We start from the raw sequence: 57,671 nt of genomic DNA on the forward strand, positions 1-57,671 counted from the left end.
CAAAAGGTATTTTACGAGCCATCGGTGTTTTGGTAAGCATAATACTGGTTCTCTATTTTCTTTACACTATACAATCTGTATTGGCATATTTAGCTATTGCCGCCGTTGTTGCTCTAATAGGTAGTCCTTTAGTACGTTTTTTAAGATTACGTATTAAACTTCCAAATATACTTGCCGTTATAATTACCATGATTTTTATGGTAGGTATATTAGGTGGTATTGTCGCCTTGTTTATTCCTTTAATATCTGAGCAAGGTAAAAACCTATCTCTTCTAGATATTGATGAATTACAAAAGAGCCTAAACACCCTTTATCATCAAATTACATCATATTTAGGACTTTCTTCTCATATTGTAGAAGACGTAATTGATGATGCAGGCTTAGAAAAAAATATGCTACAAGGGCTAAATATAGGTTTTATACCTAACTTTTTAAATTCCTTCTTAAATATTCTAAGTACAGCAAGTATTGGCTTGTTCTCAGTTCTATTTATTTCATTTTTCTTTCTAAAGGATAGTAAATTATTTGAACACGGTTTATTAATATTCGTCCCACTAGACAAAAAGAAAGGTACAACAAATTCTATAAGCAAAATAAACGGACTGCTATCAAGGTACTTTGTAGGTCTTTTACTTCAAATATTTATTCTATTTATAATTTATACGATAGTTCTATTAATTGTAGGAATTGAAAATGCAGTGGTTATTGCCTTCTTATGTGCGTTATTCAACATTATACCTTACATAGGTCCTATCATAGGTGGTGTAATCATGTTAACACTGACAATGACCAGTAATTTAGGTTCCGATTTTAGTGATGTAATACTACCAAAAACCGGCTATGTATTTATAGGACTATTGATCGGTCAACTAGTAGACAACTTTTTCTCTCAACCTTTTATTTTTTCAAACAGTGTAAAGTCTCATCCGTTAGAAATTTTCTTAGTGATCATTATTGCCGGTTTGTTATTCGGTACTGTAGGCATGATCGTCGCCGTGCCCGGCTATACTGCTATTAAGGTAATTTTAAAGGAATTTCTATCTGACAACCAAATTGTAAAATCATTGACCCATAATCTCTAGACCTTCGTGAATACAGCAATACTAACTAATGAAATACAGGGGTTTATCAACGACAATTTAAAAACCGATGTTCACAAAATTATTTTATCAAAACAAAAATTCACAAAGGTATCTCAGAAAGAACTGGTAGAACAAATAGAATCGAAATTAAAATCTAAATCTAAACTACCCACTTGGTTCAATACCCAGAACATCTATTATCCTAATAAACTAAACCTTTCTCAAACTTCGTCAGAAATTACGGCCAACTACAAAGCTTCATTAGTTAATGGAAAATCTTTAGTTGATGTCACAGGTGGTTTTGGAGTAGATTCGTTCGCATTTTGCAAAAAAATAAAAGAGGTAGTACATATCGAAAAAAACGAAACACTATCACAAATTGCCCGTTATAATTTCAATCAATTGGGTATTTCAAACATAACATGCATTGCTACCAATGGATTAACTTTCTTACAAGAATCACCTAACACGTTTAGTTGGTTGTATATAGACCCCTCTAGAAGAGACAAGGAGAACAAAAAGGTTTACTATTTATCTGATTGTGAACCAAACGTCATAGAGCATATGGACCTTTTATTGGTAAAATCATCTAATCTTCTTATTAAGACCGGGCCGCTGTTAGATTTAAAAAGTGGGTTAAAAGAATTGAGCCATGTAAAAGAGATACATATTGTTGCTGTTAACAATGATGTAAAAGAAATTCTTTGGTTGATAGAAAAGGGGTTCAATTCAGAAGCGTTCATAAAAACAGTGAATTTCAAGCCTAATTATAAGCAAGAGTTCTGTTTCCGATTAAGCGACGAGGAAAACACTATACCTGAATACTCAGAACCATTAACTTATATTTACGAACCAAATGCAGCTATTTTAAAATCTGGTTCATTTCAGTTTACTGGAGATCATTTCAATTTATATAAACTTCACCCCCACGCTCACCTTTACACATCAGAGAAATTAATTGAGTTCCCAGGACGCGTATTCATAGTAAAGGATATTTATGAATATTCTAAAAAAGCAATCAAAAAAGCAGGCATATCCAAAGCCAATATTACCACCAGAAACTTCCCGGATAGTATAGAGAAAATCAGAAAAAAATTACAAATTAAAGATGGTGGTGACAACTATATATTCTGTACCACTAATAAGTATGAAAAGTTGATTGTTATTTCATGTTTTCAAATATAGAATAGCTTTTTTAAGAGGTCACTTAAGTACCTTAAAACGTGGTAAACATATATTTAATAATAAATTAAAAGTAGCTTAATACACCATTATAAATTGCCATTTTTATATAATTTTCATCTTCACTACCATTTTAAAATGTTAAAAATTTAACTTTACTATACCCTAATTTAATATTTACTAAATTACTGACAACCTGTTTATTACACTTATTAACGCAGATAATTACAATAAGATTTCCTATAGTTGACGTATCATTCCTAATTTAATACTACTGAATTATGGATATTAAATTAAAAGTGTTATTATTATACCGGATTTTGATTTTTTTAACATTTAAACACTGCAACTGTAAAATTAAAAAATTCAACATCCAAGCATTTAACTAAAACTAACAAACAACAACTATTATGAGTCAAAAACGTGATTACACGTTGATGAAATCTGGAAAAAGGTCATCCTTTATTAAATCTGGAGTTTTATCAATGCTTGTTTGCTTAGGTACCCAACTGGTACAAGCAAATGAAAACACAAGTACTTCAAACGACGTTGAAGTAAAAACGCTTCAATCTACTATTACGGGAACCGTTTTAGATGACACTGGCCAACCATTACCCGGAGCCAATGTTGTAGAAAAAGGTACTACTAATGGTACACAAACAGATTTTGATGGTAACTATAGCTTAAATGTCTCTGATGGCGCCACATTGGTATTTAGCTATATTGGATTTAAAAGTAGAGAAGTTGCCGTAAACGGCCAATCAAGCGTTAACGTAACTTTAGCTGAAGATGCTGCCGCTCTTGACGAGGTAATTGTTTTAGGGTATTCTCAACAAACAAGGGGAGATTTAACTGGCTCGGTAGCATCCGTTGATGTTTCTGAAGCTACAAAAGCACCTGTTGTCAATGCTGCTTCAGCTTTACAAGGGCGTGTAAGTGGTGTAACTGTTGTACAAAATGCAACACCAGGTAGCCCGCCAAAAATTAACATTCGTGGTTTTGGTACAAGTAACAACACCAACCCGTTATTTATCATTGACGGTCTACAAACAGATGATCCATTTGTATTGAACAGTATCAACCCTAACGATATTGATCAAATGAATGTTTTAAAAGATGGTGCCGCTGCTATTTATGGTGCAAGAGCATCTAACGGGGTCGTAATTATCACAACAAAAGGTGGTGGTTATAACATGGATAAGCCAGTAGTATCTGTTGATACCTACACAGGTTTTTCTTCTGTAGCCAATGTTCCTGAACTTTTAAATGCACAACAATTAGGTGATGTTTTATATCAGAGTGCTGCTAACGATGGTACAGCGTTTAATCACCCACAATATGGTAATGGATCATCTGCAGTTGTTCCTTCTACATTAAACGGATATACAAGAGTGGTTTCTTATGACCCTATAGTTAGAGGTCCTGCTTCTGCAACCGTTAACCCGAACGGAACAGATTGGATCGATGCCATTACAAGAACAGCTGTGATACAAAGTGTCGCATTTTCTGTAGCAAACGGTGAAGAAAATAGTAAATACAACCTTTCTGCCAATTATTTGAATAACCCTGGAAACCTTTTAGAAACGGATTACAAAATTGGACAAATTCGTTTGAATTCCGAATTTAAACTAGGAGACAAAGTACGTATTGGTGAACATTTTAGTACAGCATACAGTAATTCTAAAGGCGGTAACGGTGCGCAATACGAAGAAGCCGTAAGGAGCAGCCCGTTAATTCCTCTATACGATGACAACGGTAATTTTGCAGGAACAGGTGCGCAAGGTACCGGTAATTCAAGAAGTCCGTTAGCTCAATTAAACAGACAAAGTGATAACTTCAATAAAACCGTTAGAATACTAGGTGATGTATATTTATCTGCTCAGCTAATGGATGGACTTACATTTAAAACAACCATTAGTGGTACTATCAACTCTTTTAATACACGTGGCTTTACGGCTCTAGATCCAGAGCATAGTGAGCCTTTAGGAACAAATGCATTAAGAGAAGTAAACCAAGATGGTTATTCTTGGACATTTACAAATACCTTAAACTATAAGAAAACATTCAATAATAGTAAAATTGATGCCTTAGCAGGGATTGAATCTGTAAAAGATGGTGGTAAGGGAAAAACAATCAGTCGTACTGGCTTTTTATTTGAAACACCAGATTTCTACCTATTGAATAACGGTAGTGGTACACCTAACGTTGACAACGCATATGATTTTGCCACATCTCTTTATTCATTATTTGGTTCTGCAACCTATTCCTATGGCGACAAGTATTTTGTAACAGGTACCCTACGTAATGATACTTCTTCTCGTTTTACAGGAGATAACAAAAGTGCTACTTTCCCTTCTGTAAGTGCAGGTTGGGTAGTTAGCAAAGAAGATTTTATGTCTGCGGACTCTCCCGTAAGTTGGTTTAAATTAAAAGGTTCTTGGGGTCAATTAGGTAACCAATCATTACCAGCTAGCAACCCAACTATCAACATTTCATCTTTAAATGAGCAATATGCTAACTATGCCATAGATGGTAATTCTATAGCTACAGGTGCTATCTTATCTTCTGTTGGTAACGCTAATTTGAAATGGGAAACTAGCGAAGCAATAAATGCAGGTATTGAATTAGGCTTTTTTGAAGATAAATTAAATTTAGATTTTGAATGGTTTAATATTAAAACTAAAGATCTAATTACCCAAGATAACAGCTTAATCAGCACCACAGCGATCGATGCTGCTGCGCCTTATGTAAATGCAGGAAATGTTAAAAACACTGGATTTGATATTAATTTGCGATATAAAGATGAAACAACGTATGGCTTAAAATATGGTTTTGATATAAATTTCTCTCACTACAAAAATGAGGTGACCGATTGGATAAGCGATTTCCAAACTGGAGATGATAGCTACCGTGGTGGTGCCGTTTCAAGAACCCAAGTTGGCCAGGCAATTTCTACATTCTATGGTAGAGAAGTTATTGGCTTTACAGATCAAGGGAGGTTTGACTACAAAGATGTTAATGGCGATGGTAGTATTAATGATGATGATAGAACTTTTATTGGTTCTCCTCACCCAGATTTCACCTATGGTTTCAACTTTAACTTAGGCTACAAATCTTTTGACTTATCATTATTCTTACAAGGATCACAAGGAAACGACATTTATAACTACACAAAAATCTTTACCGATTTTCCAACTTTCGCAGATGGTAACCGTAGTACAAGAGTGTTAGACTCTTGGACTCCGATCAATACAGATGCTACCTTACCAGCATTAAGTAATTCAATACAAAACAGTGAAACACAGCCAAATTCATATTTTGTAGAAGATGGCTCTTACCTACGTCTTAAAAACATTCAATTAGGCTATGCATTCTCTGATAAAATTACCAAAACAATTGGTTTAGATTCTTTTAGAGTTTATATACAAGGAACAAATTTATTAACACTTACAGGATATGACGGGTTTGACCCGGAAATCATTTCTTCTGTAACTGGTAATAATCTTACATTAGGTGTTGACAGTCAGGTTGTACCACAATCTAGAATTCTTACACTTGGATTTAATTTAAAATTGTAAAAAAATGAAAAAGAAAATAATATATTTATTCACACTATTCGCTGCTTTTAGTGCCTGTAGCGATGACTTTACCGAGCAACCTGCAATTGGTGCTCTTAGTGATGCTGCCGTACAAAATGAAGACGGTGTAGAGCTGCTATTAATTGGAGCTTATTCTACATTAGATGGAATTCGTAATAACCTATCAGGTAATGGCTTTGCTGCTAGTGGAGACAATTGGTGGTTTGATGTTTTAGCAGATGATGCCCACAAAGGAAGTACCGATGGTGACCAAGCCGATCTTTTTGAAATGGAAATTTATAATTGGACAACCGGTAACCCATACGTTTTAGGAAAATGGTCTTCAACTTTTGCTGGTGTTAACCGTGCAAATGCCGTTATTGCGTTAATTGCAACTATAGAAGATGCAGATTTAACCGGCAAATTAGCTGAGGCTCGTTTTTTACGTGGCCATTTTAATTTTGAATTGCAAAGAATCTATGGAAATGTTCCTTACATCTCTGAAGAAAACTATGCCAACACAGAATTCAACCAACCAAACCCGGGTCCTATTTGGGATCAAATAGAAGCAGATTTTCAATTTGCCATTGATAATTTACCCGCAACACAGGCTCAATCAGGAAGACCTTCCTCATGGGCTGCAAAAGCCTATTTGGGTAAAGTACATTTACAACAGTCTGAATGGGCTCCTGCCCTTGCTTTATTCGAAGAAATTATAAATGATGGTCCTTACGCTTTAAATTCTGAGTTTGTAGCTAACTTTGAAAGCACAGGAGAAAATAGCTCTGAAGCTATTTTTGCAATTCAATTTACTGCGGATGATGGTCAATCCCTAAATGGAAATATTGGCGGGGTATTAAACTTCCCTAACCCAGGTCCTTTTGGTTCTTGTTGTGGATTTTACCAACCTTCTCAAGATTTGGTAAATGCATTTCAAACAGATGGATCGGGTCTACCATTATTAGATACTTTTAATGAAACAGATGTGGCAAATGACTACGGTAAGGAAGATGACGAGGCATTTACACCTCATACAGGACCATTAGACCCAAGATTAGATTATACCGTTGGTAGAAGAGGTATTGATTATAACCGTTATGGTACTTTCCCTGGTCATTCTTGGATTCGTGCAACTTTCTCTGATATTTCCGGTCCTTACTTACCAGCTAAAAATGTTTACCAATCCGGAGATACGGATAATCAAGGTACAGGTGCATGGGGCCAACAACATGCCGGTATCAACTATCATATTATTCGTTATGCCGATGTTTTATTAATGGGTGCTGAAGCAGCTGTTGAAACCAATGATTTAGCATCTGCGTTGACATGGACAAACTTAGTACGTAACAGAGCTAAAAACATGACCTACATTCAAAACGAAGCAGGTAATGCAGATGCAGCTAATTATCAGATAGAACCTTACACTTCTTTCCCTAGTCAAGATTTCGCTAGAAAAGCAGTTCGTCATGAGCGTCGTTTAGAGCTAAGTATGGAAGGTCATCGTTTATTTGATTTAAGAAGATGGGGTAATGCGGCAAGTGTTATGAACGAATACATTGCAAATGAAAGTCGTACCATACCAAACTTTGGAACTAAAGCGAATACTGTTGAAGCAAAACATGATATGTTGCCAATACCATTAAACGCAATAGATTTAAGTGGCGGAGTTCTGAAACAGAATCCTGGATACTAACAAATAGAATTAAAAAATCTTATACTAAATAATTTAGATATGAAAACATTTCAAATTTTAAGTGTCTCATTCTCCATGCTTGCCTTAATTGGTTTCAGTTCTTGTGAAGATGATGATATAGATGGTAGCGACACCTTGATCGGTCCAGGTACTGTTGACACTAGAATCAACACAATTGGTAGTCTTTCTAACCTAAACGCTGCAATTGAAGCAGCCTCTGGTGACATCGCTACTACATTAAACGGTACGGGTCCTTTTACAGTATTTGCACCAAATGATGCGGCTTTTGAGACATTTGCAACACAAGTTGGTTTTGAAGCTAATGATGATGATGGATCAGCAGCGGCACAGCTATTGTCTGCGGCTGATGCAGATTTACTTGCTCAGATATTAACCTATCATGTAGTTGCTGACAACATTGAAGCCTCAGGGTTTTCCGATGGTCAGTCATTAACAACGGTACAAGGAGGAACACTTTCCGTTGCCGTAGGCGATGACATAGAATTATTGGATGCTTCTGATTTGCCAGAAACAAATCCTGTTTCAAAAGTAACACAATCAAACTTCTATGCAGACAATGGTATCGTACACATAATAGATAAGGTATTAGTACCCCAAGAGGCTATTGATGCCCTAGATTTTGATATTCGACCAACTTTATTGGACTGGGTTACCGGAACAGATGATTTAAGTTCATTAGCTGCAGCTGCAGTAAAAGCAGGATTGGTAGATGCTATATCCGGTTTGGAAACAACTAGAGTACTAGCCCCTAACAATCAAGCTTTCGAAAATCTCTTTGATGCTCTTGGAGATGATTACAATGATCTTGATGATTTTGATAATTCTGCGGAAATAGAATTACTTAAGAAGATTTTGCTATATCACATTTTACCATCTTCTGATGGCTCAACGGCATTAACAGCAGGACCAACTATGACTCTTTTAGAAGACAATACAGTTGAAGTTGTTGATAATGCAGGTGATTTCGAATTTGGAGATGTTTCCGGCACTAATGCAACTATTGTCACTGATGGGATCGATGCTAAAAATGGTATTGCCACCATTGTGGACAAAGTACTTTTACCACAAGCCGCAATAGATTTTATTACATTATTAAGTTCAGATGATTTAGCTACAACAGTAGTAAACGCTGCTGCATTAAGTACTTTAGAAGAGGCATTAATTGCTACCGATTTAGTTGGGAAATTTATTGATGACACCAATACCGAAGATGAAGATGCTACTAATTTCACATATTCTAAAAACGCAACAGTTTTCGCTCCATCAAACGCTGCTTTCTCAAACTTATTTGATGCATTAGGCCCAGATTATACAAGCATTGCTAGTTTTGATACAGAAGAAGAATTAGAATTACTTAGTAATATACTGTTGTATCATGTAGTTGCTGGTAAAATTACAAGCGCAGATTTAGAGGCAGGTACATTAACTACTCTATCAGAAAAAGATATAGAAGTTATTACTGTAATTGGTTCAGATAATTTTGTTATTGGAGATGCAACTAATGATGTCAACGCAAATATTACTACCGCAGACGTATTTGCAAGAAACGGTGTTGCACACATTGTAGATAAGGTTTTACTACCACAAACTGCAATTGACTTTATAGATTCTTTAGATGACTAAAAAATCAAGTAAATTTATTTTTGGGTTACTTTAAAAACAACCTCAAAATCAGGACATTGAAAAATGTCCTGATTTTTTTTTGGCAAAGTTTAAAACAGAATTTTATAATGTAACCATATAAGCAACTAGTTAATCATGCTAGTTTTAATCTATCTTGACATTTGAAAACTTAGACCATAAAAAAACGAATTAAATCTTTAAGTAAGCAACCAACTCTTTATGATATTCAGTACAAAAACACTATTTTGGTACTACACAAAACCAGATTAATATTTACTCACATAAGATATTTTATCACATTGTTTTCTTTTCAATAAACTCACAACAAATTGAATACTTCTTCTCTAGTATAGAGTATAAAAAAACTTATTATGCGAATCTTTTCGGCTATAACCATTGCATTACTAACAACCATTCTTTTTTCATGTAACCAGAAAGAATCCGTTTCCCTTTTTAAAGTGGTACCGGCTTCAGAGTCAGGAATTGACTTTAACAATAAAATAGTTGAGACAGATAGCTTCAACATATTAACAAGCGAGTACATTTTTAACGGTGGTGGTGTGGCCATTGGTGATTTCAACAATGACCATATGCCCGATTTATTTTTTAGTGGAAATCAAGTATCTAATAAATTATACTTAAACCAGGGTAATTTTAAATTTAAAGATGTCTCTAAAGAATCAGGAATTGAAGCTTTAAACAAGTGGAATACAGGTATAGCTCTCGCAGATATCAACAATGATGGATTTTTAGATATATATGTGTGTTCTGCCATGTTAAATAGTGATGAGGAAAAGAAAAACATGCTATTTATAAATAATGGTTTAAATAAAAATAACATACCAACATTTACGGATAAAGCTTCTGAATTTGGCATTGAAGAATCAGGTAATAGTATGGGGGCTTCTTTTTTTGATTACAATAAAGATGGCCTTTTAGATTTATATGTCTTAAACAATGTTGACGTTCATGTGCTACCTTCAACGTTTAGAAAAAAAATTACAGATGGTACTGCATTAAGTAATGATAAACTATATAAAAACAATGGTGACGGTACTTTTACAGATGTTACCATTGAAGCAGGTATAACTATAGAAGGTTATGGCTTAGGACTTTCTATTGCAGATTTAAATTTTGATGGTTGGCCAGATATTTATGTAAGTAATGATTACCTATCAAATGACCTTCTTTACATTAATAATCAAGACGGAACATTTTCTAATAAGATAAAAGAGAACATCAAACACCAAAGTAAGTTTTCTATGGGGAATGATATTTCTGACTTTAACAATGACGGTTATTTAGACATTATTACCTTAGATATGCTAGGAGAAACCAACGAAAGGCTAAAAACAACCCTAGCTGGTAATAAATACACAGAATATATTTTAAATGACCGTTTTGGATATGAATACCAACATACCAGAAACATGTTGCAAAAAGGTAATGGCAACAATGTACCTTATAGTGAAATAGGTTTAATGGCAGGTGTGTCAAAAACTGATTGGAGTTGGTCTCCACTTTTTGCAGATATGGATAATGATGGCTATGAAGACTTATTAATTACAAATGGCTTCCCAAGAGATATCACCGACTTGGATTTTGGCGATTTTAAATTCAATGTAAGTAGGTACTTGAGTCCGGCTCAAATTTTGGATTCAATACCTAAAATAAAGATTCCCAACTACGCATATAAAAACAATTCAAACAATCAGTTTTCAGATGTAAGTCAGGATTGGGGAATAGGGATACCCTCTTTTTCTAATGGCGCCGCATTTGCCGATTTAGATAACGACGGTGATTTAGATTATATCGTAAATAATATTAACGATGAAGCTTTAATCTTTCAAAATAATACCAACCACAAGGATGGTCTACATAATTATCTAAGTATAGCTCTTATAGATGCTCCATCAAAATCAAAAAAAACAGGTGCAAAAATTGTTTTAAGGTTCGGTGACGATACTTTTCAATACCATGAACATTATACATATAGAGGTTATATGTCTACCGTTGAAGACATAGCACATTTTGGTTTAGGCCATAAAAAACAAGTTGAATCTGTAGAAGTACTTTGGGCAGATAATAAGTTCCAAAAACTAAAAAATATTGAGAGTAACCAACGATTAATCATAAAATACGAAAATGCAACCTCTATAGCTCCTGAAAATTTAACTTTCCCTTTGGTTGCCAAAAAGGAAAAACCAATTTTCAAAGAAGTTTCAAAAGATAAAAGATTAACATATTTACATGAAGAAAAAGATATAGTTGACTATAATATTCAACGAACCATACCTCATAAATTAACCCAAAATGGTCCTGTAACAGCTACTGGAGATTTAAATGGTGATGGTATTGAAGATTTTATCGTTGGTAGTTCTACAGGAATGTCTCCCCAATTATTTTTTCAGGATGCCAAAGGCAACTTCTCGCAACAAACTTTATTTGACAATGAAGAAAACATGAAATATGAAGAGGAAAGTATTGCTTTATTTGATCTAGAGAACGATGGCGATCTAGATATATACTTAGTCTCTGGAAGTAATGAATTTAACCTAGAAAGTAACAACTATACGGACAGATTATTATTAAATGATGGTAACGGAAATTTTACTATTTCATCTGGTAAGATGCCTAAAATTAATACAAGCGGTTCAGTTGTAACCACGTCAGATTTTAATAACGACGGCTTTGTTGACCTTTTCGTTGGTGGAAGAACACCTTACTCAAAATATCCTAATGCTGAAAAAAGTTTCTTATTAAAAAATGAAAACGGAATATTAAAAGATGTAACGACTAGTATTGCTCCAGAATTAAGAAACCTAGGTATGGTTACCAATGCAGTTTGGGCAGATATTAATTTAGACGGAAATGATGATTTAATTATCATTGGAGAATTTATGCCTATTACTATTTTTAAAAATACGAGTACCGGTTTCGACCAATTAGATAAAACAGGAGTTGAAGAACTTTATGGTTGGTGGGAATGTATTACTACCACAGACATTGATAATGATGGCGACCTAGATTTTATTGTAGGTAATTTAGGTATGAACAACTTCTATCAACCATCTACGGAAAGACCTGTTTCTGTAATTGCAAAAGATTTTGACAATAATGGTACTATTGACCCTGTCATGTTCGCTTATTTCAAAGATAGCTTTGACAACCCTACCTACAAATCATTTCCAGTTAACTTTTGGGGAGATTTAAATGGCCAAAGTCCACTATTTAGAGCAAAATTCACCACATTCAAAGGGTACTCCAAAGCTACTATTTCAAGTTTATTCACCAAGGAAGAACTGCAGGGATCAACAAAACTAATTGGTAATTTTGACAAAAGTATCGTTTTAGAAAACATGGGCGATGGCACATTTAAATACAGCCCACTACCCATAGAGGCACAAGTTGCTCCAATAAACGGAATTGCAACATTAGATTATAACAATGATGGCAATGAAGATATTTTGTTAGTTGGTAACGATTTTGGAAATGAAGTTTTTATAGGACGATATGACGCCTTCAATGGTTTATTATTAGAGAATGATGGTAAAGGTAATTTCAAATCCATAGAGACATCTAAAAGCGGATTTTTAGTACCAGGCGATGCTAAAAGCATCATAAAGGTAAACAGTAATCAAATAGACCGACCCTATTATATTGTTACTCAAAACAGAGATTCTATTCTAGTGTTTCAGGAGAATTAAAGAAAATCTTACTTCAACTCTTGATTCATAAACCAATCATAAAGCGCATCGGTTTCATAGGCTTTGATCCATGCGCTGTGACCAACGTTAGGGTATCTGGTAAATATGACTTCGTAACCCATTTCCTTTAACTTAGCTACCATATTCTCTGATTCTGAAAAAGGAACAGATTTATCTTTCTCTCCATGAAAAACCCACATTGGCATTTTTCTATTTATCCATGAGGCATAAGGCAAAGGTGCCATACCACAAACCACTGCCATTGCGGCAAAAGTATCTGGATATTGAACAGCCAACTCCCACGCAGCTCCCCCTCCTCTACTTAATCCCGTTAAATAAATTCGCTTTTTATCTATTCTATTATTACCAACAATAGAGTCTAACAACTGCTTAACAGCTCTCGTGTTCCACCATTTTTTTGCATTCGGATTTTGAGGGGCCAATATTAAAAAAGGAAACTTTTTACCCTGAACAATTAATTTTGGCGGACCATTTCTTTTCACCGTAACCAAGCTGTCTCCAGACTCACCGCCACCATGTAAAAACAAGAGTATAGGAAAGTTCTTCTCTGGTTCTTCTTCATAGTCCTCCGGATAATATAAATAGTAAGAAAGGTTCTCTTTTACATTCGTTTCCATTTCTGAATCTATCAGGACCGGTTTAGCCTGAGATGCACAACTTTGAAAAATAACCAATAAAATAATATATAAAATAGACCTCATCTGTAAACGTAATATTTTCTATCAAATGTACCCTAAAAACAAGTTTCTTTAAAGTTAAAGAAGTTTTTGGTTCATTCGTGTTCAAAAAGTTTGACGAATAAAAATTCTAAAACTTAATAAGTACATTCAAAACAAAAAAAGAGGATACCAAATGCATCCTCTTTTTTAAACTCATGTGCTCTCTTTTTGCTATCGATATAAGGTAAAATGCCCTACATATTTTATGGCATTACTATTAGCATTTACCACATACCAGTAATCTCCTGTAGGTACTTCATTACCTTCATAGGTACCGTCCCAACCGCTTACTTCATCAAGTACGGCCACTACTCTACCATAACGGTCATAAATTTTAACCTCAACACCATTAAAAAGATCTCTATTCTTAGGTGACCAGATATCATTTAAGTTATCTCCATCTGGTGTAAAGAAATTAGGGAATTCTAACATTCCTGTAAATTCGAACGGCACACTAAGTTCAAGTTCACAACCTCTGGCATCTCTTACACGAACATTAACTATTCCGCTTTCATTGGTGGTAAATATTGTCTCATCACCAAATGACTGTCCGTTAAAGAAGAATTCATATTCTCCGTAACCACCTGCTGCCGAGGCTTGTACTTCATTAGGCCCTGTCTTGTCAACAACCAAGCTTAATGGCTCATAGCCTTCAATGCTGAACTCAACCCTGTTGGTACAACCATTTTCATGATATATATATACGATATGGTCCCCTGCCGGTAAATCTCCCCATACATACTGATCTGTGGCATTTGCGGTAATAGCATCTGTAGGATCAATTGGATCTAGTGCAAACATTAGCTCAGGCAATAAATTGTCATTAGCCAACTGAATAGTTGTTGTACTGGTTGGAAATATTCCCTCACATCCATATTGAATTTGAGGTTCCGCTGTTAAATCAACTCCTATAGCTATGGTAAATAATTCTGAAGCCGTACACGAATTTACATCTTGAATATAAATTACGTAAGATGCGCCACCTTGCAAGTCCTCAATAATTTCTCCGGTATATGGCGCAAATGTAGCCGTACCAGATTCATCAACCGGATCGATCATTTCAATCTTATACTCAAAATAAGGTGTTGGACTAACCAGAGCATCCTCAAAAGGGGTACCGCCAACAATATCAAATACAACCGTACCATTATTAGCCCCTATACAAAGTTCAGGCGTAGTTTCAATATTTATCACTTGAATTTGGTCAGGCTCTTCAACAGTGATGAAATCCTTTTCAAAACAACCATTGTCATCTTTGATCAATATCTCATACGTACCAGCGGCAAGTTCATCAAAAGTATACGTGCCTGGATTTTCGGAATCACTAAAGAAATCATTAAAGTTAGGCGCAATAGCAAACTGAATCAAGCCTTCACCACCAGCACTTACAGAAACCGTAATAGTTCCATCTTCTTCGCCATTACACGTTACATTTGTAGCAACAGCATCAAAAATGATAGGTTCTGGTCTAACTATTTCAAACGGACCGGCAATATCCATACATGTAGCACCACTGGTTACGGCAATGTAATATGCTGTTCCTTCCGGAAGACCTTCAAATGTTCCGTTATCCTGAGGTCCTCTAACCATTGTTGCAGTTGCTGCAGGGTTAAAAGCATCTACCGGGTCACCTTCATACAGGTAAAATAAATCTTCACCTACACCACCGTTAACAAAAGATTCTATTCTACCATCCAATTCAGAAGCACAAGAAATATCATCTGGTAAATTTGGAAGCAATGTAATACCCGTAGCATCGGTCATTGTTATACCGTTAGAACGTATTGCAGGACAAGCCCCGGCGCCATTCACCTTTCTTACATCAAATTGATACGTAATACCTTGAACTCCGGTAATTGTTACAGAATTACCCGTCATAGGTTCATAAGTGCCTATGGTGACTCCGTTTTCAACTCGTAAATACTCATAAGTAAATAATGGATCAGGGTTTTCAACCGTCATTCTCATTTCACCATCTCCTCCACAACCAGGTACTCTGGTTTGCACCAATAATGGCTGAATAGGTGGTGGTGGATCAACATAGTAGGCGTCAGTTATGAATGAACATCCAAAACTAGACGACACTTCTATGGCATACCAACCAGCACTAATATACCCACCGCTATCACCAATAAACGTTGGGGTATTCTGCAATCCACTTTCAGATAAAACTGCAGTATTATCATCTCCACTTAAATATAATAAAGTATAGTTATAACCTGCTCCTGGAAAACCTCCGCTTGCACCCGCTGTTGCCGTAATAGCATCACCCGTAGTAGTATCATAAGCTTCTAAAACTGCATTGTTTCCGTTTGGACAATCTAAGCTTTGTGGCTCTCTAATTCCTGCAATAATTTGAGGCACCTCTTCCAATTCTATTTCAACCGTATTTGTACAACCTTCAACATCTCTAATTTCCACTTCATAGAAACCGAAGGATAACCCGGTAAATTCATTATCATTTGAAAAAGCGCTAATTTCAGTCGTATAACTTGCTCCACCATCGGTACTCATTACTAATCTATATTCGTATGGCGTAGTGTCCCAACCTCCGGTACCTGTTGCTATTATTTCTCCTGTATTATTTGCACAGCTAACATTACCAATAGATTCAGCCGTTACCAGTAGTGGACCGTTTGGTGTTCTTATGTTCGCTACATTACTAATTCCGGAACAATACGGATTGTCAATTGAAACCACATCAACAATTAAGTTACCACCAGGCAAATTATCAATTCTAGCTTCGTCACCATTCACATCTGGGAAATTATTGGTATCAAAACTACCTGAAGCTAAAGGGGTAGTTCTTGCATCATCTGTAGCTTCATAAACGATGTAATCAAATACCCCTACATAATCATCCACCGTAATAAATAAGGCCCCATCATTACCAGGTACCGCACAACTAACTGGCTTAGCTTCACTAATTAATACCGTAGGTATAATAGGCGTATTTACCGTATGTACCGGCATTGGGTAGGTACAACCTACTGTATTATCTACGATCTCAAATAAATAATCACCTACAGCCGGCAGGTAAACATCAACATAGTTATCTCCCGGTGAATTTGAAAAAGGTGGTACTGCGATAACTGAAACTGTATTTACCGTAAAATCTGATGTACCAGCTACCTCTATACGTACACGCTCATTATCTCTACAGTTTAAAATATCTACCGCTTTAATTTTTGGAACTACATCTGTAGGAGGATTAATTGTAGGAAGTACAAAAGTAGCTTGACACCCATTGCCATCTATAGCATAAACAGTAATATTCTGAGGGGTACCATCATCTATAATTTCAAACGTATTACCTGTTTGATAGTTTTCAAAACCGGTGATGCTATATTGATATCCTGATCCCACAGTACCTACATCATCCACACTTACCGTAATAATAGTAGAACTATACCTGTTTGCACCTGGCTCACAAGCAAAATCTGCAGCACTAGCGGAAATATTAAATTCTGCCGGTTCTATAATAGTAACTTCACGTACATCTGTACAACCCAAATTGGTAACTACCTCAACAACATAATTACCAGGGATTAAATTAGTAAAAGACCCTGAATTGTTTGAAGCCAAAGCGGTTGGTGCTCCTGGTAGAGGCAAATTACCTGAGTATAAATTATATTCAGCTATTCCGTCAATATCGCTTCCAGTAGCCAATATTATATTTATACTACCGTCGTTTTCACCTTCGCAACTTATATCATTTGCTCCGGTTGAAATAATCAATGGAGCTGTAGGAACGGTACTAATAATATTCTCTACCAAAAATGGGCAAAAAATAGTACCGTCATTAACCAAATCATCTTCTAATAAAACCTGATAATGGCCAGCTGAAAGTCCGGTAAAAATGCCGGTATCATTGTTAGCTATATAATTACCACTACTATCCTGAAGTTCAAAATCAAAATTACCACTACCTCCATTTGCTGTTACCGTTATAACCCCATTTGAATCTGTACAATTTGGATCTGTACTAAATTCACCAGAAGCCGAAAGTACTTGGTAAACTTCTGGATCTGCAAAACCTACACAACCGTTAGCATCCATGACATCTACATGATAGACCCCAACACTACCAACGGTAAAAGTTGTTGTCCATGGATCTGTATCATTTAGCCTTGTACCTATTTGACTAATACCACCTAATGTAAAAGTAGGCGTATTAATAGTTGCAGGCATAGATAAATCTATAGTAAAGGTTGCTGTAGTCACATCACATTGATTACTAACATCAAAATCTGGTGTTGGCAATGGGGGATCTTCTGTAATTACGGCAGCTGAAATTCTATAAGAACAATTTCGGGCATCTTTGACGTAAATATCATATTCAATTCCTGCGCCGGGTGCACCAGGTAATGTAACCGTTGACGCATCGGTAAAATCATCAGAGCTATCGCCCGGAGTATTGGTTCCATCTTCATCAACTGGTGTTCCAGCAGGAACATATGCATATAAATAAGGACTTCCTGTTACAAATGGTGTTCCCCCACTACCTCTAACCGTTAATTGGCCATCAGCATTACAATTCGCATTAATGTTTTCAATAACATCAACTCTTGGTGCATTTAATATGGCTTCAACTTGATTTCCATCTGAACACAATGTACCATTATCATAAACAAAAATACTATATGCTCCTTCTGGCACTTGATATGTATAATTAAACTCGGAACGTGTTTCTGCAATAAATAGATCTCCTGTTTCCGTATTTCTAATTTCTATATCTAATAACCCTGATGCTCCAGTGACATTATATGTTAGTGCTACTAAATTGCCCGGAATACAAGTGGCATTATCAATCGTTAAACCTACATCAACAGTAGAAAGCCCCTGAGGCACTTCTATTATTTCCTGATAAGTACAACCTGTAGAAGTATCCTCGACTTCAACGGTCAGTACCTGCCCTAATTGTATAGCAGGAAAACAATACCTTCTAACTTCACTTGGCGGTATACCCCCTAAAGATATAAACGGAGGATTTAAACCATCTAATAAGCGAATATTAAATGGTCCGGTTCCACCAACTATATCTACACAGTAAGTGAATCCACCTGGTGTACACGTAGCAATTACCGTTAAATTATCTGGAATTATATCTACGGTTGCACTACCTATAGTAACCTCATCAATATCTCTACAACCTCTTGAATCTATAGTGATGAGTTGATAATTGCCAGGAGTTATTTCATCAGATGTAATCGTTAAAGGATAAATTGTTGCAGGATCAGTTACTACTCTAGTAATCTCATTTCCAAATAAATCTTCAACTATATATGTAAATTCAGCAACACCGCCACTAATTGACGAAACTTGAATTCCACCAGAAACTACATTACCTGTACAAGTAGCATCTAAAGGTACCACCGTTGCATCTGGACTTGCTCTTGTATCAATTAATATATCAACTGAAACTATACCAGGTATAAGGCATCCTCTTGCATCTTTCACTAAATATTCATAAATCCCAACCGGTAAACCTGAATAGGTAGTTTGCGAAGAAAATTCATAGATACCATCATCACCTACACTATAACTTAGACTCCCTGTTGGTCCAAATTTTATCTCATAAGGCGGTATACCAATAGTAGGATCCACAATTATATCTATAAAGCCACTATTATCATCGCCACAACTAGGACCTACTGCTTCATGACTGGCAACTATGGTAGAAGGGGCATCAAATATTATTGGTTCAGAAACGTCTGTACAACCATTATTATCTACAATTGAAACGGTATAACTACCAGCTTCTAGAGAACCAACATTGTAAACGAATGTATCTGCAGGCAAGGCAATCCCCGTAGAACCTGCTACCGGATTACCATCTTTAAATATCGTGTATTGCGTATTCGACAAATCAGAAATATCACCATCTGAAATTGTAATACCCATAGATCCATTACCCGCACAAGGTATTTCATTTATTAATGACAGGCTTACACTAACTTGAGGTGGGATAGTAACAGTTACGGAGTTTCTACAATGATTGTCATCTTGGACATCTATAGTATAAGTGCCCGGAAAGAGATCGCTAAATGTTGGGTTAGCCGTGAAAGCCCCATTGTTAATACGATACTCGTGACCTGATCCACCACCAGAACTAGATACTGTTACAGATGGATTACTTGTAGTAGTAAAACAAAGATCAGAACTTTGAATAGAAATACTTGGAGCAAATAGCTCTTCTAAATCAAACGTAAAAGTAGTACTACAACCTTCAGAGTCAATTGCGGTCAACGTATAAACATCAGTTGGATCAGACACATCGGTCGCCTCTGTTAAATTACCAAAAAACCTTCCTGACCGTATACCTGTATTAAATCCAGAAGGGTATAATAATGAATATTTATAGCCTCCCCAACCTCCGGTTACATTGGCCTCTACCCGTCCAATATTATTATTATCACAACTCATAGGTGTAACAACACTTGCGGACAAATCTAATACCGAAGCTTCATTAATATCAAAAGATGTAGTATCCGTACAACCCGTATCAGAATCAGTTACCGTAATGGCATATGTACCCGCACCTGATAATGGCAGCACTACTTCACGATTACTTTGTGGAGCACTAGCCGTTCCTCCATTAATAGCATAGGTATAATTGTTGGCAAAACCATCTACAATAAAAGTTCCACTACCATCTGTAGCGCCATTACATACCCTAAGGTCTCCACCAGATTTTACCTGTACTCGAATAGAACTTATTTCTACAGGTCTAAAACCTTCGGTATAAGAACATCCATTAACATCTGTAATTTGAAAAATGTATGGCTGAGAAGTAAGTAAACCGGTAAACGTAGCGTTATTTCCGTTATCAAAATAAGCCGGACTAATAATCTCATATCTATTGATTGTAGCGTTACTGGTAGGTGTTAATTCCACATCTGTAGTACCTGCAGCACAACTAACATTACTTTGTGCAAAACTTAAGTTTGTTGGCGGATCAACATCTAAAATTTCTATAGCTGTTAATTCTAAGCGACAACCACCAGCATCGCGAATAATTGGAGTATATATACCTGCAGCTAAATCGGTATAAGAAGTTATTGCAGAGAAATTGACACCGTCAATACTAAATTCATAGCCACTACCAGATCCACCCGAAAAAGGACCAACAAAATCTATTTGCCCCCCATTGGCACCGGTGCTAGTACAGGTAATATCAAGAACTTTATTTGCTGTTCCTATTAGTAGACCAACCGTATCTACAGTTACAGAAGGTAAATCTAATGTACACTCAAATCCGCCTTGTTGGTATCTTACTTCAATATCATTGTAAGTACCTGCCGCCACTGAAATTTGCGGAGTACTTACCCAAGGCTGAGAAGCATTTTCTCTATATGATATATTGTAACCCCTACCATTATTAATGGTAAACTCTAATTTTGCCCCACCGTTACTACAAGTACCATCTATACCAGTAACGGTAATATCTGGTGGTAGTAAACTTTCAACATCAGAAGAAGCGTTTATGATACAACCATTACTATCTGTAATAACAAAGTCATAAGTTCCTGCTGAGCCAACCGCATATGTTGTAGTTCCAGCATCTGTAGCCGCATCACCAAATGATGGTTGCACCGCCCCACCATTAACGGTAAATGTATAAGGTGCAGCCCCGCCAGTTGTATTTAAAATAATATCTACACTAGAAATATCTGAACAACCAAAACTACTGTTTACCTCAGTAGAAGCATCTAAAGCTGAAGCCCCGGCACCAATAGTAAAAGGGTTACCACTTGTATCTAAATGTTGTCGTGGAGGGTTAATGCCGCTTAATAAATCTCCCTTACATTGTTGCGTTTCTACTTGTACTATATACGTACCAAATCCTACTGCTGAAAAAGTATGAGTACTCTCAGTAAGAAAGGCAGTAAACTCCTGGCGTATACCGCTTGAGTTTAACAAAGTATATTTATATGGACCCGGCACATTAGAGGCCGTAACGGTTATACTACCAGTGTCTCCACTACATAGCGCATCTGTAAAAGTAGCAGCTATCTGGATCTCTTTTTCCTCTATTACAATAGGCTCGTACGGGTATTCACAAGTATTTGCCGTGTTTTTTAATCTAGCTTTAATATGATATGTACCAGCTGCTAGATTAGAAAAAATTGCTCCTTGCCAAGAACTACCCCCATCTATACTAAACTCATATGCACTAGACAAATTGGTAATCTGGATTCTACCATCTACCCCACAGATATAATCTTGTTTTACATAGGTTTGTGTTATGGTACTTTTCTTTACTTTAAAATAATAGGTCTGTCCGTCTACAACCACTCTATACTCTGCTCCAGAAGTTGAAGGAACAGAACTTGCATCTAAATTAAAAGTTGAACCTCTTGAAATTTCACTATAGCAAGATGAGGTGGTACTTGGGCACTCCGTATTTACATTTGGCGTACAAGAACCTCCTAATACTTGCCATGAAGCTGAACTATAAGGTCCTCCGGATAAACTTATAATACGATCATCATAATCACCACATAAATTAAAACGTGCAACTGTAAACCCATTATCATTACAGGTTTCTGTATCATCTGCACCAACAATAAGTGTATTGAACATTGCCGAAGTAGCTAGGTTTGACTTTCGTGCAACGTTGACTTTCTGTTTTAAGGTAGATTGCTTTTGGGTAGAAATCGAAACAACTTTTTCAATTACATTGGCCACCTCTTCGTACATAGTACTTACTTTAGAGTTGGCTAGTGCCGTAGTACCAATTACTGAAAGAACGATCAGAATAAGCACATACAGCGTATACCGCTGTTGTTTTGGGAGCATAGGTTAAGATTCATTTTTTAAGAACAATTTCGATTTGGGATCTTTATCGTTCTTAGGTGTAATTTTTTACTTATATTTTATCTTTTAAATAATCATGTGTTCTTTAATACATTTCTAACGCCCTAATATGAAAAATAGTATCATCTTCACGCTTTTATTCGTTGTAATGCTAAATTTTTCTTGCGCACAAAACCCTGAAAACAAAACCATTACCCCAAAAGAAGCAGTTTTTACAACTAAGCTGTTCGTCGATCAGCTACAGTCTCCATGGGGCTTTACCTTTCTTCCGGATAAAAGTATTTTAATCACCGAAAAAGAAGGAGAATTAATACATTTTAGTAATGGAAAAAGATCGATTATCGGTAACATCCCCGAAGTTTATAATAGAGGCCAAGGAGGTTTGCTCGATATAGCACTCCACCCCAACTATACCGAAAACGAATGGATTTACCTCACTTATGCATCAACGGACGGCCATGAGAAAGGCGGTCATACCGCAATTATGAGAGCAAAATTGAAGAACAATTCATTGACAGAAACCCAAGTACTTTACAAGGCTACCCCCAACACTACAAAGGGACAACATTTTGGATCCAGAATTGCATTTGATACTAATGGATATCTGTTTTTCTCTATTGGTGAACGTGGAGATAGAGACATAAACCCACAAAATATTAAAAGAGATGGCGGTAAAATTTACCGGTTACATGATGATGGGCAAATTCCTAAAGATAATCCGTTTATAAATGAAAAAGGCGCCAAGACTGCAATTTATAGTTATGGGCATAGAAACCCGCAAGGTTTGATAAAACATCCTCTTACCGGAGAAATTTGGGACAATGAACACGGACCAAGAGGGGGAGATGAAATTAATATTATAAAGAAAGGTGCTAACTACGGATGGCCTTTAGTTACCTATGGTATCAATTATGGCGGCACTCCAATTACAGATAAAACCAAAATGCAGGGTATGGAGCAACCTATTCATTATTGGGTTCCATCTATTGCACCAAGTGGAATGGAGTTTGTAACTAGCGATAAGTATAAAAATTGGAAAGGCAGCTTATTAGTAGGGTCCTTGGCTTTTCAATATTTAGAACGATTAGTGATGGATGGAAATAAGGTAGTCACTCGTGAAAAATTAATGGATGGCATGGGTAGAGTACGCGGCGTAAAACAAGGACCTGACGGATACATTTATGTAGCCGTTGAAGGTAAAGGCATCTATAAATTGATACCGAAAAAATAAAACTAAGTCAATAGTAACAAAAAAAGGTCTTTAACCAAATTCTCTGGTTACAGACCTTTTCTCTTAGTGTCCTATGTTACAAATAGGTACTTATTCCCTACCGGCATCTATAGCCAACTTAACAGAACCATGTTCTTTCAATAACGTTTCAGCCGCTGCATAATCAATATTTAGCCCTTCCATAATATACCTAGTACCGCGATCAACCAACTTATCGTTGCTCAATTGCATGTTCACCATCTTATTACCTTTAACTCTACCTATTTTAATCATTAATGCAGTAGATATCATGTTCAAGACCAATTTTTGAGAAGTACCACTTTTCATTCTTGTACTACCGGTTAGAAACTCCGGTCCTACATTTATTTCAATAGGTATATCAGCTATTCTTGCAATGGGTGCACCAGGGTTATTGGTAATTGCTGCTGTTAAAATTCCGTTCTCCTTGGCATCTTCTAACCCACCAATGACATATGGAGTGCTGCCTGAGGCTGCAATACCCACTACTACATCAGTAGTATTAATATCATGTTTCTTTAAATCTAACCACGCCTGCTTGGTGGCATCTTCCGCATTTTCAACTGCTTTTCTAATGGCGGTATCTCCACCAGCAATTAAACCAACAACACGTTCATGTGGCATACCAAATGTTGGCGGAATTTCTGAAGCATCTAAAATTCCTAATCTACCGCTAGTTCCTGCACCAATGTAAAAAAGTCTTCCTCCTTTATTGAACCTTTCAGTTAAAGCATCTACAAGCTTCGTAACCTGCGGAATGGTCTTCTCTACCGCAGCGGCAACCTTTCTATCCTCTTCGTTTATTTTCTGGAGAATAGTTTGGGTATCCATCAACTCTAAATTATCATGATGGGACGGTGTCTCTGTAACTCTTTTGTAATCCATTTAATTATAAAATTTTTATATCGTGATTTCTAAAAGCTTTTAATAATAAGTTATCTGGGGTCAACTCGGTAATCATGGTATTTATCGAATTTATATCACAGGTTTTATACCTATGCTGAGAATTCAATTTTTCCGATATGGATAAAAGCACTGTTTTCTTCGATGCTTTTATAACTGCTTTCTTTATTTGAACAATATCCCAATCAAACTCTGTTAAACCAAAAGTAGCATCCACATAACCGGTACCAATAAAACTATAATCAAATCGTATCTCAGATATATGATGAATGGCATTTGCACCAATAGCAATCTGTGCTTCCTTAGATATTTGTCCTCCAATAGAAATTACATTGATGTTTGCTTTATGAGAAAGCTCCATGGCAACCGGTAAACTAATGGTAAAACAAGTAAGATTTAAATTTTCAGGAATAATTCTTGCCAATTCCATACAGGTTGTTCCTCCATCTAAAAAAATAACGGCACCATCACGTAACATACCTACCGCTTTTGTGGCAATGGCAGCTTTATCATCTAACTTATAAATATTTGTATTTCTGGCACTGTTGGTCATATACCCCATAGAGATCGCACCACCATGCACTTTACGCAGTTTATTTTCTGCATCTAATTCTTTTACATCTCTTCTAATAGTATCTATAGACACATCTAAAGCCTCAGCTATATCAGTTATAAGAATTCTATTATGCAGATCAACCTCACTTAATATGGTTTGTTGACGTTCTTCTTTTAGCATTTAGAAAGCACTTTTTTACTTGTGAATAGGACAAATATAGGGATTTTTAACGCATGCTGTTTTATGACGTTAATAGAATGTAAACAGAATTTAAAGATTAATTAACAGCAAAATACAGCATAATTTATTGCACAAAACTGCAAATAATCAAAATAACGCATATATTTGCATGATTAAAAAAAATAAAAAAATCTACCGTTACCACATGAAAAACACCGTAAAGGATTCCAAAATGGATATTACCCACAAACCAATTGGTCAGTTCGAAGAAACACGTTTCGAAAAAATACACAACGTAATTTTCGAAGATTCTAACGAAGCTTCTATTCAAGTTGCTCATGAAATTGCAGCTTTAATAAAAAAGAGACAAGGCCAGAAAAGAAATTGCGTCTTAGGTTTAGCCACTGGTTCTTCACCTATACGCGTTTATGAAGAATTGGTTCGTATGCATAAAGAAGAAGGGTTAAGCTTTAAAAATGTGATCACCTTCAACCTAGATGAATATTTGCCAATGGAACCAAATAACATACAGAGTTATTTCTATTTCATGCATGAGCATTTATTTAATCATGTAGATATTCCTGAAAAGAATATACATATACCTGATGGTACAGTAAGTAATGAGGAAACTACGGCGTATTGTCTAAGTTACGATCGTAAAATAAAAGAAAATGGCGGCTTAGATTTTCAACTTTTAGGAATAGGAAGAACAGGGCACATTGGATTCAATGAACCTGGCTCACATTTTAACTCTGGCACTAGAGTAATAACCTTGGACCATATTACTCGCGCAGATGCCGCACCTGCCTTTCTAGGAATAGCCAATGTACCCAGAAAAGCAATTACAATGGGTATTTCCACGGTAAGAAAAGCTAAAAGAATTGTTTTACTAGGTTGGGGTGAAAATAAGGCAGGAATTATAAAGAAGACTATTGAAGGAGATATTTCATCTCACGTGCCAGCAACCTACTTACAAGAACATGATAACTGTACTTTTGTTCTAGATACCGGTGCCGGTAGTGAATTAACAAAAAACAAAACACCATGGTTGGTTGATTCTTGTGAATGGACAGAAGAATTGAAGGCAAAGGCTATGGTTTGGCTTTGTGAAACTACAGGAAAAACCATATTAAGCTTAACCGATAAGGATTATAATGATAACGGTATGGCAGATCTTTTAGCTTTAGCTGACTCCTATGATCTGAATATTGAAATGTTCAATAAATTACAACATACCATTACCGGATGGCCAGGTGGTAAACCAGATGCTGACGATACCCACAGACCAGAGCGTGCTACACCTGCTAAAAAACGAGTGATCATTTTTAGTCCACACCCAGATGATGATGTAATTTCTATGGGCGGAACTTTTGATAGATTAGTAGAACAAGGTCATGAAGTTCACATTGTATACCAAACCTCTGGAAACATCGCAGTTTCAGATACCGATGCCCGTAAATATGCAGAAATCGCCATGCATATTAATCCATCTGAGGAAGCAGAAAACATCATAAAATCTATTTCTGAAAAGAATGAAACACGTATAGATTCACTTGACGTAAGAAATTTAAAAGGTAAAATAAGAAGAGGAGAGTCTTATGCAGCTACACGTTATATGGGACTGCAAGATGAAAACGTCCACTTTTTAGACTTGCCATTTTACGAAACGGGTAAGATTAAAAAGAAAAACCTATCTGATGAGGATATTGATATAGTAATAGACATTATCAAAGAAATTAAACCCCATCAAATATATGCCGCTGGTGATTTGGCTGATCCACATGGTACACATAAAGTATGCTTAGATGCCGTTTTTGCTGCATGTGAAAAACTGAAATCTGAAGACTTTATGGAAGATTGCTGGGTTTGGCTATATAGAGGTGCTTGGCACGAGTGGGATATTAACGAAATTGAAATGGCAGTACCTATGAGTCCGGGACAGGTATTGAAGAAACGTTTTGCAATTTTCTGCCACCAATCTCAAAAAGATGGCGTCATGTTCCAAGGCGATGACTCTAGGGAATTTTGGATGCGCGCAGAAGAAAGAAACCGAGATACCGCTAATAAATACAAAGCAATGGGCTTATCTTCATACGCAGCCATGGAAGCCTTTGTAAGACATAAATTCAACTAATACCTAAATTGAATTAAAAGGCCTATTTTTAGTTTTAAAATGGGCCTTTTTATTTTTATGAATAAACAACTAGCACTCCTCGTATTACTACTACTTCTTAATTCTTGCGGAATTTTCAAATCCTACGAAAAACATCCAAAGAGAGAATTTAGAGGAGTTTGGATTGCTACGGTAGTCAATATAGATTGGCCTAAAAATGGTAATGATACAGCAGAGAAACAAAAAGCCGACTACCTTAAAATTTTAGATTTTTACGAGAAAGAAAACTACAATGCCGTTATCGTTCAGGTTCGCGCAGCAGGCGATGCTTTTTATGAGTCTGACTATGCGCCTTATTCCAGGTTTCTAACAGGTGAAGAAGGTACAGCCCCAAAATGGAATACAAATGTTCTTGAGTGGATGATCAACGAAGCTCATATAAGAGGCATGGAATTTCATGCATGGTTAAATCCGTACAGAGCTACTTTTGATGAGAATTTTGAGGTTCTCGCTGAAACACATGATTACTGTACACATCCAGAATGGGTAGTACATTATGGCAAAAAGAACTACTACAACCCGGGATTACCAGAAGTTCGCAACCACTTTTCTAACATTATTGCAGAGCTGGTTTCTAACTATGATATAGATGCCATACATTTTGACGATTATTTTTATCCCTACAAAATTACCGGCGAAGTTTTTAATGATTCACTAGCATTTGAAACCTATGCTCAAAAAGACCAATCTATTGATGATTGGCGCCGTAGTAATATTGATTCGTTGGTAAAGCAATCTCACGAAACTATCAAATCAATTAAACCATGGGTACAGTTTGGTATTAGTCCGTTCGGAGTTTGGAAAAATAATAGTACCGACCCTAAAGGTTCAGATACCAAAGCAGGACAAACCACTTATGAAGATCTATATGCAGACCCATTGCTTTGGATGAAAAAAGGTTGGATTGATTATTTAGCCCCACAAGTTTATTGGAGCATGGAACTACCGGTAGCATCACACAGAAAAATTGTAGATTGGTGGTCAAAGAACAATTATAATACCAACCTTTATGTAGGTAACGGACCATATAAGATCAGAAACAACAGCGATAAAGCATGGGATGATATTAAAGAAATACCCAAACAGTTAAAACTAGCCCGTAAAACCTCTCAAATACAGGGAAACATTATGTTCAGCGCCAAGTCTCTAATGAATAATAATGATGATGTTGTTGATTATATTCACAAGAAATATTACCAGAAACCAGCATTGAGTCCTGTTTCTTGGCTATCAAATAATCATACTTCAAGAACCCCTAAATTACTATCAACCTACAAAACAGAATCAGAGCTTGTTCTTAAATTCAACGATTTAAAAGAGCTAAGGTTTGCCCTATTCTATGCTTCCGGTATACGCGTAAAAAAATCTTATGATATTAGGAAATTACAAGCCAAAACTTATGTAGACCATACCACTAAAACGGTACGTATTCCTCTAAACCAATTGAGAAAAAAATATAATGCCATTAGTTTTATAGACGTCTACGGTAAAGAAACTACGCCAATAATTTTTAATCTAAAACAAGTGAATAAATAATATGGTACAAAAAGACAAAGGAGCTTGGGCATGGGTACCCGTGTTGTATTTCACACAAGGTTTACCCTACGTATTGGTAGTTACGGTTTCTGTAATCATGTACAAGCAATTAGGGGTCAGCAATGAAGATATTGGTCTATACACTAGTCTCTTATATCTGCCCTGGGTTTTAAAACCATTATGGAGTCCCTTCGTAGATTTAAAAAGTACCAAACGTAACTGGTTTTTAAGCATGCAGCTTTTAATTGCCGTTGCCTTATTAGGCGTTGGACTTACCCTACCAACCAACATGTTCTTCATTTCCTCCTTAGCCTGTTTTTGGATGGCAGCTTTTGCCTCGGCCACTAACGATATAGCTTCAGATGGGTATTATATGTTAGGGTTGACAGAAAAAAAACAATCCTTTTTCGTAGGAATGCGAAGTACCTTTTACCGACTTGCAATGGTAACAGGTGAAGGATTAATAGTTGTTCTAGCAGGGTTCTTAGAAAACAAATATGGCGACAATACCAAAGCATGGAGCGTTACCATGTCTGCAGCCGCTTTTTTAATGCTGATTATGACCGTTACCAACTTTTTCGTAACTCCAAAATATGAAGCCGAAAACACAGAAGACAAAGAAAAACCTGCGGGATTCTTAGAAGTGTTTTCTTCATTCTTTAAAAAACCGGGTATTGGCATTGCCCTAGCATTTATACTCACCTACCGCTTAGGGGAATCTCAATTGGTAAAAATGGCTTCTCCGTTTTTATTGGACACTCCTGATAAGGGCGGATTAGGCTACTCCACAGAACAACTAGGAACCATTTTCGGCACTGTAGGAGTTATTTTTCTTTCTGTAGGCGGAATATTGGGAGGAATTTTAATTTCTAGGGATGGATTAAAAAAATGGATGCTGCCAATGGTGCTCTCCCTAAACCTACCCAACATTTTATATGCTGTATTGGCAATAACGAACACCACGAACATATATGCAGTTACCGCCACCGTAATCTTTGAAAAATTTGGATACGGATTCGGTTTTGCAGCCTTTTTAATGTACCTCATATACATTGCCGACGGAAAATCTAAAACATCACATTACGCAATTGCCACAGGATTTATGGCATTAGGAATGATGCTACCAGGTATGGTAAGTGGCTATATGCAACAATGGCTAGGCTATGATGGCTTTTTTGTTTGGGTAGTAATCGCTGCCCTGCCAGCACTATTATTATTAAAATTCATTTCTTACCCCGTAGATTTCGGTAAAAAAACAACAGCTCCCAATGAATAAAATAATACCTACAAAAGAAGCATTAGAAAAGCTTTCCTTAACCGAGAAAGTTGGACAATTATTTATGCCCGCAGCGTTTATAAATGATACCGAAGAAGAAATTCAGCAATTAGAAAAACTGATTTCCGAACACCACGTAGGCGGACTCTGCTTTTTTCATTCCAGAGCAAGTGCTGCTACCAATTTTGAAGGCAAAAAGAAAATAGTTGTTAATGAGAGTAGTTTTGGCACTTTAAAAAATCTCATCAGCAGATATCAAAAAGCAGCAACCTATCCCCTAATAATTTCTATTGATGCAGAATGGGGATTAGCTATGCGGATTGAAAACACACCACAATACCCCTATGCAATTACCTTAGGCGCAAATACAGAAAATAAAGATTTAACATTTGAAGTTGGCAAACAGATTGCAAAAGATTGTAAAGCAGCCGGTGTACATTGGAATCTTTCTCCTGTAGTAGATGTAAACGTTAATCCTAACAACCCGGTGATAGGCTATCGTTCTTTTGGTGATGACAAGCATAATGTAGTTGCCATGGCAACTGCTTTTGTAAAAGGTACACAAAGTGAAAATGTACTAACGAGCCTAAAACATTTTCCGGGTCACGGAGATACGGCAACAGATTCGCACTTAGGTTTGCCGGTCATTGATAAATCTAAAAAAGAGCTTCTCGAAAATGAATTATTCCCTTTTCAAAAATTAATTGACCAAGGTGTAGATTCTGTAATGGTGGGGCATTTATCCGTACCATCATTAACCACAGACCCAAACCTGCCATCAAGCATAAACAAAGATATAATTACCGGAGTGTTACGAAATGAAATGGGCTTTGATGGCGTTGTAATTTCAGATGCTTTAAATATGCACGCCGTATCTAAAAACTACCCTATTAAAGGAGAGCTTGAATGGCTTGCATTTAATGCTGGTAATGATGTATTATGTTTTGCTGAACATATTGAAGAAGGTATTCAATTTATTTTAAAAAATGCATCAGAAGCACAAATTGAAAAAAGCATTGAACGTATCTGGAAGTTAAAGGAAAAGGCAATTATTGATAAAGTTTCACTAACAGAATTAACCGATCCAAGTCCTTTAAACAGAAAAATAGCCGAACAATCACTCACCTTATACCATGGTTCAGATGCTGAAATTGTAAAATTTAAAGAAACAGATTTCTGCACATTGACTATCAAAAGATTTGGAACAGACCAAACGGAAAAAGATATTTTAGATAACATCGTAGAGATGGAAAAAGAAGTTAAAAACGAAACTGAGATTCTTTTGCTTTTAACGCCACCACAAATAAAACCAACAAATAAATTTGGATTCTATGATGAGGAAATTAAATTCATAAATGAGCTGATTGCAACTAAAAATGTGGTGCTATATCACTTTGGAAACCCGTATGCATTGAAGTTTTTCAGTACTGAAAACACAACCGCAACGGTAATTGCCTATCAGGATTTTAAAGCGTTTCAAGATGTGGCAACAGAACATTATTTAGGCAACCTAGAAGCAAAAGGAAAATTGCCGGTATCACTGAACTAATTCACTGTATTCAAAAAACACTCAAATGAAAATATATAAAATTATCGGTCTTATGTCGGGCACATCATTAGATGGCCTTGATTTAGCTTATTGCCACATTTGGGAGAAAAATGGGGGGTGGCTGTTTGACATTAAAGAAACTAAAAGTGTTAAGTATGCATCTGAAATGCTGAATACTCTAAAAAATACTATCAGTTTATCCCCAGAAAAACTTATTGAGTTACATAATACTTATGGTACGTGGCTTGGTGAACAAACTGCTGTATTTATTAACGAACATACATTAGAAGTAGATTATATAGCCAGTCACGGGCACACCACACATCACCGCCCAGAAATGGGACTTACTTTTCAAGTGGGGTCTGGGCAACATATAGCAAATGCAACCGGTATTAAAGTCATTGCAGACTTTAGAACAAATGACTTGGCACTTGGCGGACAAGGCGCCCCACTAGTACCTATAGGTGACAGATTGTTTTTTAGTGAATATGACTTTTGCTTGAATTTAGGCGGCATCAGCAATATCTCCTTTGAGGTTAAGAACAAACGGATAGCCTATGACATTGGTTTAGCAAATATGATTTTAAACTATATCACCAGAAAGGTAGATTTAGAATATGATGAAGATGGCAAATTTGCACGTGCCGGGAGTATTAACACAGCAATGTTTAACCAATTAAACAATCTTGAATATTATACATTACCACATCCAAAATCCGTTGGTTATGAGTGGTTTTTGGCAAAAGTAGTCCCTATTATTGAAGATACAGATGATAGCATTGAAAATCTATTGCATACCAGTGTTCATCATATTTGTGAAAAAATTACTCAGCAGATTCAGTTGAATTTCATAAATAAAAATCAGCAATTATTAATTACGGGTGGTGGTGCATTAAACTCTTTCTTAATAGAAACTTTAGAACAAAAACTGGGTTCTACAACCAAAGTTGTTGTACCCGCAAAAATAATTATCGAATTTAAAGAAGCTTTAATATTTGCATTAATGGGCGTACTAAGAGTTAAACAATTAACAAATGTACTTTCATCTGTTACCGGTGCAAAAAAAGACTCCACTAGCGGAGTATTGTTCATACCCAATTAAACTTTTTTACCTAATTTACTCGATAATCGAGATTTAAGAAGCGGAGATAAATCTCTGCAGCACACTAATTTTTATTTGTAGTTTCCTTAAACCAACTTTTAGGAGATAGACTAAGATAAAACCGAAATAGACATGTCAAAAAAACAAAAAAAAGCATCGGCTTACTGGAAAGAGAATGTACGGTATTTATTCATTCTATTATTGATATGGTTTGCGGTTTCATTTGGTGCGGGTGTTTTGTTCAAAGAATCATTAGATGCTATTAAAATCGGTGGTTTCAAGCTAGGTTTTTGGTTTGCCCAACAAGGATCTATATATGTATTCGTTATTTTAATTTTTGTGTACGTAAGACTTATGAACAAGTTGGATAAAAAATACGGATACGACGAATAACACCACAACCATCAACCACCAAAAAACCACAATATGAGTGTTCAAACCTGGACGTATATTTTAGTAGGGCTCACCTTTGCTCTATATATCGGAATTGCCATCTGGTCTAGAGCCGGATCCACAAAAGACTTTTATGTTGCCGGTGGCGGAGTTTCTCCACTTGCCAACGGAATGGCAACCGCAGCAGATTGGATGTCTGCCGCATCATTCATATCTATGGCAGGGATAATTTCCTTTGCCGGTTATGACGGCTCCGTTTATTTAATGGGATGGACAGGCGGTTATGTTTTACTGGCATTACTATTAGCTCCGTACCTAAGAAAATTCGGGAAATTTACCGTACCCGATTTTATAGGTGATAGATATTATTCTAAAACAGCACGTATTGTTGCGGTAATTTGTGCTTTGATCGTTTCATTTACCTATGTTGCTGGACAAATGCGAGGGGTTGGCGTGGTATTCTCAAGATTCCTTCAAGTAGATATTAATACCGGTGTTATCATTGGAATGATCATCGTGCTTTTCTATGCTGTTCTAGGCGGAATGAAAGGCATTACCTATACGCAAGTAGCGCAGTATTGTGTGCTCATTTTTGCGTTTATGGTTCCTGCAATTTTCATATCGATACAAATGACCGGAAACCCAATTCCACAATTAGGAATGGGATCCACTTTAAACGATGGTTCTGGCACTTATCTGTTAGATAAACTAGACGGACTATCAACAGAACTAGGCTTCAATGAATATACTGACGGTTCTAAATCCGTGACCGATATTTTTGCCATCACCTTGGCTTTAATGGTGGGTACTGCAGGGTTACCTCATGTAATCGTTCGGTTTTTTACCGTTAAAAAAGTAAAGGACGCTCGTAAATCTGCCGGATTGGCATTGTTGCTCATCGCTATTCTGTACACTACGGCACCAGCTGTTTCTGTATTCGCAAAAACCAATCTTATCCATACAGTTAGTAACGAAGAATATTCAAGTATGCCCGTTTGGTTTAAAAACTGGGAAGAAACCGGATTACTTTTGTTCGATGATAAAAATAATGACGGAAAAATACAATACGTAGCAGATACATCAAAAAATGAATTGACCATAGATAACGATATCATGGTACTGGCGAATCCTGAAATTGCCAATTTACCTGCTTGGGTAATTGCATTGGTTGCAGCTGGCGGATTAGCCGCAGCATTATCTACTGCTGCTGGTTTGCTATTGGTAATTTCCGCATCGGTTTCGCATGATTTGGTGAAGAAGGTTTTTAAACCCAATATTTCTGACAAAGCAGAGTTATGGGTAGCAAGAGGTGCTGCAACCGTAGCTGTAATTATTGCAGGTTATTTTGGCATCAATCCGCCCGGCTTCGTAGCCGCTGTAGTAGCGCTGGCATTTGGCTTGGCCGCGGCCTCTTTCTTCCCTGCAATTGTGCTGGGCATATTTTACAAGAAAATGAATAAAGAAGGAGCCATTAGCGGAATGGTAGTCGGTATCGTTCTTATGCTATTCTATATGACTAAATTTAAATTTGGCTGGTTTGGTGGTGGAACTCCTGCAGATTGGTGGTTTGGCATTTCGCCGGAAGGCTTTGGTAGTATCGCTATGATTGCTAACTTTATTGTTGCAATTGGTGTACTTCAATTCACCTCTGCACCACCTAAGGATGTTCAAGAAATTGTAGAAAATATTAGAATACCTAGCAGCGCAGGCGAAGCCACGGGACACTAACTGAAAAAAATCAACATTAAACAACAACCAAAGGGGCTCAACACCCTTTGCATATTAAATTAACGCATACATGAGTAATTACCACATTAAACATCTTGAGGAATATTATCAAGTTTACCGAAAATCGGTACGTAATCCAGAAGCGTTCTGGGAAGAAATTGCCGAAGAACATTTTGTTTGGCGTAAGCGCTGGGACAATGTATTAAGTTGGGATTTTAAAAAGCCCGAGATAAAATGGTTCGAGGGTGCTAAACTCAACATTACAGAAAACTGTTTAGATCGTCATTTACCTACTAGGGGCGATAAAACTGCGATTATTTTTGAGCCGAACAACCCAGATGAAGAAGCGCAACATATCACCTACAGACAACTACATGAACGAGTTTGTCGCATGGCAAATGTATTATTAGATCATGGTGTAAAAAAAGGTGATCGTGTTTGTATTTATTTACCGATGATTCCTGAATTGTCAGTAGCTCTTTTAGCGTGTGCTCGTATTGGCGCTATACATTCAGTAGTATTTGCGGGATTTTCGTCTCATGCACTAGGCACACGGATCAATGATTCTGACTGTAAAGTGGTGTTAACATCAGATGGTTCTTTTCGAGGTAATAAATCTATAGACTTAAAAGGCATTGTAGACAAGGCTTTGGAAGGATGCCCCGGAGTAGCAAATGTTTTGGTTGTAAAACGTACCGGATCAGATATTCATATGGAGCCAGTTAGAGATAAATGGCTACAACCCTTACTAGACGAGGCATATGCTGATTGCGTTGCCGAGGTTATGGATGCTGAAGACCCCTTGTTCATCCTGTACACCTCTGGATCAACAGGCACACCAAAAGGAATGGTACATACTACCGCAGGGTATATGGTATATACCGCATATACTTTTAAAAATGTTTTTCAATATAAAGAAAATGACGTGTATTGGTGTACAGCAGATATAGGCTGGATTACAGGGCACTCATATATTGTTTACGGACCGCTAGCAAATGGGGCTACTACTTTAATGTTTGAAGGTGTACCCTCATATCCAGATTTTGGTCGTTTTTGGGAGGTAGTACAAAAGCACAAAGTCAATCAGTTCTATACGGCACCTACTGCCATTAGAGCATTGGCTAAAGAAAATTTAGAATACGTTGAAAAATACGATTTATCTAGTCTTAGGGTTTTAGGCTCTGTGGGCGAACCTATAAATGAAGAAGCATGGCACTGGTATAATAACAACGTAGGCAAAAAGAACAGTCCATTAGTGGACACTTGGTGGCAAACCGAAACAGGTGGTATTATGATTGCTCCTATACCGTATGTTACACCTACAACACCAACTTATGCTACCCTACCGTTTATTGGTATTCAACCAGCCTTAATGGACGAGAATGCTAAAGAAATAAAAGGTAACCAGGTAGAAGGTAGATTATGTATCAAATTTCCATGGCCATCAATTGCACGAACTATTTGGGGAAACCATGATCGTTATAGGGATACCTATTTTTCAGCATATGAAGATATGTACTTTACAGGTGATGGCGCATTGAGAGATGCTGTTGGGTATTACAGAATTACAGGTCGTGTAGATGATGTCATCATTGTATCTGGTCATAATTTAGGTACAGCCCCCATTGAAGATGCTATTAACGAACACCCTGCAGTTGCAGAATCTGCTATTGTAGGTTTCCCTCATGATGTCAAAGGAAATGCGCTGTACGGATATGTTATTCTAAAAGAAACAGGAGAAAGCAGAGATCGCGATAACCTAAGAAAGGAAATTAACCAACAGATTACCGAACATGTTGGCCCGATCGCAAAACTAGAAAAAATACAGTTTGTATCTGGACTACCCAAAACACGTAGCGGTAAAATTATGCGTAGAATTTTACGTAAAATTGCTAGCAATGATACCAGTAATTTAGGAGATACAAGTACCTTACTGAATCCTGAAATTGTTCAAGAAATCATGGATAATTCATTGTAAAAGAGAATTTAGTACGTCAAAAATCCATCAGGCTCATGTTATTGTGGGTTTGATGGATTTTTATTTTATACGTGAGGTAGTCAATTTTATATCTGCAGTTGCCCAACTTTTTTTTCTTAGCATTTCAACTTCACGCACCTTATTTTGGTCATTGAGCTTCTCATACGCGAGTTTTAAACCATGTAATGCCCATCCATTTTTGGGTAATTTCACCAAATCTTTTTCATAAGTTTTTATAGCATCATAATAAAGTGCTGCCTCAATTTGTATTGCCCCCAGATGATGCCTTACCGAGAAAAACCAATCTGGCGGTTCATTATAATTTAAACTGTCTTCTATTTCAACCGCTTCTTGCAATAATACTATACTTTCCAAATACTTAGATTCTTTAGCCAAAATTTCGGCTTTTAAAACATTTCTAGCTATCTGAACCAGTACATTGACAGAATTAATTTCCCAAATAGATATTTCTTTCAAGCTTTCTTCATTTACAAAACCTTCTAACACGTACAATTCTCTTTTTGCATTATCCAACTCATCCAATCCTAAAAATGCCATACCACGGGCATAGCTTAGAATTGCCGAAGGATATTTTAAAGAAGGAACTTTATTTTCTACCTTCAGTATTTCATCCCATTTTCCAAATTTTACCCTCGTATAAAACGGTATGGTATAATAGTGTTGAAGTGTTCCCCAACCGGGTTCTTTCATTAAAATGGTACTTGAATGTTTTGCTACATTATCAGAAGCCTGTAATGCCAGCTCGCTATTACCTTCCAATGCTGCCGTAGCAGCCATAAAGTGATAATTATGTGGAAAATAAGCAATGGGATAAGCGCCTTGTGCATTACATGCAGCCACGTAACTACTGTCAACAGTTACTGCGCGTATATTTGCCAAGGTACCTTTGTGATAATCTCCTGTTCTAATATAAACATGGGAAGACATATGAATAAGATGCCCCGCACCAGGCACTAAGCCCTCATCAAAAATTATGGCACTTTCAAGAGCATCTTCTGGGTGTAAAGACGCTTCAAGCATATGAATTTTAAAATGATGCGCCCCAGGATGTCGTGGGTCAATTTCCAAAGCGCTATTAATTACTTGGATAATCTCAGTTGTCCTTTCTTTAGGGTTTCCGTTTTCATCCCACAAATCAAAAGGAAACATATCCATTATAGACTCTGCATACATGACCGCTATATTAACGTCATCAGGATACTTCCTATACACCTCACCTAAAGCATTTGAATATGCTAAATCTAGACTACCTCTATTCTGTATAGGGAATTGAACATACCTTTCCGATAAGGCATTAATTAAATCTTTTTCTTTTTGCGAAGCGTGATTTTTAGCTATTATTTTTGCTTTTTGAATAGCATCATACGCCCTTTGATAATTGTTGGGCTCCATGCCCGCATTATAATTTGGACCTAAAACATAAGCAAAACCCCAATATGCCATTGCACAATCTGGATCTAATTTGGTGGCATAATAAAAAGATCTTGCTGCCTCTGCGTGGTTAAAACCATACGCCAATACCATTCCTTGATTTACATATTTTTGCGCCAACCTATTAGAAGTCGTTACAGGAAACTCCAATACCTCTAATCCATTGATAAGAGGAGCTACATTATCTGTGGTATACCAAGCTAAATCTGTTGTGATAGGAGCACAAGTTATAAACGGTTTTTTTGAAATATCCTGAACCTTATTTTTGTTCTTACACGCTAATGAAAAAAAAAGTAAAACAAGTGGTAATACGTAGCGTGTTTCCATAATTGCAAATTAAAATATGACACCAACAATATAAAGTCATTACACTAACAACCAAAAAGTTAACGTATAACCCGCACCAAAACACGTATATATAGCACAAACCTTAAAAACTAATCAGCAACCAAAATTAAACGTTGCAAGTTATGGCGTCACTTAGAAAAAGCATGATTATTGGCAAACAACGGTCGTGTTTTAAAAGTCATAAATAATAAAACAGAAATAAGTCCGCACACTCCCAAACCAGCAAAAAGTGCCCAAACCGAATCTTGGATAAAGCTACCCACGAAAATAGAAATTGGAATAGAAAGAATGGTAGAAATGAATCCGGTAATCGCAGCACCAATTCCTGCTATATGCCCAATAGGCTCCATTGCAATAGACCGCATGTTTCCCCAAATAAAGCCTAAACACAAGAATTGCAGCGAAAGAAATATCAACAAGATGGTAATGCTTGGATCTTTAGATCCTAAAAAGAGCAAACTATAAAGCAATGCAATAAAAGTGAATGTCACTAAGGCTGCAAAAGACAAGTTCCGCATTCCGAAACGCAAGACCAAAGTACCATTCATTAAAGTTGAAAAACCAACAGAAAGTGCCAACCCAGCGAACACATATGGGAAAGTTTCACGTAACCCGTACAACTCTTCAAATACATGTTGGGCAGAACTTAAATACACCAAAAAAGAACCCGTTATCAATCCTGATATCATGGTGCACGAAACCGTTTCCTTATATTTAAAAATCTCCTTGGTGCCCCTAATAAAAACATTAAAAGAAAAAGGAACTTTGTATTCAGGTTTTAATGTTTCTTCTTGTCTTTTATAAAACCAAATTCCTACTAATAAAGCAAAAAACAGTTGCATATAAAATATACCTTGCCAACCTGTAACACCCATAACCGCCTTACCTATAGCTGGTGCAACCACTGGTACCAAAATAAAAAACGCTGTTACAAACGACATAATTTTAGCCATATAATCTCCACGATACGTATCTCTAATAATAGAAATACTGATGGTTCTAGGTGCAGACAAACCAACTCCCTGAAGTACACGCCCAATAAGCATAACCTCAAGATTTGGTGCAAATAGACAAATAATACTCGCAACTAAAAAAACAGCAAACCCAAAGTATACAATTGGTTTTCTACCAAGGCTATCTGACAGCGGACCAAAAAATAACTGCCCTACCCCCAGACCTAAAAAGATCATAGTTACCAACAACTGATTTTTGGTAGGATCCAAGCTATTTATAGACACTCCAATATCCACCATTGCCGGTAAAATTGCATCAATAGTTAACGCAACAATTGACATTAAAGAAGCCATTAGGGCAACAAACTCAAAATTCGGTTTTACCTGTTCATTCTGCATTCTGCAAAAATACGGCTTAACATTTCAAGCTATGTTATTAAAAGTTGAATTTTGAGTTTATGCATTTTTGAAATTCAAATATGTACTTTTGCACTAAATTATAATGTATGCTAATTTTAGGTATTGCCGGTGGAACAGGTTGTGGAAAAACCACAGTAGTTAATCAAATTATTAACGAGTTACCAAATGAAGAAGTTGGGGTAATTTCCCAAGATTCCTATTATAACGACCTATCACATTTACCATTAGAAGAAAGACGCAAAACCAATTTTGATCATCCTAGCTCAATAGATTTTGCGTTATTGGAGCAACATTTAGTGGCACTGAAAAATGGGGAATCGATTGAACAGCCTGTGTATTCATTTTTAGAATGCAACAGAACAGCAAAAACGATACTTACACACCCTACCAAAGTTATTATTGTAGAAGGTATTTTAATAATGACCAATGCTGCAATTCGTAAAATGTTCGATATAAAAATTTTCGTACATGCAGATACGGACGAAAGACTGATCAGAAGATTAAAGAGAGATGTTAACGAAAGAGGTTGGGATTTGGATGAAACTATAGAAAAATACCAAGCCGTAATTAAACCCATGCACGAGCAGTTCATTGAACCTACAAAAGAGTATGCAGATATCATAATTCCGAATAATAAATACAATACGGTTGCCGTTGAAATAGTTAAGAGTATTATCAACGAAAAAATTATGCAAGAATAATGGCATTCAAAGATTTAAAACAAAGAAAATGGTTTAAGGTTATGACCAATATGTATGTATTGGTACTATCCGTTTTTGTTGTTTGGATGCTTTTTTTTGACACCAATTCCCTTTTAATTCATTTAGAATTAAGAAAGGAGATAAAAAAATTAGAAAAAACCCAAGATTTTTTAAGAAACGAAATAGCAAGGGATAAGAAAATTATTGAAAAGCTATCTGACGAAGACGAGCTTGAGCGCTTTGCCAGAGAAGAATACTATTTAAAGAAAAAGAACGAGGAAATCTATCTTATTGAATATGAGGACAGTTTAAAACTTAAGGATAAAAATTAGAGATTTGATATCATTTTAATAAGTTTTTAGCTTTCTATATACTAAACAACCAACAAAGCCTTAACCATTTCATAATTAAAAGTTTAACGCTTTATTAAAGAAAAGTAAGTGCTTATTCACCTAGTGTTAACAAAAAGCTTTCATTAGCCCCATAAATAATTGTATTTTTACCATCTAACTTACTTTGAACATGGGCAAGATTATTGCTATAGCCAATCAAAAAGGAGGTGTAGGTAAAACTACCACCACAGTCAACCTAGCCGCCTCGCTAGGTGTATTAGAAAAAAAGGTTTTATTGATAGACGCCGATCCCCAGGCGAATGCTACTTCTGGGTTAGGTATCAATGTCGATGAGGTTGAATTAGGTTCGTACCAACTTATGGAACATACCAAAACTGCCAAGGAAACTATAATCCATACCACATCACCTAACGTAGACCTTATTCCTGCACATATTGATCTTGTTGCCATAGAAATAGAATTGGTTGACAAGGACCAGCGTGAATATATGATGAAAAAGGCTATTAATGACCTTAAGAACGATTACGATTATATCCTAATAGATTGCGCCCCTTCATTAGGGCTATTGACACTGAACGCACTAACAGCCTCAGACTCTGTAATTATACCTATTCAATGTGAGTATTTTGCGTTGGAAGGTTTAGGTAAATTATTGAACACCATTAAGAGTGTTCAAAAATTACACAATGCAGAATTAGATATAGAAGGTATGTTGTTAACGATGTACGATTCTAGGTTGCGTTTATCCAATCAGGTAGTTGATGAAGTAAGAAAGCATTTTGGTGATATGGTTTTTGAAACTGTAATTCAACGCAATGTAAGATTAAGTGAAGCTCCTAGTTATGGAGAAAGTATAATTAAATATGATGCTGCCAGTAAAGGAGCAACAAACTATTTGAACATGGCTAACGAGATAGTCAAAAAAAATAAGCAGACGGTTTAAGTATGGCAAAAGCGACAAAGAAACAAGCTTTAGGTAGAGGGCTTTCGGCTCTTTTAAAAGACCCGGAAAATGATATAAACACCGCATCAGATAAGAATGCGGACAAAGTTGTTGGTAATATTATTGAGCTAGATCTAGAACATATTGAAGTAAATCCATTTCAGCCACGTTCTAATTTCAATGATGAATCTATTAAAGAATTAGCCACATCAGTTAGAGAACTTGGTGTAATTCAACCTATTACAGTTAGAAAACTAGGCTTTAACGAGTACCAACTTGTATCTGGAGAACGAAGATATCGTGCCTCTAAGCTTTTAGGCTTGGACACCATACCTGCTTATATACGTATTGCAAACGATCAAGAGTCTTTAGAGATGGCTTTGGTTGAAAATATACAACGTCAAGACTTAGACCCAATAGAAATAGCCTTGTCCTACCAACGTCTTATAGATGAAATTAACCTTACACAAGAAAGACTGAGTGAGCGCGTAGGTAAAAAAAGATCTACAATTGCCAATTACTTACGGCTTTTAAAATTAGATCCGATTATACAGACGGGTATGCGCGACGGCTTTTTAAGTATGGGTCACGGTAGAGCATTGGTCAACATCGACAAGAAGCAAGACCAAATATCCCTTTACGAAAAAATTATATTTGATAACCTTTCTGTTAGAGATACCGAGAGTGCCGTAAAAGCGTATCATGCTGACGAGGTACCAACAGACGATATAGTAAAAACAGCAAAGAAAGAAGCTTCTGTTTTTGTTCGTAAGGGTATAAAGGAACTTACAGATGCTTTATCGGTAAAGGTAGATATTAAGTCTACTGATAATGCTAGAGGAAAAATAACCATACCATTTAAGTCTCAAGAGGAATTTGACCGTATCAAAAAATTGATCACAGGTGCGTAGCTATCTTTCAGTATTAAGTACTTTATTATTATTTATTAATTTTTCCTTTTCCCAAGAGGAGCAAGATTCTATTCCTAAAACGGATATAGATAGTCTACAAGTTGATTTGACCGATAAGGGAGTAGTCATCAAAGATTCTGTTTCATTCAAAAAAACAAAAAAGGAATTTAACCCTTTAGCACCAAGTAAAGCCGCTTTTTACTCGGCAGTTTTACCTGGTTTGGGGCAAATTTATAACAAGAGATATTGGAAAGTCCCTATTGTTTGGGGTGCTATTGGTGGCAGTATCTACATGTATACATGGAACAATAACCAATACCAAAGTTTTAGAACAGCTTTTAAAAGAAGACAAGCGGGTTTCATAGATGACGAATATTATGACATAAATGGTGATAACCCTGCCGGTGCAGATCCTGACTTAGATACAGATGATCTTGAGTTCCAACAAGAACGCTTTCAAAATGATCGCGACCTATGGTTAGTTGCCACTATTGGGTTATATGCTTTAAATATTGTAGACGCCAATGTTGACGCACATTTAAAACAGTTTAACATAGATGATGACCTAAGTATAGACTTTGAACCATACCTTGATTTTAACAAAGTAACGAATAGGCCTAATTACGGAATGGCATTAATTATAAAATTTTAACAATGAGAATCGCACTTTTCGGATACGGAAAAATGGGGCAGATGATAGCGCAAATTGCAGTAAGTCGTGGTCATGAAATTGTGGCCAAAATAGACGAGAATTCTGAAAATATTGATTTTAGCACTATGGATGTTGCTATTGATTTCAGTATGCCAGAAGCAGCTTTCGGCAATATTACCAAATGCTTAAACAATAACGTTCCGGTAATATCCGGTACAACCGGGTGGTTAGACAAATATGAAGATGCCATTTCTTTATGTGAAGAAAAAAAAGGTGCTTTTATATATGCTTCCAATTTTAGTTTAGGAGTAAACATTTTTTTTGAGCTAAATAATTACTTGGCAAAAATGATGCAAAACCTCCCTGAATATAAGGTTGAACTAGAAGAAATACACCACACCCAAAAATTAGATGCACCAAGTGGTACAGCCATTACTTTGGCAGAAGGTGTTATTGCTAACTCTAATTACGCTCAGTGGAAATTAGATAGCGAATCTCAAGAAACCTTGAAGATTACATCTAAACGAATTGGCAAAGTCCCTGGCACCCATACGGTCGCTTATAACAGTATTGTTGATAGCATAGAAATAAAGCATACGGCTCACAATAGAGAAGGTTTTGCATTAGGAGCGGTTACCGCAGCAGAATGGATTATAGGTAAAACAGGTGTTTTCTCTATGCGAGATGTGTTAAACCTAGGTTAAAAATGTAACAAACAGCAGTCTTTAAGACTCATGGATTATTAGCTATTAACCAAACATCTAATAATAGATTCTATTTCAATAAAAAACAACGACGATGAACGGCACTCAATGGATTATTTTTATTCTCATTGTACAAGTAATACATTTCTTAGGTACTTGGAAATTATATGTTAAAGCAGGAAGAAAAGCTTGGGAAGCAGCAATACCTGTTTACAACGCCATAGTTCTAATGCAAATTATCAACAGACCAAAATGGTGGGTGATTTTATTATTCATCCCTATAATCAATTTATTGATGTTCCCTGTTATATGGGTAGAAACCATAAGAAGTTTTGGTAGAAATAACAGGCTAGAAACTTGGATAGTTGTACTAACCCTTGGATTGTACATTTACTATGTTAATTATACTTTAGAGGTCACCTACATTGAAGATAGGTCACTTCAACCAAAAACGGCTACAGGAGAATGGGTGAGTTCCATTCTATTTGCAATAGTTGCGGCAACCCTTGTACATACTTACTTTATTCAACCTTACGTGATACCCACGGGATCCCTGGAAAGAACATTGCGAGTAGGAGATTTTCTTTTTGTAAGCAAGTTTCATTATGGAGCCAGAACACCGATGACAACGGTTGCTGCACCAATGGTCCATGATACTTTACCTGTATTGGGAGTTCCTTCTTATTTAAAGAAACCACAACTACCTTATTTTAGATTACCAGGGTTCACAAAAGTAGAAAGAAACGATATTGTTGTGTTTAGTTGGCCGGCAGACACCGTTCGTGTTTTCTTTAAAAAAGAGAAGGGTGTAGATAAACCTATAGATAAAAAATCTAACTATGTAAAACGTTGCGTGGGCGTGCCAGGCGATTCTTTAGAGGTACGTAATGGTTATGTCTTTATAAATGGAAAGCAATTAGAACTACCAAAAAGTGCCAAACCACAGTTTGATTATGATATCTATAGCGCCAAAGGTGTTTCTACTAAAACACTAAACAGCCTAGGCATTACCGATTTTACAAGAAAATACATATCTAGCCCGTTGAACCAAGAGCAAGTAAACGGATTAAGAGCATACATTATGGGTTTCAATCAATCCGAAAATGGACAGCTAGAACTTTATACAAAAGCATCTGGCATACCCACCAATGTCATAGCTAAATATAGGTTATCATTAAAAGAAATTACAGATCGCCAACGTACCGTTCCTTTAACTGCCCATATGGTTGCATCTCTAAGAAGCAATCCTAATATAGATTCTGTTGTACAAAAGGTAGCGGAAAAAGGAAGAAGAGGCATCAACTTATTCCCCCAAAGTCCTGATTATCCATGGAATTATAGCCAGTTGGGACCTATTTACATTCCTCAAAAAGGCGCAACAGTAGACTTAAATTTAAAAGTACTTCCGTTATATAAGAAGATTATAAAAGAATACGAAAAGAATGAAATTTCTGTATCTGGCAACCAAATTAGCATCAATGGCACACCAGCAACAAGCTACACCTTTAAGCAAGATTATTACTGGATGATGGGTGATAATAGAGACCATTCTGAAGATAGTAGAGCCTGGGGTTATGTGCCTGAAAACCATATTGTAGGTACACCTATTTTCATATGGATGAGTTTTGATAATTTTACCGAAGGTATTAGTAATTGGAGACCAAGATGGGATCGTATTTTCACCACAGTCAATGGTGATGGGGAGCCACAATCTTATTTTAAATATTTCTTAATTTTATTAGTAGCTTATTTCGTTGGAAATTGGTTCTGGAAACGTAAAAAGGAAAAAAAGTGAAATTAATTCATCCCTCATATTTCCCTAACATAGTAACGTTTAGCTATATCATGCACCACCCAATTTGTTGGGAGGTAAACGATAATTACCAGAAACAGACTTTTAGAAATAGAACCTATATTTCTAATGACCGAGGTAAGCATATATTAAGTATACCTATCATTCATGTAGGCAGATCAAATGGTAGACAAAAATACAAAGATGTTCAAATAGACAATTCATACCCATGGCAGAGACAACATTGGCGTACTTTAGAAACAGCCTACAGAACGTCACCCTTCTTTGAGTTTTATGAAGATGATATTAGACCTTTATACGATCAACCTTACGAAAGTCTACTTGACTACAATCTAAAGACCATACAGACCATATTTGAATGCCTACAACTAGAAATGCCAACGAATAAAACAAATGCATTTGAGACCTCACCAGAGGGCAAGGAAGATTTTAGATTTTTAATAAATGCTAAATTTAAACCTCAATTGAACATAGAACCCTATACACAAGTATTTGGCGACAGACATGGTTTTACTCCTAACCTGAGCATCTTAGACCTTTTATTTAACCTAGGTCCTAATTGCATAACATATCTTAAACACCAGTTTATAACTACGCTTAATGACTAGGTTCATAGCTCATTATGGCATTCATTTTATTGTACCTATTGTAATTGCCATATACTTTTATAAAGAGAATAAGTTATGGTCCGCAATTATACTATTATCTGCAATTATAATTGATATTGATCATTTTCTGGCCACACCATTGTTTGATCCTTTCCGTTGCAGTATTAATTTTCACCCGTTGCATACCTATTGGGCAATAGGCTTTTACACCCTACTGTTTATTTATAAGAAAACAAGAATTTTTGGATTAGCACTACTATTACACATGTTAGCAGATCTAGTAGATTGTCTATTTATTCACGAGGGATATTTATAGTTGCCATTATAGGTTCATGATCAGATAAATTAACTTTGTAGTTATCATGCCGCAGTACTTTAAAATAAGGATCTACTAAAATCATATCTATTCTAAATGGAAACTTCCAAAACTTTAAAGTGGTACCAAAACCATGCCCAGCCTCTAAAAAGCTATCTTTTAAATCACCTTTAATTGTAAAATAAGAATTAGAAAACTACGTATTATTAAAATCGCCACAGACCATATTTCGATAAGGACTATTATTCATGTGCTGCCTAACAATTGCAGCTTGTTCTTGTTGCTTTCCAAAAGAATATTTTAATCTTGAAAACAACTTGTCTGAACGCTCTCTATTAATATTTTCTGGACGAATTTTTAAAGATTCTAAATGAAGGTTATAAATGCGTATGGTATCCTTATTAATCTTTACATCTACAAAAATGGCACTATTTGAAGATTTAGAAAATTCTAATAATCCTTTATCAATAATTTTAAACTTAGAGTAAATTGCCTGAATTACCCTACCATTGTCTGGTCCCAGTTCATAATCAATATATTTAAATGGATACTCTTTAAAATAATTAGATCTTGTTTTCTTTGCGTCAAATTCTTGAAAACAGATAATATCTGGTTGCTCCTTTAACACAAACCTCACAAGGGTATCGCCAGCTGTACTAACCCATTCATCATTCTTACCCCTAAAACCTAAACTATTAAAACTCATTATAGAAAAAGTATCTTCATGATCCGTAATTGAAGAGACCGAGTTAAAACTAATAAAGGTACCCAAGGTATTATAACCATACACCAATACAGTGAGTGATAGCAGCATATAAATCTTTTTTCCTATCAACCAATACAAAAAAAAGAACATATTACATAAAACCAAGGCAGGCACAGTTAAACTCACAAATGCCAAACTAGCTGAAGATGTGTAAGGAACTATACAAGCGAGCAAAAGTGTAATCGTGAAAATCATATTTAAAAACAACATGATTCTTTTGAGAAAAGACACTTTCCTCATCCCTAATTGTCTTTTCCTGCTTTAAACAAAAAATCCTTTTCTGCCTTTGAAAGACTTTCATAACCAGACTTGCTTATTTTATCTAAAATAGCATCTATTTTTTTCTGATGTGTTTTCTTCTCATAATCAGATACCGGTGATGATTTATAAGATGATGTTTTATTTTTGTACACCGTCTTCAACGGCGTTTTCTTTCCCCCTCCCTTAAAAAGGTTTACAACACTATCCATAAACTTAGAGAATCCAGACCCTATGTCATTTCCTTTTGTCAATTGACTTGCATATAGGTAACCTAAAAATGCTCCGCCCAAATGCGCTAGATGACCTCCTGAATTACTGATTGGCAATTGAATTAAATCACTTACCACCAACACAGCACCAACCATCCAAAGTTTTACATTAAAAAATATTATCCTAACCTCTTGATTAGGCAGATACGTACAAATAAATATTAAAACGGCACTAGCACCCGCTGAAGCACCAATTAAAGATGCATTGACATCAAAGAATGCAGGAAAAATATTATATCCAAAAATAAAGAAGAGCCCGCCTAAAATAACTCCCAGTATATAGACGGTCAAGAATCGTTTTGCGTCAAAAAGATTCAAAAAGATGCGACCAACGAAATATATCATCAGCATATTCCAAAACAAATGACCTATACCACCATGAAATAAAGAATAGGTAACAATAGACCAAGGTTGAAAAACAATATCCACTATATCATTTGGTAACTCAAACCATTGCCCAATGATATTTTTTTGTAGACCTAATAGAAATGGCACTAGGGCGTTCACAATAAAAACAACCACATTGACTACAATGAGTTTCTCGGCAATATTTAACCTACTAAATTGATATTTTAAATCTGGTTGAGCCATATTTTAGTTCCACCTATTATTATTAAACTGATTTTTTTTCCAGTACCACATCATTAAGAATCCGAATAGGGCACCGCCAACATGTGCAAAGTGCGCAATACCTTGACCAAACAAACTATAGCCCGTAACACCTGAAAATAAATCCAATGCAATTAGAACAGGAATAAAATACTTGGCTTTGATAGGAACAGGAAGAAATATTAAAAACAATTCGCTGTTAGGAAAAGACATTCCAAACGCCACCAATATTCCGTAAATAGCACCAGACGCACCAACTACTGGAGTATTAAACGCGCCTAAAAAATTATCTATCGTAGCTCTTCCAGCAATGGAATACCACTCTGTATTGTACTGTCCGTTATTTATAATCTCCAGAATACTACTTTCAGAAATACCGGCATCCATTAAAGCACTCATACCCGTATTGTAGTAATAATAGTTTACACCAATATGAATTAGAGCAGCCCCTAAACCTGCAGAAATATAGAAGAATAGAAATTTATTTCTACCCCACATTTGTTCTAAAGGCGAACCAAAAGCCCACAGAGCATACATATTAAAAAGAATATGCATAAACCCGCCATGCATAAACATATGGGTAATAATCTGCCAAAGTTCAAAATGCTCATTTTTTGGGAAGTACAATGAAAACCACTCGTACATTTGTTCGCCATACATTTGTGTAGCAACAAAAAACAGAACATTGATAATCAATAAGTGCTTAATTGTTTCTGTTATCCTTCCCATTTATATAAATTTTCGTTCAATATCATTCTCTGTAACCGTAATGTATACTTTTTTGTTAAACGGACTCAAGGTTGTTTCCTTACATGCAAACAAATCGTTCACCAACTTTACTTGAGAAAACTCATCTAAGGTTTCTCCAGTTTTTACCGAAAGTGTTTTTGCCAAGGTCTTTGCCAACATATCACTTTGAGAAAAACTATCACCAGGTACTTCTTGTTGAAAATCTGAAATCAACTGTTCCATGATCATTTGTACTTCACTTTCTACAACCAGTACGGGCACACCAGAAATCTCTACTCCTTCTTCCGTAATGTCTCCGAATACAAACCCAACCGTACATAAATTCTCCTTAATCTCTTTTAGAATATGTATTTCACTTGAAGAAAAAGCAAGGGTCAACGGAAAGAGCAGCTGTTGACTTATAGCCTCTTTAATAGTGATATTCTTTAAAAAATTCTCGTACAATACGCGCTGGTGCGCTCTACTTTGGTTAATGACCACCATACCAGATTTTATGGTCGTTATAATATATTTTTTACGCATTTGAAAAGTGGTCGTAGAATGTTCCACAACCTCTTTTTCATCATCAAAAATGCTACTATTTACAACTTCCGACTCAAATTCTAAATGACTAACACCATTATCTACCGTTGTTTCTAGACCTTCATACAAATTCTCCCAACCATCTACTTTAGGCTTTGAATAACTACCACCACCAGAGTTACCTTTAGATGGCTTAACCGTTTCAAACGGGTTAAAAGATGAATCTACCACAACTTGCGGTACATCTACCTGTTTGTTTTTATAGGAATACGGGGTGTCTAAATTTTGGTCTTGTTCAAAATCCAATGCAGGCACTACATTAAATTGACCTAAACTATGCTTTACCGTTGATTTAAGCATAGCATACAATGTATGCTCATCATCAAATTTCACTTCTGTTTTGGTAGGATGTATATTAATATCTATAGTACCTGGATCAACCTCTAGGTTTAAAAAATAACCAGGATGGGTTCCAGGACGAATTAACCCTTCAAAAGCTCCCAGTATGGCATGGTGTAAATACGGACTCTTAATAAACCTATTATTAGCAAAGAAAAACTGTTCACCTCTGCTCTTTTTAGCAAATTCAGGTTTTTGAATGTAACCGGATATTTTCACCACCTGAGTTTCTTCCTCTACAGGCACCAGCTTCTCATCTGTCTTTCTTCCAAAAATATGTACAATACGTTTTCTAAAATCATTGACCGGTAACTGAAAAACATCACTGCCATTATTATAAAAATTAAAAGCTACCTGTGGGTGTGCTAATGAAATTCGATGAAACTCATCAGCAATATGCCGGTACTCTACCTGATCAGATTTTAAAAAGTTACGTCTTGCAGGAATGTTAAAGAAAAGATTTTTGACCAACATTGAAGTTCCCTTTGGGGCAACAACAACCTCTTGAGTCACTATTTTACTCCCTTCAATTTTAATTTTTGTACCAATTTCGTCATCTTCGGTCCTGGTTAGCATTTCTACATGTGCAATAGCGGCAATTGAAGCCAGTGCCTCTCCTCTAAAACCTTTTGTATTTAAATTGAAAAGATCTTCTGCCTTTTGAATTTTAGAAGTAGCATGGCGTTCAAAGCTTAAACGCGCATCTGTACCGCTCATGCCCTTGCCATTATCAACCACTTGAATAAGTGTTTTACCACCATCTTTTATAATAAGTTGAATATCTGTAGCACCTGCATCAATGGCATTCTCCATTAACTCTTTTACCACTGAAGATGGGCGTTGCACCACTTCACCTGCAGCAATTTGGTTTGCTACATGGTCAGGTAATAATCTAATAATATCTGCCATTATGAAGTAAAGAAAATTGTGAGGTCAAAATCAATAATATAAAGAAAAATAAAAACCAGTACCGCAATTATAACCGCCATTCTAATCTTTAAATTGCGGTCTCCCTTTCTTTTAGAATCTTCAATTGCACTATTAATCTTTCTCTTTAATCCACGAGATGTATTTAATGTGCTACGAAACTGATCAAATTTAGGTTCCATTTTAAATGGGTTTCCTTTCCCCTTGCCATCATAATACCTAGGATTGTATTCAAATGACCTATTTTTTCGTAACCGCGTTATTTTACTTAACATCCCCATAACCTCAAAGTTACTTAAAATAGAAAAATAGGGCATGTTAGCAATGCCAAAATTTGTTAACATCTTACGACACTAACCTATTACCCTTAAACTTATATAGAAATTGAAGCCCTAATTAAAGGTCATTAGCTGCCTAAAACCGCCATTTTAATGGCTGCAATAGCCGCTTCTGTACCTTTATTACCATGTTTACCACCACTACGATCTATGGCTTGTTGCATGTTATTATCAGTAAGAACACAAAATATAACAGGTACGTTGGTTGTCACATTCAAATCTTTTATTCCTTGAGCCGTAGCGTCACATACAAAATCGAAATGCTTGGTTTCCCCTTGTATTACACTTCCAATAGCAATAACAGCATCGACCTTTAGACTCTTGATCATTTTCTTAGCTCCAAAAGTTAGCTCAAAACTACCAGGCACATCCCAACGGATGATATCAGATTCTTGAGCACCACAATCTAATAAAGCTTCAATTGCGCCAGAATACAACCCCTCTGTTATTTCTGAATTCCATTCTGAAACAACAATCCCAAACCGAAGTCCGTTCGCGTTTGGGATTGTTGCCTTATCGTAAACTGATAAATTTTTATTTACTGTCGCCATTATTCGCCACTTTTAGCCATACCTATAAACGCATCTATAGACCTGGCATTTTCTGATTTTGGAAACTCGTCTTTAATTCTTTGGAAAAAATCTAAAGCCTTATCCTTATCTCCCATTTCCAAGGCAGTAATCCCTGCCTTATATAAAAATTTAGGAGCCGTATACGTATTACTACTATGCTTTACAGCCGCCTCATAATACCCTAAAGCATCAGAAGCTTGGTCTAATTGCATAAAAGCATCACCCAAACCACCTTTTGCCAAAGCACCCAAAACAGCATCTTCAGAGCTAAAATCCTCTAAATACGTAATAGCTTCTTGATACTTGTTCATATTCAGGTAAGACATACCTGCACCGTAGTTGGCAAGGTTAGCCGCTTTAGTACCACTATATTCTTCAATGATATCCAAAAAACCATACTTACCCTCAGCACCTTCAATTGCCAAAGTAAACAATGAATCTTTTGCAGTTGTTGCAACCAATGCTTGGTCAAAATATTGTTGCGGGTAGTACATCTCATTTGCTGCACTAGCCTCTTTTGGTTTCTCTACAAATTGGTCGTAAGCCAAATAGCCTAAAACACTGATAGCAATAACACCAATAACGCCCAAAATGATATTCTGATTCTTAGAAACCCACTCTTCCGATCTAGAAGCGCCTTCATCTAATGAACTAAAAACCTCAGCTGTTGTGCTTTCCTGTTCGTCAAATTCTTGCTGTTCAGCCTTTGTTTCAGGTTTATATCCTCTTTTCTTGTATGTTGCCATCTGTAAATTTATTGGTCGCGCAAAAATAATGGTTTTATTGAAATCCCAAAGTGTATTTATTCGTTATTTTTGGATATTTTAAGCTAGTTTACATTCTTCCAAATCTAAAACCCGATTTTATTAATGCTGCTGAGACAATTATCATTGATCAATTACAAAAATTTTGAGTCCAAAGAGCTAGTGTTCGACGCTAAAATAAATTGTTTTGTTGGTGATAACGGAATAGGGAAAACAAACATTCTTGACTCCATCTACCATTTATCGTTCGGTAAAAGTTATTTCAACCCTGTTTCTTCTCAAAACATTCGTCATGGATCAGATTTTTTCGTGATCGATGGTACTTTTGAAAAAGAAGGTAGAGAAGAGAAAATTGTTTGCAGCTTAAAGAAAAACAATAAGAAAATCATTAAAAGAAATGGTAAAGCCTATGACCGGTTTGCCGACCACATTGGTCTTTTGCCTTTGGTCATTATTTCTCCGGCAGATAGAGACCTCATTATAGAAGGGAGTGATACACGTAGAAAATTTATTGATGGTGTTATCTCTCAATCAGACAAAAGCTATTTACAAAACCTTATGAATTACAATAAGGTGGTTTCACAAAGAAATGCCTTACTGAAATATTTTGCAGCCAATAGAACGTTCAATACAGATACTTTGGCGGTGTATAATGAGCAGATGGAAACGTATGGTACTGAAATCTTTAATAAAAGAACCTCTTTCTTAGAAGCGTTTATTCCTATTTTTCAAGAACAGTACAAATCTATCACCGGCAATACGGAAGACGTATCCCTTTCTTACAATAGTAAATTGAAAGATTACGATCTGCTCACCCTTTTAAACAAAAACCTAGATAAGGATAGAGCGTTGCAGTATACCAGCGTAGGTGTTCATAAAGACGACCTCAATTTTGAAATCAGCAATTATCCTATTAAAAAATTTGGTAGCCAAGGTCAACAGAAGTCTTTTTTAATCGCTTTAAAATTTGCTCAGTTTCATTTTATGAAATCGCAAAGCGGCACTACCCCAATATTAATTTTAGATGATATTTTTGATAAGTTGGATGAGCATAGGGTTTCTCATATCATCACATTAGTGAATGATGAAAATTTCGGACAAATATTCATTAGCGACACCCATGCCGATCGCACCGAAAGTGTTGTTAAAAAAATTCATCAATCGTATAAAATATTTAAATTGTAATAATGAAAAAATTACTTATTATTTGCTCTTTAGTTCTTATTTCTTGCAACTCTAAAATAGATAAGAATCAATTACACCTTTTAAACGGTTATTGGGAAATTAAGGAAGTAACCTTTAAGGATGGAGCTAAAAAAGAGTACTCAATTAACAGTACTATTGACTATATACAATTAGATTCGTTAAAAGGTTTCAGAAAAAAAGTAGATCCTAAATTTAATGGTACTTTTGAAACCTCTAATGATGCAGAACCTTTCGTAATCAGAATCTCCAACGACTCTGTTTATATGAGTTACAGCAATAACGCTAACATCTGGGAAGAAGTATTAACACAACTATCTAAAGAGAGTTTCTCGGTAAAGAACAACCAAGGTACGACTTATCACTACAACAAATTTGAACCTATAAACATAACCCCATAATGGCAAGTAGAGGCAACGATAATACTTCAATGAAAGATGCACTTTCTGCATTTATACAAAAGAATAAACTAGAAAAAGGAATAGATAAGGTTGATGCCAGAGAGGCATGGGCCAAACTTATGGGCAACGGGGTAAATAATTATACTACAGAGATTGAATTAAAGTTTGGCACCCTTTACGTTGCTTTAAGTTCCTCTGTTTTACGAGAAGAATTAAGCTTGGGGAAATCTAAAATTATACGCATGCTCAATGAAGAAATAGGAAAAGAGGTCGTAAAAAAATTAGTACTGAGATAGTTGTTGGCTGTTGGAAAATACTAGATATAAAAAATGCCAGCTCTTTCAAGCTGGCATTTTTTATATCTTATAATTGGTCTTAGTAAATTTCTCTACCTGAAAAATGGAATGAGCCTTCAATAGCTGCATTCTCATCACTATCAGAACCATGTACTGCATTTTCACCAATACTAGTAGCAAACATTTTACGAATAGTACCTTCAGCTGCATCTGCAGGGTTAGTAGCACCGATCAACGCTCTAAAATCCTCAACTGCATTTTCTTTTTCTAAGATAGCCGCTACAATTGTACCGCTTGTCATGAATTCAACTAATTCTCCAAAGAAAGGACGCTCTCTATGTACACCATAAAATTCTTGCGCATCTCTTAAGCTCAATTGTGTATATTTCATTGCTACGATTTTGAAACCAGCAGCGGTAATTTTTTCTAATATAGCCCCAATATGACCGTTTTTAACGGCATCTGGTTTGATCATTGTAAACGTTCTATTCGTACTCATATCTTAATTTTTGCGCAAAAATACGTTTTTCCACATATCTCACAACTATTCGTAGACTTGTTCTAATTTCCCCAACACTATTCCGTTACCCCCAACTATCTTAAAATCAACCTTTTTAGCTTCAAAATTAAACTCTAAAATTCCAAAACTTTCGGTAAATACCACCTCGCCTACCCTATATTTATTAGGCTCTCCAGCAAAACCCTTATAGGCATGCGTAAGACCGCTACTGGTAAAATCTATTACCGGATAACCCATACCGTCTATTTTGGTTTTTGAAAATTCAGAAATATGTCTGTCCCCAGATAAAACAATAACACCCGCTGCTTTTGAATCTGAAATAACGCTTGCTAGTTTATCTACTTCATGAGGAAAATTACCCCAAGCCTCAAAACCGTGTTCATGAGACAAATACTGTACACTGCTTACAATAATATTAAAATCAGATTTAGATGAATTCAGTTCTTTTTTCAACCAGTTCCATTGTACTTCCCCCAACATGGTTCCTTCTCCATATTCATTTGGTTTCAACCTTTTTTTGGTTTCTGTATCTGGAGTCAATTTTGTTCTAAAATACCGAGTATCAAGTATAATAATATTAATAGAGTGACCATCTACATCATATTTCCTTGAATTATAAACCCCTTGTTGCTTTCGTAGCGGGCTTTCATCTGGCACATTCATGAAATTCAAAAACTCTTGCTGACTGGCATCTTTAGCTTCAAATTCTACTCCGCCGTCATTTAGACCATAGTCATGATCATCCCAAGTACCTAGAATATCTGTAGTTGCCGTTAGCTTTTTATATTCAGGTTGCTCTTTTTGCACATTATACATTGACCTCAAAGCCACCATATCATCCGTATCTGCATAAATATTATCACCGCCCCACACCCAAACATCTGGCTTGGCATTTAAAACATCATCCCATAAGAGATTAGGTAAATCAACTCTATTGCAAGAACCAAAAGCCAATACAAAATTGACATTTGTTGTTTTATCTCCTATTAGTTTCTTATTTAATGAACAACCCATTAGGAAAAGTGCGCAAACAATAAAATATATAATTTTCATTTCAGATCATTAAGTCTGGGTAAAATTAAGGTATTCGGTTTAACCCCTATATTATTAAATTGTATCTTTGCCGCCATGAATTTAGAGCACCTGAATAAGCTAAAAAAATTACTTTCTTCGCCAAAGAAAATAGCAATTATACCACATAAAAATCCAGATGGGGACGCCATTGGATCCACCTTGGCTCTGTGGCATTACCTGGTCAATACCGGTCATACGGCAAGCATTGTTGCCCCCAATGATTATCCCAAATTTTTAAAATGGATGCCAGGCTCAGATAAGATTTTGAATTTTGAAAAAGAAAATTCACAATCTAAAGCTTGCATCAACAATGCTGACATTATATTTACCTTAGACTTCAACCATCTAGGTCGCGTTGGTCAAATGAGTGCTGTTTTAGAATCTGCAACCGCTACTTTTGTAATGGTAGACCACCACCAAGAGCCATCAGATTATGCTAAAATCATGTACTCAGATGTAAAAATGAGCTCTACTTGTGAAATGGTTTACGTACTTATTAATCAATTAGGTGACGAGAATAGCATAACTCCTGAAATAGCAAACTGCATTTACACAGGTATTATGACAGATACCGGTTCATTTAAATTTGCAGCTACGACTAGCAATACGCATAGGGTAATTGCAGATCTCATGGATAAAGGTGCAGAAGGCACAGAAATACATCATCGCATTTATGACACCAATTCTCCAAGCCGTCTACACTTGTTAGGCTGCGCACTAAAGAATATGGTAATTCTTGAAGAATATTCAACAGCTT

General features: G+C 36.1%; 43 protein-coding genes (2 of these 43 only partly in view). 28 read left to right on the plus strand and 15 right to left on the minus strand.

Annotated features, from left to right (window positions below):
- From BW936_RS11660 to BW936_RS11685, 6 genes are all read left to right on the plus strand, one after another.
- On the plus strand, positions 1-1,082 hold the 3' portion of the coding sequence (locus tag BW936_RS11660) for an AI-2E family transporter (RefSeq protein ID WP_076548575.1). 19 nt of this gene lie to the left of the window's left edge; the window shows 1,082 of its 1,101 coding nt (coding positions 20-1,101); the start codon falls outside the window, past its left edge; it ends in the stop codon at positions 1,080-1,082.
- Between the two features lie 6 nt (positions 1,083-1,088).
- Positions 1,089-2,267, plus strand: coding sequence for a THUMP-like domain-containing protein (locus tag BW936_RS11665; RefSeq protein WP_076548576.1), 1,179 nt, complete (start codon positions 1,089-1,091; stop codon positions 2,265-2,267).
- Between the two features lie 407 nt (positions 2,268-2,674).
- A complete protein-coding gene (locus tag BW936_RS11670; protein ID WP_076548577.1) occupies positions 2,675-5,842 on the plus strand; it encodes a SusC/RagA family TonB-linked outer membrane protein in 3,168 nt (1,055 codons plus the stop codon).
- Between the two features lie 4 nt (positions 5,843-5,846).
- Complete coding sequence (locus tag BW936_RS11675; protein WP_076548578.1) at positions 5,847-7,535, plus strand: RagB/SusD family nutrient uptake outer membrane protein; 1,689 nt, start codon at positions 5,847-5,849, stop codon at positions 7,533-7,535.
- Positions 7,536-7,574: 39 nt separating this feature from the next.
- Positions 7,575-9,179 carry a fasciclin domain-containing protein gene (locus tag BW936_RS11680; RefSeq protein WP_084182059.1) on the plus strand — a complete coding sequence of 535 codons (1,605 nt, stop codon included), beginning with the start codon at positions 7,575-7,577 and terminating at the stop codon, positions 9,177-9,179.
- A gap of 371 nt (positions 9,180-9,550) precedes the next feature.
- Positions 9,551-12,886, plus strand: a complete 3,336-nt coding sequence (locus BW936_RS11685; RefSeq protein ID WP_076548580.1) for a VCBS repeat-containing protein — start codon at positions 9,551-9,553, stop codon at positions 12,884-12,886.
- Positions 12,887-12,894: 8 nt separating this feature from the next.
- Here the strand turns inward: BW936_RS11685 and BW936_RS11690 are convergent, their stop codons facing one another.
- Positions 12,895-13,608, minus strand: coding sequence for a carboxylesterase family protein (locus tag BW936_RS11690; protein ID WP_076548581.1), 714 nt, complete (start codon positions 13,606-13,608; stop codon positions 12,895-12,897).
- 189 nt (positions 13,609-13,797) lie between these two features.
- Positions 13,798-22,428 carry a T9SS type B sorting domain-containing protein gene (locus tag BW936_RS11695; RefSeq protein ID WP_076548582.1) on the minus strand — a complete coding sequence of 2,877 codons (8,631 nt, stop codon included), beginning with the start codon at positions 22,426-22,428 and terminating at the stop codon, positions 13,798-13,800.
- A gap of 127 nt (positions 22,429-22,555) precedes the next feature.
- On the opposite strand from BW936_RS11695, the gene BW936_RS11700 reads away from it, so the two are divergent.
- Positions 22,556-23,677, plus strand: coding sequence for a PQQ-dependent sugar dehydrogenase (locus tag BW936_RS11700; protein ID WP_076548583.1), 1,122 nt, complete (start codon positions 22,556-22,558; stop codon positions 23,675-23,677).
- Positions 23,678-23,767: 90 nt separating this feature from the next.
- On the opposite strand, the gene murQ is transcribed toward BW936_RS11700, so the two are convergent.
- The gene (gene murQ / locus BW936_RS11705; protein WP_076548584.1) at positions 23,768-24,580 is read right to left on the minus strand and encodes an N-acetylmuramic acid 6-phosphate etherase; all 813 of its coding nucleotides are present in this window, start codon (positions 24,578-24,580) and stop codon (positions 23,768-23,770) included.
- Between the two features lie 4 nt (positions 24,581-24,584).
- A complete protein-coding gene (locus BW936_RS11710; RefSeq protein ID WP_076548585.1) occupies positions 24,585-25,334 on the minus strand; it encodes a DeoR/GlpR family DNA-binding transcription regulator in 750 nt (249 codons plus the stop codon).
- 205 nt (positions 25,335-25,539) lie between these two features.
- On the opposite strand from BW936_RS11710, the gene nagB reads away from it, so the two are divergent.
- The 8 genes from nagB (at position 25,540) to acs (ending at position 37,069) form a co-directional block, all read left to right on the plus strand.
- A complete protein-coding gene (gene nagB, locus BW936_RS11715) occupies positions 25,540-27,468 on the plus strand; it encodes a glucosamine-6-phosphate deaminase (protein ID WP_076548680.1) in 1,929 nt (642 codons plus the stop codon).
- A gap of 57 nt (positions 27,469-27,525) precedes the next feature.
- Positions 27,526-29,043, plus strand: a complete 1,518-nt coding sequence (locus BW936_RS11720; protein WP_076548681.1) for a glycoside hydrolase family 10-like protein — start codon at positions 27,526-27,528, stop codon at positions 29,041-29,043.
- Position 29,044: 1 nt separating this feature from the next.
- On the plus strand, positions 29,045-30,319 hold the full coding sequence (locus tag BW936_RS11725; protein WP_143744135.1) for an AmpG family muropeptide MFS transporter: 1,275 nt from the start codon (positions 29,045-29,047) through the stop codon (positions 30,317-30,319).
- Positions 30,312-31,868 carry a glycoside hydrolase family 3 protein gene (locus BW936_RS11730; RefSeq protein WP_076548587.1) on the plus strand — a complete coding sequence of 519 codons (1,557 nt, stop codon included), beginning with the start codon at positions 30,312-30,314 and terminating at the stop codon, positions 31,866-31,868. Before BW936_RS11725 ends, BW936_RS11730 begins: the two co-directional genes overlap by 8 nt.
- A 25-nt stretch (positions 31,869-31,893) precedes the next feature.
- Entirely contained in the window at positions 31,894-32,970 is a 1,077-nt protein-coding gene (locus tag BW936_RS11735) for an anhydro-N-acetylmuramic acid kinase (RefSeq protein WP_076548588.1), read from the plus strand.
- Between the two features lie 132 nt (positions 32,971-33,102).
- Positions 33,103-33,363, plus strand: coding sequence for a DUF4212 domain-containing protein (locus BW936_RS11740; RefSeq protein ID WP_076548589.1), 261 nt, complete (start codon positions 33,103-33,105; stop codon positions 33,361-33,363).
- Between the two features lie 33 nt (positions 33,364-33,396).
- Positions 33,397-35,091, plus strand: a complete 1,695-nt coding sequence (locus tag BW936_RS11745; RefSeq protein WP_076548590.1) for a sodium:solute symporter family protein — start codon at positions 33,397-33,399, stop codon at positions 35,089-35,091.
- A gap of 70 nt (positions 35,092-35,161) precedes the next feature.
- Positions 35,162-37,069, plus strand: a complete 1,908-nt coding sequence (gene acs, locus BW936_RS11750) for an acetate--CoA ligase (RefSeq protein WP_076548591.1) — start codon at positions 35,162-35,164, stop codon at positions 37,067-37,069.
- 60 nt (positions 37,070-37,129) lie between these two features.
- On the opposite strand, the gene BW936_RS11755 is transcribed toward acs, so the two are convergent.
- Together BW936_RS11755 and BW936_RS11760 are read right to left on the minus strand one after the other, a co-directional pair.
- Entirely contained in the window at positions 37,130-38,848 is a 1,719-nt protein-coding gene (locus BW936_RS11755) for a tetratricopeptide repeat protein (RefSeq protein ID WP_076548592.1), read from the minus strand.
- Between the two features lie 149 nt (positions 38,849-38,997).
- Positions 38,998-40,221 (minus strand): multidrug effflux MFS transporter, encoded by a 1,224-nt coding sequence (locus tag BW936_RS11760; protein WP_076548593.1) that lies wholly within the window; start codon positions 40,219-40,221, stop codon positions 38,998-39,000.
- A gap of 107 nt (positions 40,222-40,328) precedes the next feature.
- On the opposite strand from BW936_RS11760, the gene udk reads away from it, so the two are divergent.
- From udk to BW936_RS11805, 9 genes are all read left to right on the plus strand, one after another.
- Positions 40,329-40,943 carry a uridine kinase gene (udk, locus tag BW936_RS11765; RefSeq protein WP_076548594.1) on the plus strand — a complete coding sequence of 205 codons (615 nt, stop codon included), beginning with the start codon at positions 40,329-40,331 and terminating at the stop codon, positions 40,941-40,943.
- Complete coding sequence (locus tag BW936_RS11770; RefSeq protein WP_076548595.1) at positions 40,943-41,275, plus strand: FtsB family cell division protein; 333 nt, start codon at positions 40,943-40,945, stop codon at positions 41,273-41,275. The genes udk and BW936_RS11770 overlap by 1 nt, the downstream gene beginning before the upstream one ends.
- Before the next feature lie 190 nt (positions 41,276-41,465).
- Positions 41,466-42,239, plus strand: coding sequence for a ParA family protein (locus tag BW936_RS11775; protein ID WP_076548596.1), 774 nt, complete (start codon positions 41,466-41,468; stop codon positions 42,237-42,239).
- Between the two features lie 2 nt (positions 42,240-42,241).
- Positions 42,242-43,150 (plus strand): ParB/RepB/Spo0J family partition protein, encoded by a 909-nt coding sequence (locus tag BW936_RS11780; RefSeq protein WP_076548597.1) that lies wholly within the window; start codon positions 42,242-42,244, stop codon positions 43,148-43,150.
- Positions 43,143-43,802 (plus strand): DUF5683 domain-containing protein, encoded by a 660-nt coding sequence (locus BW936_RS11785; RefSeq protein WP_076548598.1) that lies wholly within the window; start codon positions 43,143-43,145, stop codon positions 43,800-43,802. The genes BW936_RS11780 and BW936_RS11785 overlap by 8 nt, the downstream gene beginning before the upstream one ends.
- A gap of 2 nt (positions 43,803-43,804) precedes the next feature.
- Positions 43,805-44,506: a 4-hydroxy-tetrahydrodipicolinate reductase gene (gene dapB, locus BW936_RS11790; protein WP_076548599.1), complete on the plus strand. Its 702-nt coding sequence runs from the start codon at positions 43,805-43,807 to the stop codon at positions 44,504-44,506.
- 94 nt (positions 44,507-44,600) lie between these two features.
- A complete protein-coding gene (gene lepB / locus BW936_RS11795) occupies positions 44,601-46,301 on the plus strand; it encodes a signal peptidase I (protein WP_076548600.1) in 1,701 nt (566 codons plus the stop codon).
- Positions 46,298-46,927 carry a WbqC family protein gene (locus BW936_RS11800; RefSeq protein WP_076548601.1) on the plus strand — a complete coding sequence of 210 codons (630 nt, stop codon included), beginning with the start codon at positions 46,298-46,300 and terminating at the stop codon, positions 46,925-46,927. The genes lepB and BW936_RS11800 overlap by 4 nt, the downstream gene beginning before the upstream one ends.
- A complete protein-coding gene (locus BW936_RS11805; RefSeq protein ID WP_076548602.1) occupies positions 46,920-47,243 on the plus strand; it encodes a DUF6122 family protein in 324 nt (107 codons plus the stop codon). The genes BW936_RS11800 and BW936_RS11805 overlap by 8 nt, the downstream gene beginning before the upstream one ends.
- Positions 47,244-47,439: 196 nt before the next feature.
- Here BW936_RS11805 and BW936_RS19390 read toward each other — a convergent pair whose 3' ends face one another.
- The 7 genes from BW936_RS19390 to BW936_RS11840 form a co-directional block, all read right to left on the minus strand.
- Positions 47,440-48,057, minus strand: coding sequence for an endonuclease/exonuclease/phosphatase family protein (locus tag BW936_RS19390; protein WP_143744136.1), 618 nt, complete (start codon positions 48,055-48,057; stop codon positions 47,440-47,442).
- 194 nt (positions 48,058-48,251) lie between these two features.
- Complete coding sequence (locus BW936_RS11815; RefSeq protein WP_076548603.1) at positions 48,252-49,130, minus strand: rhomboid family intramembrane serine protease; 879 nt, start codon at positions 49,128-49,130, stop codon at positions 48,252-48,254.
- Positions 49,131-49,133: 3 nt separating this feature from the next.
- Positions 49,134-49,877 carry a rhomboid family intramembrane serine protease gene (locus BW936_RS11820; RefSeq protein WP_076548604.1) on the minus strand — a complete coding sequence of 248 codons (744 nt, stop codon included), beginning with the start codon at positions 49,875-49,877 and terminating at the stop codon, positions 49,134-49,136.
- Positions 49,878-51,728 carry a DNA mismatch repair endonuclease MutL gene (gene mutL, locus BW936_RS11825; RefSeq protein WP_076548605.1) on the minus strand — a complete coding sequence of 617 codons (1,851 nt, stop codon included), beginning with the start codon at positions 51,726-51,728 and terminating at the stop codon, positions 49,878-49,880.
- The gene (locus BW936_RS11830; RefSeq protein ID WP_317042893.1) at positions 51,728-52,090 is read right to left on the minus strand and encodes a riboflavin synthase subunit beta; all 363 of its coding nucleotides are present in this window, start codon (positions 52,088-52,090) and stop codon (positions 51,728-51,730) included. The genes mutL and BW936_RS11830 overlap by 1 nt, the downstream gene beginning before the upstream one ends.
- Before the next feature lie 62 nt (positions 52,091-52,152).
- Positions 52,153-52,635, minus strand: coding sequence for a 6,7-dimethyl-8-ribityllumazine synthase (ribH, locus tag BW936_RS11835; RefSeq protein ID WP_076548606.1), 483 nt, complete (start codon positions 52,633-52,635; stop codon positions 52,153-52,155).
- On the minus strand, positions 52,635-53,402 hold the full coding sequence (locus BW936_RS11840) for a tetratricopeptide repeat protein (RefSeq protein ID WP_076548607.1): 768 nt from the start codon (positions 53,400-53,402) through the stop codon (positions 52,635-52,637). Before BW936_RS11840 ends, ribH begins: the two co-directional genes overlap by 1 nt.
- A 123-nt stretch (positions 53,403-53,525) precedes the next feature.
- Here BW936_RS11840 and recF point away from each other — a divergent pair, with 123 nt between their 5' ends.
- Genes recF through BW936_RS11855 form a run of 3 tightly spaced genes read left to right on the plus strand, consistent with a single transcriptional unit; the run spans position 53,526 to position 55,320 of the window.
- The gene (gene recF, locus BW936_RS11845) at positions 53,526-54,605 is read left to right on the plus strand and encodes a DNA replication/repair protein RecF (RefSeq protein WP_076548608.1); all 1,080 of its coding nucleotides are present in this window, start codon (positions 53,526-53,528) and stop codon (positions 54,603-54,605) included.
- Positions 54,606-54,607: 2 nt separating this feature from the next.
- Positions 54,608-55,024: a lipocalin family protein gene (locus BW936_RS11850; protein WP_076548609.1), complete on the plus strand. Its 417-nt coding sequence runs from the start codon at positions 54,608-54,610 to the stop codon at positions 55,022-55,024.
- Positions 55,024-55,320 carry a DciA family protein gene (locus BW936_RS11855; protein ID WP_076548610.1) on the plus strand — a complete coding sequence of 99 codons (297 nt, stop codon included), beginning with the start codon at positions 55,024-55,026 and terminating at the stop codon, positions 55,318-55,320. The genes BW936_RS11850 and BW936_RS11855 overlap by 1 nt, the downstream gene beginning before the upstream one ends.
- A 79-nt stretch (positions 55,321-55,399) precedes the next feature.
- Here BW936_RS11855 and BW936_RS11860 read toward each other — a convergent pair whose 3' ends face one another.
- Together BW936_RS11860 and BW936_RS11865 are read right to left on the minus strand one after the other, a co-directional pair.
- On the minus strand, positions 55,400-55,819 hold the full coding sequence (locus BW936_RS11860; RefSeq protein ID WP_036153417.1) for a nucleoside-diphosphate kinase: 420 nt from the start codon (positions 55,817-55,819) through the stop codon (positions 55,400-55,402).
- Between the two features lie 45 nt (positions 55,820-55,864).
- The gene (locus BW936_RS11865) at positions 55,865-56,893 is read right to left on the minus strand and encodes an alkaline phosphatase D family protein (protein WP_076548611.1); all 1,029 of its coding nucleotides are present in this window, start codon (positions 56,891-56,893) and stop codon (positions 55,865-55,867) included.
- A gap of 75 nt (positions 56,894-56,968) precedes the next feature.
- Here BW936_RS11865 and BW936_RS11870 point away from each other — a divergent pair, with 75 nt between their 5' ends.
- Positions 56,969-57,671, plus strand: partial view of a DHH family phosphoesterase gene (locus BW936_RS11870; RefSeq protein WP_076548612.1) — the 5' portion only. 314 nt of this gene lie beyond the right edge of the window; 703 of the gene's 1,017 nt are visible here — the first part of the coding sequence; its start codon is at positions 56,969-56,971; its stop codon lies beyond the right edge, outside the window.

The organism is Maribacter ulvicola (assembly GCF_900155985.1).
GTDB classification, from domain to species: domain Bacteria; phylum Bacteroidota; class Bacteroidia; order Flavobacteriales; family Flavobacteriaceae; genus Maribacter; species Maribacter ulvicola.

Bases quoted from the DNA above. Each gene is read 5' to 3' on its own strand.
- BW936_RS11735 (WP_076548588.1), top strand. From the start codon at position 31,894: ATGAAAATATATAAAATTATCGGTCTTATGTCGGGCACATCATTAGAT.
- BW936_RS11675 (WP_076548578.1), top strand. From the start codon at position 5,847: ATGAAAAAGAAAATAATATATTTATTCACACTATTCGCTGCTTTTAGT.
- BW936_RS11850 (WP_076548609.1), top strand. From the start codon at position 54,608: ATGAAAAAATTACTTATTATTTGCTCTTTAGTTCTTATTTCTTGCAAC.
- BW936_RS11710 (WP_076548585.1), bottom strand. From the start codon at position 25,334: ATGCTAAAAGAAGAACGTCAACAAACCATATTAAGTGAGGTTGATCTG.
- BW936_RS11775 (WP_076548596.1), top strand. From the start codon at position 41,466: ATGGGCAAGATTATTGCTATAGCCAATCAAAAAGGAGGTGTAGGTAAA.
- BW936_RS11865 (WP_076548611.1), bottom strand. From the start codon at position 56,893: ATGAAAATTATATATTTTATTGTTTGCGCACTTTTCCTAATGGGTTGT.
- recF (WP_076548608.1), top strand. From the start codon at position 53,526: ATGCTGCTGAGACAATTATCATTGATCAATTACAAAAATTTTGAGTCC.
- udk (WP_076548594.1), top strand. From the start codon at position 40,329: ATGCTAATTTTAGGTATTGCCGGTGGAACAGGTTGTGGAAAAACCACA.
- BW936_RS19390 (WP_143744136.1), bottom strand. From the start codon at position 48,057: ATGCTGCTATCACTCACTGTATTGGTGTATGGTTATAATACCTTGGGT.
- BW936_RS11680 (WP_084182059.1), top strand. From the start codon at position 7,575: ATGAAAACATTTCAAATTTTAAGTGTCTCATTCTCCATGCTTGCCTTA.
- BW936_RS11855 (WP_076548610.1), top strand. From the start codon at position 55,024: ATGGCAAGTAGAGGCAACGATAATACTTCAATGAAAGATGCACTTTCT.
- BW936_RS11700 (WP_076548583.1), top strand. From the start codon at position 22,556: ATGAAAAATAGTATCATCTTCACGCTTTTATTCGTTGTAATGCTAAAT.
- BW936_RS11695 (WP_076548582.1), bottom strand. From the start codon at position 22,428: ATGCTCCCAAAACAACAGCGGTATACGCTGTATGTGCTTATTCTGATC.
- BW936_RS11840 (WP_076548607.1), bottom strand. From the start codon at position 53,402: ATGGCAACATACAAGAAAAGAGGATATAAACCTGAAACAAAGGCTGAA.
- BW936_RS11830 (WP_317042893.1), bottom strand. From the start codon at position 52,090: ATGTTAACAAATTTTGGCATTGCTAACATGCCCTATTTTTCTATTTTA.
- BW936_RS11755 (WP_076548592.1), bottom strand. From the start codon at position 38,848: ATGGAAACACGCTACGTATTACCACTTGTTTTACTTTTTTTTTCATTA.
- BW936_RS11860 (WP_036153417.1), bottom strand. From the start codon at position 55,819: ATGAGTACGAATAGAACGTTTACAATGATCAAACCAGATGCCGTTAAA.
- BW936_RS11780 (WP_076548597.1), top strand. From the start codon at position 42,242: ATGGCAAAAGCGACAAAGAAACAAGCTTTAGGTAGAGGGCTTTCGGCT.
- dapB (WP_076548599.1), top strand. From the start codon at position 43,805: ATGAGAATCGCACTTTTCGGATACGGAAAAATGGGGCAGATGATAGCG.
- BW936_RS11720 (WP_076548681.1), top strand. From the start codon at position 27,526: ATGAATAAACAACTAGCACTCCTCGTATTACTACTACTTCTTAATTCT.
- mutL (WP_076548605.1), bottom strand. From the start codon at position 51,728: ATGGCAGATATTATTAGATTATTACCTGACCATGTAGCAAACCAAATT.
- BW936_RS11770 (WP_076548595.1), top strand. From the start codon at position 40,943: ATGGCATTCAAAGATTTAAAACAAAGAAAATGGTTTAAGGTTATGACC.
- BW936_RS11670 (WP_076548577.1), top strand. From the start codon at position 2,675: ATGAGTCAAAAACGTGATTACACGTTGATGAAATCTGGAAAAAGGTCA.
- BW936_RS11685 (WP_076548580.1), top strand. From the start codon at position 9,551: ATGCGAATCTTTTCGGCTATAACCATTGCATTACTAACAACCATTCTT.
- BW936_RS11740 (WP_076548589.1), top strand. From the start codon at position 33,103: ATGTCAAAAAAACAAAAAAAAGCATCGGCTTACTGGAAAGAGAATGTA.
- ribH (WP_076548606.1), bottom strand. From the start codon at position 52,635: ATGGCGACAGTAAATAAAAATTTATCAGTTTACGATAAGGCAACAATC.
- acs (WP_076548591.1), top strand. From the start codon at position 35,162: ATGAGTAATTACCACATTAAACATCTTGAGGAATATTATCAAGTTTAC.
- BW936_RS11805 (WP_076548602.1), top strand. From the start codon at position 46,920: ATGACTAGGTTCATAGCTCATTATGGCATTCATTTTATTGTACCTATT.
- BW936_RS11745 (WP_076548590.1), top strand. From the start codon at position 33,397: ATGAGTGTTCAAACCTGGACGTATATTTTAGTAGGGCTCACCTTTGCT.
- BW936_RS11820 (WP_076548604.1), bottom strand. From the start codon at position 49,877: ATGGGAAGGATAACAGAAACAATTAAGCACTTATTGATTATCAATGTT.
- BW936_RS11730 (WP_076548587.1), top strand. From the start codon at position 30,312: ATGAATAAAATAATACCTACAAAAGAAGCATTAGAAAAGCTTTCCTTA.
- BW936_RS11725 (WP_143744135.1), top strand. From the start codon at position 29,045: ATGGTACAAAAAGACAAAGGAGCTTGGGCATGGGTACCCGTGTTGTAT.
- lepB (WP_076548600.1), top strand. From the start codon at position 44,601: ATGAACGGCACTCAATGGATTATTTTTATTCTCATTGTACAAGTAATA.
- BW936_RS11690 (WP_076548581.1), bottom strand. From the start codon at position 13,608: ATGAGGTCTATTTTATATATTATTTTATTGGTTATTTTTCAAAGTTGT.
- BW936_RS11815 (WP_076548603.1), bottom strand. From the start codon at position 49,130: ATGGCTCAACCAGATTTAAAATATCAATTTAGTAGGTTAAATATTGCC.
- nagB (WP_076548680.1), top strand. From the start codon at position 25,540: ATGAAAAACACCGTAAAGGATTCCAAAATGGATATTACCCACAAACCA.
- murQ (WP_076548584.1), bottom strand. From the start codon at position 24,580: ATGGATTACAAAAGAGTTACAGAGACACCGTCCCATCATGATAATTTA.
- BW936_RS11760 (WP_076548593.1), bottom strand. From the start codon at position 40,221: ATGCAGAATGAACAGGTAAAACCGAATTTTGAGTTTGTTGCCCTAATG.